Annotated in this window: 52 protein-coding genes, 1 tRNA gene and 1 pseudogene (2 of these 54 cut by a window edge); 20 read left to right on the forward strand and 34 right to left on the reverse strand. The window is 60.4% G+C overall.

Annotated elements, in window-relative coordinates; genetic code table 11:
• Positions 1-266, forward strand: the final stretch of a protein-coding gene (fdhE, locus tag LOY31_RS14535; protein WP_258711723.1) for a formate dehydrogenase accessory protein FdhE. Its footprint begins 661 nt before the window's first position; only the last 266 of its 927 coding nucleotides appear in the window; its start codon lies off the left edge, out of view; it ends in the stop codon at positions 264-266.
• A gap of 3 nt (positions 267-269) precedes the next feature.
• On the opposite strand, the gene LOY31_RS14540 is transcribed toward fdhE, so the two are convergent.
• Together LOY31_RS14540 and LOY31_RS14545 are read right to left on the reverse strand one after the other, a co-directional pair.
• A complete protein-coding gene (locus LOY31_RS14540; protein WP_258711724.1) occupies positions 270-1,601 on the reverse strand; it encodes an ATP-binding protein in 1,332 nt (443 codons plus the stop codon).
• Positions 1,598-2,323, reverse strand: a complete 726-nt coding sequence (locus tag LOY31_RS14545) for a response regulator (RefSeq protein WP_074690605.1) — start codon at positions 2,321-2,323, stop codon at positions 1,598-1,600. Before LOY31_RS14545 ends, LOY31_RS14540 begins: the two co-directional genes overlap by 4 nt.
• Before the next feature lie 149 nt (positions 2,324-2,472).
• On the opposite strand from LOY31_RS14545, the gene LOY31_RS14550 reads away from it, so the two are divergent.
• The 5 genes from LOY31_RS14550 (at position 2,473) to LOY31_RS14570 (ending at position 6,946) form a co-directional block, all read left to right on the forward strand.
• Entirely contained in the window at positions 2,473-2,805 is a 333-nt protein-coding gene (locus LOY31_RS14550; RefSeq protein WP_258711725.1) for a hypothetical protein, read from the forward strand.
• Entirely contained in the window at positions 2,802-3,482 is a 681-nt protein-coding gene (locus tag LOY31_RS14555) for a DUF3313 domain-containing protein (protein WP_258711726.1), read from the forward strand. The genes LOY31_RS14550 and LOY31_RS14555 overlap by 4 nt, the downstream gene beginning before the upstream one ends.
• 51 nt (positions 3,483-3,533) lie before the next feature.
• Positions 3,534-4,940 (forward strand): L-seryl-tRNA(Sec) selenium transferase, encoded by a 1,407-nt coding sequence (gene selA / locus LOY31_RS14560; protein ID WP_258711727.1) that lies wholly within the window; start codon positions 3,534-3,536, stop codon positions 4,938-4,940.
• Positions 4,937-6,844 carry a selenocysteine-specific translation elongation factor gene (gene selB, locus LOY31_RS14565; protein WP_258713605.1) on the forward strand — a complete coding sequence of 636 codons (1,908 nt, stop codon included), beginning with the start codon at positions 4,937-4,939 and terminating at the stop codon, positions 6,842-6,844. Before selA ends, selB begins: the two co-directional genes overlap by 4 nt.
• 6 nt (positions 6,845-6,850) lie before the next feature.
• Positions 6,851-6,946, forward strand: a tRNA-Sec gene (locus LOY31_RS14570).
• A gap of 7 nt (positions 6,947-6,953) precedes the next feature.
• On the opposite strand, the gene LOY31_RS14575 is transcribed toward LOY31_RS14570, so the two are convergent.
• Positions 6,954-8,237: an OprD family porin gene (locus tag LOY31_RS14575; protein WP_258711728.1), complete on the reverse strand. Its 1,284-nt coding sequence runs from the start codon at positions 8,235-8,237 to the stop codon at positions 6,954-6,956.
• Positions 8,238-8,336: 99 nt separating this feature from the next.
• The gene (locus LOY31_RS14580; protein WP_258711729.1) at positions 8,337-10,958 is read right to left on the reverse strand and encodes an EAL domain-containing protein; all 2,622 of its coding nucleotides are present in this window, start codon (positions 10,956-10,958) and stop codon (positions 8,337-8,339) included.
• A 177-nt stretch (positions 10,959-11,135) separates the two neighbouring features.
• On the opposite strand from LOY31_RS14580, the gene LOY31_RS14585 reads away from it, so the two are divergent.
• On the forward strand, positions 11,136-13,331 hold the full coding sequence (locus LOY31_RS14585) for an OsmC domain/YcaO domain-containing protein (RefSeq protein ID WP_115077956.1): 2,196 nt from the start codon (positions 11,136-11,138) through the stop codon (positions 13,329-13,331).
• A gap of 67 nt (positions 13,332-13,398) precedes the next feature.
• Here the strand turns inward: LOY31_RS14585 and LOY31_RS14590 are convergent, their stop codons facing one another.
• From LOY31_RS14590 to LOY31_RS14600, 3 genes are all read right to left on the reverse strand, one after another.
• Positions 13,399-14,697, reverse strand: a complete 1,299-nt coding sequence (locus LOY31_RS14590) for a carbohydrate porin (protein ID WP_258711730.1) — start codon at positions 14,695-14,697, stop codon at positions 13,399-13,401.
• 84 nt (positions 14,698-14,781) lie between these two features.
• The gene (locus tag LOY31_RS14595) at positions 14,782-17,187 is read right to left on the reverse strand and encodes a glucose/quinate/shikimate family membrane-bound PQQ-dependent dehydrogenase (protein WP_258711731.1); all 2,406 of its coding nucleotides are present in this window, start codon (positions 17,185-17,187) and stop codon (positions 14,782-14,784) included.
• Positions 17,188-17,457: 270 nt separating this feature from the next.
• A complete protein-coding gene (locus LOY31_RS14600; RefSeq protein ID WP_221533278.1) occupies positions 17,458-18,591 on the reverse strand; it encodes an aminotransferase class V-fold PLP-dependent enzyme in 1,134 nt (377 codons plus the stop codon).
• A 148-nt stretch (positions 18,592-18,739) separates the two neighbouring features.
• Between LOY31_RS14600 and LOY31_RS14605 the strand changes: the two genes are divergently transcribed.
• Complete coding sequence (locus LOY31_RS14605) at positions 18,740-19,351, forward strand: dTMP kinase (protein ID WP_085603664.1); 612 nt, start codon at positions 18,740-18,742, stop codon at positions 19,349-19,351.
• Between the two features lie 199 nt (positions 19,352-19,550).
• Here the strand turns inward: LOY31_RS14605 and LOY31_RS14610 are convergent, their stop codons facing one another.
• The 15 genes from LOY31_RS14610 to LOY31_RS14680 all read right to left on the reverse strand — a co-directional run bounded on the left by LOY31_RS14610 (position 19,551) and on the right by LOY31_RS14680 (position 36,045).
• Positions 19,551-20,066 carry a cupin domain-containing protein gene (locus LOY31_RS14610; RefSeq protein WP_258711732.1) on the reverse strand — a complete coding sequence of 172 codons (516 nt, stop codon included), beginning with the start codon at positions 20,064-20,066 and terminating at the stop codon, positions 19,551-19,553.
• A 214-nt stretch (positions 20,067-20,280) separates the two neighbouring features.
• Positions 20,281-20,748 (reverse strand): peptide-methionine (S)-S-oxide reductase MsrA, encoded by a 468-nt coding sequence (msrA, locus tag LOY31_RS14615; RefSeq protein WP_221533276.1) that lies wholly within the window; start codon positions 20,746-20,748, stop codon positions 20,281-20,283.
• Positions 20,741-21,667, reverse strand: a complete 927-nt coding sequence (locus LOY31_RS14620; RefSeq protein WP_221533275.1) for a homocysteine S-methyltransferase family protein — start codon at positions 21,665-21,667, stop codon at positions 20,741-20,743. Before LOY31_RS14620 ends, msrA begins: the two co-directional genes overlap by 8 nt.
• Positions 21,664-22,641 (reverse strand): glycine betaine ABC transporter substrate-binding protein, encoded by a 978-nt coding sequence (locus tag LOY31_RS14625; RefSeq protein WP_258713606.1) that lies wholly within the window; start codon positions 22,639-22,641, stop codon positions 21,664-21,666. The genes LOY31_RS14620 and LOY31_RS14625 overlap by 4 nt, the downstream gene beginning before the upstream one ends.
• Positions 22,642-22,728: 87 nt before the next feature.
• Positions 22,729-24,783, reverse strand: a complete 2,055-nt coding sequence (locus LOY31_RS14630) for an ATP-binding cassette domain-containing protein (protein WP_221533333.1) — start codon at positions 24,781-24,783, stop codon at positions 22,729-22,731.
• 486 nt (positions 24,784-25,269) lie between these two features.
• Positions 25,270-28,038, reverse strand: a complete 2,769-nt coding sequence (gene metC, locus LOY31_RS14635; RefSeq protein ID WP_258711733.1) for a cystathionine beta-lyase — start codon at positions 28,036-28,038, stop codon at positions 25,270-25,272.
• Positions 28,039-28,059: 21 nt separating this feature from the next.
• Positions 28,060-28,716, reverse strand: coding sequence for a glutathione S-transferase family protein (locus LOY31_RS14640; protein WP_221533273.1), 657 nt, complete (start codon positions 28,714-28,716; stop codon positions 28,060-28,062).
• The gene (locus tag LOY31_RS14645) at positions 28,713-29,309 is read right to left on the reverse strand and encodes a cysteine dioxygenase (RefSeq protein WP_127798165.1); all 597 of its coding nucleotides are present in this window, start codon (positions 29,307-29,309) and stop codon (positions 28,713-28,715) included. The genes LOY31_RS14640 and LOY31_RS14645 overlap by 4 nt, the downstream gene beginning before the upstream one ends.
• A gap of 15 nt (positions 29,310-29,324) precedes the next feature.
• Positions 29,325-30,161, reverse strand: coding sequence for an amino acid ABC transporter ATP-binding protein (locus LOY31_RS14650; protein ID WP_221533271.1), 837 nt, complete (start codon positions 30,159-30,161; stop codon positions 29,325-29,327).
• Entirely contained in the window at positions 30,148-30,936 is a 789-nt protein-coding gene (locus LOY31_RS14655; protein ID WP_221533270.1) for an amino acid ABC transporter permease, read from the reverse strand. The genes LOY31_RS14650 and LOY31_RS14655 overlap by 14 nt, the downstream gene beginning before the upstream one ends.
• A complete protein-coding gene (locus tag LOY31_RS14660) occupies positions 30,926-31,660 on the reverse strand; it encodes an amino acid ABC transporter permease (protein ID WP_064596656.1) in 735 nt (244 codons plus the stop codon). The genes LOY31_RS14655 and LOY31_RS14660 overlap by 11 nt, the downstream gene beginning before the upstream one ends.
• Entirely contained in the window at positions 31,657-32,868 is a 1,212-nt protein-coding gene (locus tag LOY31_RS14665) for an aminotransferase class I/II-fold pyridoxal phosphate-dependent enzyme (RefSeq protein ID WP_221533269.1), read from the reverse strand. The genes LOY31_RS14660 and LOY31_RS14665 overlap by 4 nt, the downstream gene beginning before the upstream one ends.
• The gene (locus LOY31_RS14670) at positions 32,865-34,289 is read right to left on the reverse strand and encodes an FAD-binding oxidoreductase (RefSeq protein ID WP_221533268.1); all 1,425 of its coding nucleotides are present in this window, start codon (positions 34,287-34,289) and stop codon (positions 32,865-32,867) included. Before LOY31_RS14670 ends, LOY31_RS14665 begins: the two co-directional genes overlap by 4 nt.
• The gene (locus LOY31_RS14675; protein WP_064596663.1) at positions 34,286-35,137 is read right to left on the reverse strand and encodes a transporter substrate-binding domain-containing protein; all 852 of its coding nucleotides are present in this window, start codon (positions 35,135-35,137) and stop codon (positions 34,286-34,288) included. The genes LOY31_RS14670 and LOY31_RS14675 overlap by 4 nt, the downstream gene beginning before the upstream one ends.
• Before the next feature lie 65 nt (positions 35,138-35,202).
• Positions 35,203-36,045: a transporter substrate-binding domain-containing protein gene (locus LOY31_RS14680; RefSeq protein ID WP_064596664.1), complete on the reverse strand. Its 843-nt coding sequence runs from the start codon at positions 36,043-36,045 to the stop codon at positions 35,203-35,205.
• Between the two features lie 241 nt (positions 36,046-36,286).
• Between LOY31_RS14680 and LOY31_RS14685 the strand changes: the two genes are divergently transcribed.
• Positions 36,287-37,138, forward strand: coding sequence for a LysR substrate-binding domain-containing protein (locus tag LOY31_RS14685; RefSeq protein ID WP_064596666.1), 852 nt, complete (start codon positions 36,287-36,289; stop codon positions 37,136-37,138).
• Between the two features lie 229 nt (positions 37,139-37,367).
• Complete coding sequence (locus LOY31_RS14690) at positions 37,368-38,270, forward strand: bestrophin family protein (RefSeq protein ID WP_039768508.1); 903 nt, start codon at positions 37,368-37,370, stop codon at positions 38,268-38,270.
• A gap of 107 nt (positions 38,271-38,377) precedes the next feature.
• On the opposite strand, the gene LOY31_RS14695 is transcribed toward LOY31_RS14690, so the two are convergent.
• The 4 genes and pseudogenes from LOY31_RS14695 to LOY31_RS14710 form a co-directional block, all read right to left on the reverse strand.
• Positions 38,378-39,178 (reverse strand): alpha/beta fold hydrolase, encoded by an 801-nt coding sequence (locus LOY31_RS14695; RefSeq protein WP_221533266.1) that lies wholly within the window; start codon positions 39,176-39,178, stop codon positions 38,378-38,380.
• A gap of 120 nt (positions 39,179-39,298) precedes the next feature.
• Complete coding sequence (locus tag LOY31_RS14700) at positions 39,299-40,228, reverse strand: ZIP family metal transporter (RefSeq protein WP_221533265.1); 930 nt, start codon at positions 40,226-40,228, stop codon at positions 39,299-39,301.
• Positions 40,229-40,286: 58 nt separating this feature from the next.
• Positions 40,287-40,460, reverse strand: a pseudogene (locus tag LOY31_RS14705) (manganese catalase family protein); the annotation flags it as partial.
• A gap of 46 nt (positions 40,461-40,506) precedes the next feature.
• On the reverse strand, positions 40,507-40,755 hold the full coding sequence (locus tag LOY31_RS14710) for a hypothetical protein (RefSeq protein WP_221533264.1): 249 nt from the start codon (positions 40,753-40,755) through the stop codon (positions 40,507-40,509).
• A 150-nt stretch (positions 40,756-40,905) separates the two neighbouring features.
• Between LOY31_RS14710 and LOY31_RS29395 the strand changes: the two genes are divergently transcribed.
• A complete protein-coding gene (locus LOY31_RS29395) occupies positions 40,906-41,403 on the forward strand; it encodes a short chain dehydrogenase (protein ID WP_221533263.1) in 498 nt (165 codons plus the stop codon).
• 52 nt (positions 41,404-41,455) lie between these two features.
• Positions 41,456-41,776, forward strand: a complete 321-nt coding sequence (locus LOY31_RS14720) for a hypothetical protein (RefSeq protein WP_129974205.1) — start codon at positions 41,456-41,458, stop codon at positions 41,774-41,776.
• Between the two features lie 390 nt (positions 41,777-42,166).
• On the opposite strand, the gene LOY31_RS14725 is transcribed toward LOY31_RS14720, so the two are convergent.
• From LOY31_RS14725 to LOY31_RS14735, 3 genes are all read right to left on the reverse strand, one after another.
• Entirely contained in the window at positions 42,167-42,826 is a 660-nt protein-coding gene (locus tag LOY31_RS14725) for a carbonic anhydrase (protein ID WP_127798173.1), read from the reverse strand.
• Between the two features lie 133 nt (positions 42,827-42,959).
• Positions 42,960-43,469, reverse strand: a complete 510-nt coding sequence (locus tag LOY31_RS14730) for a nucleoside deaminase (RefSeq protein WP_221533262.1) — start codon at positions 43,467-43,469, stop codon at positions 42,960-42,962.
• A gap of 30 nt (positions 43,470-43,499) precedes the next feature.
• Positions 43,500-44,840 (reverse strand): nucleobase:cation symporter-2 family protein, encoded by a 1,341-nt coding sequence (locus LOY31_RS14735; RefSeq protein WP_258711734.1) that lies wholly within the window; start codon positions 44,838-44,840, stop codon positions 43,500-43,502.
• Between the two features lie 214 nt (positions 44,841-45,054).
• Here LOY31_RS14735 and LOY31_RS14740 point away from each other — a divergent pair, with 214 nt between their 5' ends.
• Positions 45,055-45,969, forward strand: a complete 915-nt coding sequence (locus tag LOY31_RS14740; RefSeq protein WP_221533260.1) for a LysR family transcriptional regulator — start codon at positions 45,055-45,057, stop codon at positions 45,967-45,969.
• Positions 45,970-46,029: 60 nt separating this feature from the next.
• On the opposite strand, the gene LOY31_RS14745 is transcribed toward LOY31_RS14740, so the two are convergent.
• Positions 46,030-46,788, reverse strand: a complete 759-nt coding sequence (locus LOY31_RS14745; RefSeq protein WP_221533259.1) for an SDR family NAD(P)-dependent oxidoreductase — start codon at positions 46,786-46,788, stop codon at positions 46,030-46,032.
• Between the two features lie 229 nt (positions 46,789-47,017).
• On the opposite strand from LOY31_RS14745, the gene LOY31_RS14750 reads away from it, so the two are divergent.
• Positions 47,018-48,472 (forward strand): MFS transporter, encoded by a 1,455-nt coding sequence (locus LOY31_RS14750; protein WP_221533258.1) that lies wholly within the window; start codon positions 47,018-47,020, stop codon positions 48,470-48,472.
• A gap of 6 nt (positions 48,473-48,478) precedes the next feature.
• Here the strand turns inward: LOY31_RS14750 and LOY31_RS14755 are convergent, their stop codons facing one another.
• A complete protein-coding gene (locus LOY31_RS14755; RefSeq protein WP_221533257.1) occupies positions 48,479-49,330 on the reverse strand; it encodes a LysR family transcriptional regulator in 852 nt (283 codons plus the stop codon).
• Between the two features lie 93 nt (positions 49,331-49,423).
• A complete protein-coding gene (locus LOY31_RS14760; protein ID WP_127800904.1) occupies positions 49,424-49,654 on the reverse strand; it encodes a hypothetical protein in 231 nt (76 codons plus the stop codon).
• A 282-nt stretch (positions 49,655-49,936) separates the two neighbouring features.
• On the opposite strand from LOY31_RS14760, the gene LOY31_RS14765 reads away from it, so the two are divergent.
• Positions 49,937-50,737: a DUF1206 domain-containing protein gene (locus LOY31_RS14765; RefSeq protein ID WP_221533256.1), complete on the forward strand. Its 801-nt coding sequence runs from the start codon at positions 49,937-49,939 to the stop codon at positions 50,735-50,737.
• Here the strand turns inward: LOY31_RS14765 and LOY31_RS14770 are convergent.
• On the reverse strand, positions 50,731-51,645 hold the full coding sequence (locus LOY31_RS14770) for a LysR substrate-binding domain-containing protein (protein ID WP_011334135.1): 915 nt from the start codon (positions 51,643-51,645) through the stop codon (positions 50,731-50,733). The two genes, LOY31_RS14765 and LOY31_RS14770, sit on opposite strands and share 7 nt — an antisense overlap.
• 198 nt (positions 51,646-51,843) lie before the next feature.
• On the opposite strand from LOY31_RS14770, the gene LOY31_RS14775 reads away from it, so the two are divergent.
• The 4 genes from LOY31_RS14775 (at position 51,844) to LOY31_RS14790 (ending at position 55,874) form a co-directional block, all read left to right on the forward strand.
• A complete protein-coding gene (locus LOY31_RS14775; RefSeq protein WP_064381592.1) occupies positions 51,844-52,593 on the forward strand; it encodes an SDR family NAD(P)-dependent oxidoreductase in 750 nt (249 codons plus the stop codon).
• 97 nt (positions 52,594-52,690) lie between these two features.
• Positions 52,691-54,010: an MFS transporter gene (locus LOY31_RS14780; RefSeq protein ID WP_258711735.1), complete on the forward strand. Its 1,320-nt coding sequence runs from the start codon at positions 52,691-52,693 to the stop codon at positions 54,008-54,010.
• Positions 54,007-54,855, forward strand: coding sequence for a transketolase (locus LOY31_RS14785; RefSeq protein ID WP_221533254.1), 849 nt, complete (start codon positions 54,007-54,009; stop codon positions 54,853-54,855). Before LOY31_RS14780 ends, LOY31_RS14785 begins: the two co-directional genes overlap by 4 nt.
• Complete coding sequence (locus LOY31_RS14790) at positions 54,852-55,874, forward strand: transketolase family protein (RefSeq protein WP_221533253.1); 1,023 nt, start codon at positions 54,852-54,854, stop codon at positions 55,872-55,874. Before LOY31_RS14785 ends, LOY31_RS14790 begins: the two co-directional genes overlap by 4 nt.
• A gap of 27 nt (positions 55,875-55,901) precedes the next feature.
• Here the strand turns inward: LOY31_RS14790 and LOY31_RS14795 are convergent, their stop codons facing one another.
• The gene (locus LOY31_RS14795) at positions 55,902-56,873 is read right to left on the reverse strand and encodes a GlxA family transcriptional regulator (RefSeq protein ID WP_221533252.1); all 972 of its coding nucleotides are present in this window, start codon (positions 56,871-56,873) and stop codon (positions 55,902-55,904) included.
• A gap of 105 nt (positions 56,874-56,978) precedes the next feature.
• On the opposite strand from LOY31_RS14795, the gene LOY31_RS14800 reads away from it, so the two are divergent.
• A protein-coding gene (locus LOY31_RS14800; protein ID WP_221533251.1) for an SDR family oxidoreductase crosses the window boundary here: on the forward strand, positions 56,979-57,671 show its 5' portion. Its footprint extends 105 nt past the window's final position; only the first 693 of its 798 coding nucleotides appear in the window; it begins with the start codon at positions 56,979-56,981; its stop codon lies beyond the right edge, outside the window.

Genomic DNA, 57,671 nt, shown 5'->3' on the forward strand with positions numbered 1-57,671 from the left:
GGGTCAAGTGCGTGTATTGCGAGCAGAGCAAAGGGCTTGAATACCTGAGCCTCGAGGATGACCGCCACGCCGCCAATCAGGCGCCGTTGCGCGCCGAAGTCTGTCCGGGCTGCAACAGCTACCTGAAGTTGCTGTATCTGGAAAACGACGGGGAGGGCGAGGCGCTGTCGGCGGATCTGGGCAGTCTGCTGCTCGACATGCGCCTGGCTCAGGACGGTTATCAGCGCTTGGCGCCAAATCTGCTTTTGGCACCCGGCGACGAATAACCCTCAGCGATGGGGCAATTCAACCCGTGCGCGTAAGCCGCCGCTGCGGCGATTACGCAGACTCAGTTCGCCACCCTGTTCCCGAATGATTCCCCGTGCCGCCGAGAGACCGAGCCCGACCCCGCCGGTGTCACGGTTGCGCGAGGTCTCGAGACGGAAGAACGGATCGAACACCCGCTCCAGCGCGTCCTCGGGAATCCCCGGCCCCTCGTCAATGACCTCGATGCGAATCGATGCGTCATCGCAACTCAGCACCACACTCGGGCGCTGTCCGTATTTCACGGCGTTATCCAGCAGATTGACGATGACCCGTTTGATGCCCAGCGGCCGGCCGTCATACACCACATGTGCCGGACCTATGAAACCGATGTCGAGGTGCTGATCGCGGTAGTCATCGACGATGGTTTGCAGCAACTCCGACAGATCGAACGCGGTGGATTGCTCCAGGTGAGTGTCTTCCCGGAAGAACGCCAGGGCGGCGTTGATCATCGATTGCATTTCCTCGATGTCACGGATCAGTTTGCTCTGATGGTCGAGGTCTTCCATGAATTCGCTGCGCAGACGCATCCGGGTCAGCGGTGCGCGCAAATCGTGGGAGATGGCGGCGAGCATGTGCGTACGTTCGCCGATGAAGTGCTGGATCTGCGCCTGCATCGTGTTGAAGGCGACGATGGCCTGACGGATTTCATGGGAGCCTTCGAGGTGGATCGGCGGCGCTTTCAGGTCCCCGCCGAAACGCCGCGCGGCATGGGCAAAGCGCTGTAACGGCTGGGCCAATTGACGTGTGGCGAGCCAGGCGACCAGCAGCGTGGCGACCAGTCCCAGGGCAACGATCACGGCAATCCGCACGTTCAGGCTCAGGCCCCAACTGCGCTCCGGCGGCGTGAACGACAACCAGCTGTCGTCCGCCAACCGCACCAGCGCCATGTAATGCGCGCGAGGGCTGCCGGCGGGCCAGTCATCGGGGTTGAACACGTCGATCTGTCGGTCATCGCCGAGCAACTGCCGCAGCGCCGGCACTTTTCCAGCCTCGACCTGTTCGCCATCCCCCGGCAGACCGAAGTCGACCCGACGGGGTTTCCACAGCACTTCAAGCATCGGGCTGCTGGCGGCACTGGCCAGTTGTGGGCGCAAAGTGGCCGGCGCGGCCTCGATCACTCGCGTAGTGGCGGCGATCTGTTCCAGCAGCCCGGTGCGCTCGATTGGTGGGCGGGCCCAGATCCCCGCGACCTGAACGAACAGTGCATTGAGCAGCAGCGAAGCGAGCATCGCCGCGACGATCGTCAGGGCAATCCGCCGGCTGAGGGTGTCGCGCCGCAGCATCCGGCCGATCATGAGCGGCTGACCTTGGCAGTGAACATGTAGCCGCCGTTGCGCACGGTGCGGATCAGGTCCGGGCGTTTGCTGTCCGGTTCGATCTTGCGCCGCAGCCGACTGATCTGCACGTCGATGCTGCGGTCATAGGCGTCGTGGCCCTGGCCGTGGGTCAGGTCGATCAATTGTTCGCGGGTCAGGATGCGTTGCGGATGTTCGAGCAACACCAGCAACAGGTCGAATTCACCGGCGGACATCGGAATCATCACGCCTTCGGGCGAGCGCAGTTCACGGCAGGTGATGTCCAGATGCCAACCGGCGAAGGCCATGACCGGCCGTGAAGGCTCGGCGCCGGACGGCGTGCTCTCACCGACCCGACGTTGCAGGGCGCGTACCCGGGCCAGCAACTCCTGCGGGGCGAAGGGCTTGGTCAGGTAGTCGTCCGCCCCAAGTTCGAGGCCGACAATCCGGTCGCTCAGCTCGGCCATGGCGGTGAGCATGATGATCGGGATGCCCATCTGCGCCCGGACTTTCTGGCACAGGCTGAGGCCACCCTCGCCGGGCAGCATCAGGTCGAGGATGATCGTGTCCGGCCGTGCCTGCGCAATAGCCGCCCACATGGCCTCGCCATGGGCGGCGACATCGACCTGATAGCCGTGCTGAACGAAGAACTTCTTCAGCAAGGACAGAATTTCCCCGTCGTCATCGACGATCAGCAATCTGCTCACGTTTGCGCAATCCATGAACCCAAAAGAAGCGCATCTAAAACCATTTCGATGCGCCGGTCATATATTTCAATCCTGCAACATTCCTTCAGCGCGGACATCAGCCGGACATCGTCGGGCAAACATCCGCAGGCACTCTGCACGCCTTCCAACCAAGGGGGCTCAACATGAAGGACATGAACAGCGGCTACATCACCCGGGACCATGGCGCCGTGCGCCCGTTGATCCTGACCCAGCGCACCACCGCACCGGGCCCTGACACGCCGATCCTGTTCCAGGAGACGTGCCTGGGGCTGGCCAACGATCAGAGCCAGTTGATCCTGCGCCGCTATTTCGAACGATTCAGCCCGACCGAAGCCCATTGGGTCGAATACCTGCACACGATTCCTACCGCCGAATTCATCCAATGGATCATGACCCACGGCCAGTTGCGCATCGAGTGCTCCGACAACACCCCGCACAACCACGTCCACGCCTGGAAAAGGAAACACCCTCGATGAGTAACCATCGCTCACTGGCCGTGTTGTTTGCTGCCACCCTCAGCCTGTCGGCGTGCAGCAGCAAAAAGCTTCCGGCGGAGCCGCAGGCCGGGTTTCTACGGGATTACAGCGTGCTCAAGGAAGCGCAGACCGCTTCGGGGCAGAAGATTCTGAGCTGGGTCAGCCCGACATTGGCGAGGGGCCGTTACACCCAGGTTTACCTGGCGCCGAGCCAGTTCTATCCACGGCCCCAGCCTTCGGCGCGCATTCCCCAAAGCACCTTGTCGGGCGTGACGCATTATTACGACGCTGCCCTCAGGCTGGAACTGGGTAAAGTGCTGCCGCTGGTGTCGAAACCCGGCCCGAACACGCTGATCGTCAAACCGGCCATCACCCAGGTTGCCGCGAGTACTCAGGGCCTGCGTTTTTATGAATGGCTACCGGTGACGCTTGTGGCGGCGGGTGTGAGCACCGCTACCGGCATTCGTGACCGCGACAGCGAGATCGCCACGGAAGTGTCCTTCGAGGACGGTTCGACCGGGGAGGTCGTGGCCGAGGTGGTGCGCAAGGGCAAGGGCGTGCCGCTGGAGAACGACAAACAGGTCATGACGCCCGATAACGTCAAGGCCGTACTCGATGGCTGGGCCACGGACCTGAGTCAAACCTATGTGCCGGTTCAGAGGGCCGCGCTGCGCTAGAAGCAGGGTGGTCTAACATCATCAGGCGTATTTCGATTTCGGGAGTGCCTGATGTCCGTGAGTGTTGCCCTGCGGTTACCGTCGATTGACAGCCTGTTGCGCCACCCCGCGTGCCAGCCATTGGCCGAGCGTTATGGGCGTGAGGCGCTGTTGACGGGGTTTCGCCAGTTACTGGATGACTTGCGCGAAGCCGTGCTGGCGGGGCAATTGACCGCCGTTGAAATCAGCCCTGAAGCGCTGGCGGGAAGGGTTGCCGAACGTCTGGCGCTCAAGCAGCGCAGCCAGGTACGCCGGGTGTTCAACCTGACCGGCACCGTGCTGCACACCAACCTCGGCCGGGCCTTGTTGCCCGAAGAAGCGATTGAAGCGGTGCAACTGGCGGCGCGCTATCCCCTGAATCTGGAATTCGATCTCGCCAGCGGCAAACGCGGTGACCGCGACGACCTGATCGAAGGCCTGATCCTTGAACTGACCGGCGCCGAAGCCGTGACGGTGGTCAACAACAATGCCGCCGCCGTGCTGCTGACCCTCAACAGCCTCGGCGCGCGCAAGGAAGGCATCATTTCCCGGGGCGAGCTGATCGAGATCGGCGGCGCGTTCCGCATCCCCGACATCATGAGCCGCGCCGGCGTGCGCCTGCACGAGGTCGGCACCACCAACCGCACCCATGCCCGCGACTACGAAGCGGCAATCAGCCCACGCAGCGGCCTGATCATGCGCGTGCACGCGAGCAACTACAGCATCGAAGGCTTCACCGCCCGGGTGCCGACCGCCGAACTGGCGGCGTTGGCCCATCGACATGACCTGCCGCTGCTGGAAGATCTTGGCAGCGGCAGCCTGCTGGATCTGACCCGCTGGGGCCTGCCGGCGGAGCCGACGGTGCGTCAGGCGCTGCTCGATGGCGCCGACATCGTCACCTTCAGCGGCGACAAACTGCTCGGCGGGCCGCAGGCGGGTGTGATCGTCGGGCGCAAGGACTTGATCGCGAAGATCAAGAAGAACCCGCTGAAACGCGCGTTGCGGGTCGACAAACTGACGCTGGCCGCACTGGAAGCGGTACTCGGGCTCTATCGCGACCCGGATCGGCTGGCCGAGCGTTTGCCGAGCCTGCGTCTGCTGACCCGCCCACAAGCCGAGATTCTGGCCCAGGCCGAACGCCTGCAACCGGCCTTGTCCGAACTGTTGGGCGAGGGCTGGACCGTCACGGCGGAGCTCGCGTTGGGCATGATCGGCAGCGGCAGCCAACCGGTGGCGCGCCTGCCAAGCGCGGCGCTGTGTCTGCGCCCGCAAGTTTCGAAACGCCTGCGCGGACGTTGTCTGCTGAATCTGGAAGCCGCGCTGCGCGCGTTGCCGATCCCGGTGCTCGGGCGTATCGATGACGATGCGTTGTGGCTGGATCTGCGGCCACTCGACGATGAGCCGGCGTGGCAGGCGCAACTCGGGCAGTTGCAAACGTGATCGTCGGCACGGCGGGGCACATCGACCACGGCAAGACGTCACTGCTCGAAGCGCTGACCGGGCAAACCGGCGACCGCCGCCCGCAGGAACGCGAGCGCGGGATGACCATCGACCTCGGTTATCTGTACGCAGAACTGGCGCCCGGCGCCGGGCTGAGCGGTTTCATCGACGTGCCGGGCCATGAGAAATTCACCCACAACATGCTGGCCGGCGCGCAAGGCATCGATCTGGTGTTGCTGGTAGTGGCGGCGGATGACGGCGTGATGCCGCAGACTCGTGAGCATCTGGCGATTGTCGAGCTGCTGGGCATTCCACGGGCGCTGGTGGCGATCACCAAGTGCGACCGGGTCGAGGCGGGCAGGGTGGACGAGGTTCGCCGGCAAGTTGAAAGCCTGCTGTCATCCGGCCCCTATGCCAAAGCGCCGCTGCTGACGGTTTCCAGCGTGACGGGCGAGGGCGTCGATGCGCTGCGCCAGACATTGCTGGAGATAGACGCAGAGGAGCGCAGTCGCGAAGGCGGGTTTCGCCTGGCCATCGACCGCGCGTTCAGTGTCGCCGGCGCCGGTATCGTGGTGACGGGGACGGCGCTTTCGGGCTCGGTTGCGATCGGTGACAAACTCAGCCTCGGCCCGGCGGGCAAAACCGTGCGGGTCAGGGGCCTGCACGCGCAGAATCAAGCCGCCGAACAAGCCTTCGCCGGCCAGCGTGTGGCCCTGAACATCAGCGCGGATCGTCTGGAACTCGGGCAGATCCATCGCGGCCAATGGTTGCTCGCCGAATGGCACGCACCGACCCAGCGGCTGGATATCGAATTCCGGCTGCTGTCGGGCGAGCGGGTTTTCCAGCACTTCCAGCCAGTGCACCTGCACCTCGGCACGCAGGACGTGATCGCCCGGGTCGCCTTGCTGGAGGGTTCAAGCCTGGCACCTGGCGAGCGCATGTTTGCGCAACTGCTGACCAACGTCCCGGTGCACGGCGTCCACGGTGATCCGCTGATCCTGCGTGACGCCAGCGCCCAGCGAACGCTCGGCGGCGGGCGTGTGCTCGATCCTTTCGCCCCGGCCCGCCAACGGCGCAGCCCGGAACGGCTGGCGCAACTGCGTGTGCTGGCGATCAGCTCCGAGCTGGAACAGGCTTTGCCGACGCTGCTGGAATACAGCGAAAGCGGCCTCGATCCGCAGCGCCTGGAGCGCCAGTTCAATCGTCCGCGTGACAGTTGGTCACTGCCGGAAAACGTTCGCCTGATCGAAACCCGTCAGGGCCCGGTGCTGTTCAATGCGCAGCGCTGGGGCATGCTCAAGTTCACTTTGCTGGAACAGCTGGCGCGCTTTCATGAGCTGGAGCCCGATCAGATGGGCCCGGACCGCGACCGTCTGCGGCGTTTCAGCGGTTTGAGCCTCGAACGCGCGACCTTCATCAGCCTGCTGGAAGAACTGCTCGGCGCCGGTTCACTGGTCGCCAGCGGCCCGTGGCTGCATTTGCCAGATCATCAGGTGCGCCTGAGCGCCGACGACGAAACCCTGTGGCAGGCGCTGCAGCCATTGTTCGAGCAGGCTGGTTTCGATCCGCCGTGGGTTCGTGATGTGGCGAAAGTCGTCGGTCAGGAAGATGCGATCGTGCGTTTGCTGCTGCGCAAACTGGCGCGCCTTGGCGTGATGCATCAAGTGGTGCGCGACCTGTTTGTCACCGACATCACGCTGCGGCAAATGGCGGCAGTGCTGCTGCGCCTGGCCGAAGAAAATCCGCAGATCGAAGTCACGGCATTCCGCGATGCGCTAGGCTTGGGACGCAAGCGCAGTATTCAGATCCTTGAATACTTCGATCGGCTGGGCCTGACCCGGCGCGCCGGCGAAGGCCGGCAAATCCGCATCGACAGTGCGCTGGCCAACCCCGGCGCCGACTGAGTTCAAGGAAGGCAATCGCGCCCGGTGGCGCGGCCGGGCTTCAAACCCGGTTGGGGACGGCATCCGTTCCCGGGCAGGTTCGACTCCGGCTGCCTTCCGCCAATTTCCCTCAAAAGCCCAACGGGTACTGGATCACCACGTAGATCCGGTCGATGTCATCGCCCGCCTGGGCGCTGTTGGCCCGGTGCGAAACATGGGACAGCTGCAGCGACAGATCCTTGGCCGCGCCGGACTGGACGATGTAGCGCAGATCGATGTCGCGCTCCCAGTGTTTGCCGCCGTCCCCTTGCTGTGGCTGGTATTGGCCGCTGTCCGCGTCAAACGGGTTATAGGCGCCGCCCTTGGGCGCGTGGGTGCCGTCGATATGACTGCCGGCGACGTAGCGGGTCATGAAATTCAGCCCGGGAATGCCGAAGGCCCCGAGATCGAGGTCGTAGCGCGCTTGCCAGGAGCGCTCGTGGGCACCGTTGAAGTCGGCGTATTTGATCGAGTTGGCCAGGTAAATCGAATCGCCACCGACAAAATCGAACGGCGTGTCGCCATTGATGCGTTGCCAGCCGAGCATCACCGCGTGGGCACCGAAGGTGTATTTGCCCGAGAGGCTGAACGCGGTGTTGTCGATGTCGCCGGCCAGTGCCTGACCGGTGTCGCGGGTGTGGTAGACGTTGGCGTCGAGCAGCAGACCGGACTGTTTGAAATGCAGGTTGGCGTAGTACTGGCGCCAGGTGTCGCTCAGGTCGGACGCATACAGCGCACCGCCCACCGGGCTGTCGCTGAACAGGTCGGTGCCGATGAAGCTGATGCTTTCGCCTTGGGTGCTGGCGCCATAGCCCTGAAAGTCGCCTTTGCCGGAAGAACTGTCCTGATTCTTGAACGTCGTGAAACGCCCGGCCACAACGCGCGCGTTATCGATCTCGCGGCTGTCGAGCAGAAACCCCGTGGCATATTCCGGTTGCAGGCGCTTGTCCGAGGTGTCGAACACCGGCGTTTCCACGGTCATTTCACCGAAGGCGAGGGTGGTCGTCGAAGTCTTCAACTTCAGCGCACCACCGGCGCTGGAATAGTCGCTTTCACTACGGCCGTCACTGTCCACCGGCAACAGTCCCGTGCCGGAGTGCCCTTTGCCGCCATCGAGTTTCAGACCATAAAAGGCGTGGGCATCGAGGCCAAATCCAACGGTTCCTTCGGTGAAACCGGATGCGAAAGTGCCGATAAACCCCTGAGCCCATTCCTGTTTGTAGTTTTTCCCGGCGGGAGAGGGCGAGCGGTAGTCGTTGCTCAGGTAGAAGTTGCGGCTGAGCACTTCGGTCTTGGCGTCGTCGAGAAAACCGCTGGCGAATGCCGAGTCGGCCATTGCGCAATACAACAGTGCCAGGGCGAAACGCGGTTGCATGAAACCTTTCATGTGTCAGTGACCGGCCGTGATGGAAGTCGCCGGATACTGAAGCAAACAGTCGCGCCGCGATTGAGCGGATGTGCTGAGTCAGCGTCCTCAGGTCACCCGGCCTTTTCGCTGTCTGGAAGGATCGACCGCCGCGGCTCTTGATGTTTGCAGAAGACTGGCGAAGGCCGCCTTGTCGATAGGGCGACTCATGTAATAACCCTGGACTTCGTTGCATTGATCCTTGCCCAGGATGTCCAGTTGTTCCTCGGTTTCGACGCCTTCGGCGGTCACGGTCAGCCCCATCGCTTTACCCAGTCCGATGATGGCCTGCACCACCGCACGATCATTGGCGCCGGTGCTGATGGACGCGATGAAGCGTTTGTCGATCTTGATGCCATCGAACGGGTAGGCCCGCAGATAGCCAAGGGAGGAATAACCGGTGCCGAAGTCATCCATGTTCAGGCGCACGCCCAGTTCCTTGAGCGCGGTCATGGTGGTCAACGCGCCGTCCGTGTCGTTGAGCATTACGTTCTCGGTGATTTCCAGCTCCAACCGGCTGGCCGGGAAGCGAGTACCCACCAGCACTTCGCGTACATCTTCGACCACATCGCTGATCGCAAACTGCGCAGGTGACAGGTTGACCGACAGGAGAATGTCCGCCGGCCAGGTCAGTGCCGTTTCACAAGCCTCACGCAGGACCCAGCGACCCAAGGGAACAATCAGGTCTGTCTGTTCGGCCAGCGGAATGAATAAATCCGGCCCGAGCAACCCTTTGGCAGGATGCTGCCAACGCACCAGTGCCTCGACCGAGACGATTTCCTTGCCATCGACCTTGTATCGGGGTTGATAGTGCAGCACGAACTCATTGTTCGTCAGGGCCCTTCGAAGGTCGTCCTCCATCTGCCGGCGGGTCTGGATCTGATCGCTCATGTGCGCTTCGAAATAGCACCAGGTGTTCTTGCCTTCGGATTTGGCCTGGTACAGCGCAATGTCTGCGCAACGGATCAGCTCACTGGCCACGTACCCGTGACGCCGGCTCAGGGCGATTCCGACACTGGCGCCGATGTGCAACGGTTGCTGTTCGAAGTGGATGGGCTGATGCAGGCTGCCGATCAGGCGTGTGCAGAATCTGTCGATCTCCTGATGCGTGTCCATGCCGCAGAGCACAACGACGAACTCGTCACCGCCCAGACGGGCGACGATATCGTGGTCACGCGTGCATTCGCGCAGACGGCCGGCAACCTCTTGCAACACCGCATCGCCGGCAGGGTGGCCGAGGGAATCGTTGATCGGCTTGAAATTGTCCAGGTCAATCATCAACAGCGACACCGGCGGGGCGTGCTCCTTGAGCAGCAGAGCGTCGTCCAGATAGCGCGACAGTTTGTTGCGGTTGGGCAGTCCCGTCAGCGCGTCATGCAAGGACAGATGCTGGATCTGCGCATGGGCGGCGACTTCATCGGTGATGTCGCTGGCCGTGCCGCGATAGCCGACGACTGCCGCTCTTTCTACGATGGGCCTGGCCGAGAGGCGGCAGTGGCGCTGTTGTTCCTTGCGGTCACGGTAGGTGCAGCGCAGGTCGCTGGCGTTGCTCTCCTCATCGAGTTTCTTCAGCCACAGATCCAGCGGAGTGGTGTCGCAGACAAGCAAGTGCCCGATGTGCTTCCCGATCCATTGGGCCTGCGGATAGCCGGTGACTGCACTGAACCGGGTCGACAGATAGGTGATGGACAACGCTTCATCCACTTCCCAGATCCAGTCGGACGCCGCTTCGGCGACCGCCCGGAAGCGCTCCTCGCTGGCTTCCAGTGCGCGGTTGGACGCCAGCAGTGCCTGATTCGAGGCCTGCATCGCTTCAAAGCTGTTATCGACATAGCGCGAGGAACGCAACGCATGGCGAAAGAACCAGGCTGTCAGCGCCATCAACACAATCAAAGCAGAGCCGAGGGTGGGCAACAACGACCAAAGCAGATGCAGGCCCGGTCGCTCCAGATCCGCAACGAGGCTGTATCCGGTGCTGTCCAGCGGGACGCGGGGCTGGCCCGGGTCGATGCTGTCGTCCGGAGCCAGCGACAGATTGTTCAGCCCGTACCCGCTGCCGATCTTGCGCAACTTGGTGGGCGTCAGCTTGTCGACGAATACCAGCACCGAGGTCATTTGTGGTTCGCCCACCGGACGCTCATCGTTGGGAAGGATCGCCGCTGCGGTGACCAGCGCCGGCCAGTCTTCGAACAATGAATAAGTACTGACGGGCTTGGTCAGGTCGGGCTGACTCTGCACTTGCTCAACCAGACTGTTCGCCGAAAGCTGAAGGAACTGGGGCATTTGCGCATCGAGCATTTGCCCGCGAACGACGGCGTATTTGGTGCGTTCCCGATCCAGCACGAACAGACCGTCATAGCCGTCGCTGGTAAACAGGGTCTTGCCCATGTTCTGCTCGGTGTACGCCCAGTTCGTGTCGACCGTACCGCTCAAACGTTCATACGCTGTCGTCCAATAGGCGTAACTGGTGATGTAGTTCTTGGATGCGGTAATCCGGTTTTCCAGCGCCCGGGCCGAATAGAACCGCACGTCGTTGACGTCATCCTCATCCAGTTGAGTAGCAATGCCGAGCAACGCAGCGGTCGCCGCCATCACTCCGGCAATGAACAGCGCGCCCACTGCAATGGCCAGGCGCCGGGTAACAGAGCCCTGCAGGGTGGGTAACGACGTCGCACGGCTGGAGATGTCCATTTGCTCGTCCTTGATCCGGTACTTCTTCAATCTAGAACATCTTCAGCTTCGAGATGTTCAGAAGTTCGCCAAATGTGTCTGACCACTCAGGCCCCGTTGCGCAAAAGCACAAGACTTCACGCTCAAAAGCCGGATAATGGCGGCCAATTTGTTTAGCCCGCTATTCTGGTAACCCGCATGGAAATCAAGGTCAATTTTCTCGACAACCTCCGACTCGAAGCCAAGTTCGATGACTTCACGGTGGTGGCCGACCAACCGATCCGTTACAAGGGCGATGGCTCTGCACCGGGTCCGTTCGACTATTTCCTGGCGTCGTCGGCCTTGTGCGCGGCTTACTTCGTAAAGTTGTACTGCAGCACCCGCAATATCCCGACCGAAAACATTCGTCTGTCGCAGAACAACATTGTCGATCCGGAAAACCGCTACAACCAGATCTTCAAGATCCAGGTCGAGCTGCCGGCGGACATCTCCGAAAAGGATCGCCAGGGCATCCTGCGCTCGATCGACCGTTGCACGGTGAAGAAGGTGGTGCAGGCCGGGCCTGAGTTCGTGATCGAGGAAGTCGAGAACCTCGACGCGGATGCCCAGGCGCTACTGATGCCGGCTTCCACGTCCGGCGCGGGCACCTGCATTGCCGGCAAGGACCTGCCGCTGGAACAGACCATCGCCAACATGTCGGGGATTCTGGCCGACCTGGGCATGAAGATCGAAATCGCTTCGTGGCGCAACATCGTGCCCAACGTCTGGTCGCTGCACATCCGCGATGCGCAGTCGCCGATGTGCTTCACCAACGGCAAGGGCGCGACCAAAGAGGGCGCGCTGGCCTCGGCGCTGGGCGAGTTCATTGAGCGGCTCAACTGCAACTTCTTCTATAACGATCAGTTCTGGGGCGAAGAGATCGCCAATGCCGAATTCGTGCATTACCCGGACGAGCGCTGGTTCAAGCCCGGCGCCAAAGACGAGTTGCCTGCGGAAATTCTCGACGAATATTGCCTGGGCATTTACAACCGCGACGGCGAACTGCGCGGCTCGCACCTGTACGACACCAACTCCGGCAACACCCAGCGCGGCATCTGCTCGCTGCCGTTCGTGCGTCAGTCGGACAACGAGGTCGTGTACTTCCCGTCCAACCTGATCGAAAACCTGTTTCTCAGCAACGGCATGAGCGCCGGCAACACCCTGGCTGAAGCCCAGGTACAGTGCCTGTCGGAGATCTTCGAGCGGGCGGTCAAACGCGAAATCCTCGAAGGCGAAATGGCCCTGCCGGACGTGCCGCAAGAGGTACTGGCGAAGTACCCGGGCATCCTCGCGGGGATCAAGGCGCTGGAAGAGCAGGGCTTCCCGGTGCTGGTCAAGGACGCGTCCCTGGGCGGTGAATTCCCGGTGATGTGCGTGACGCTGATGAACCCGCGCACCGGCGGCGTGTTCGCCTCGTTCGGCGCGCACCCGAGCTTCGAAGTGGCGCTGGAACGCAGCCTTACCGAGTTGCTGCAGGGCCGCAGCTTTGAAGGCCTCAACGATCTGCCGCAGCCGACCTTCTCGGGCCAGGCCGTGACCGAACCGAACAACTTCGTCGAGCACTTCATCGATTCCAGCGGCGTGGTGTCGTGGCGCTTCTTCAGTGCCAAGGCCGACTTCGAATTCGTCGAGTGGGATTTCTCCGGCAACGGCGAAAACTCCAACGCCGAAGAAGCCGCGACGCTGTTCGGCATCCTTGAAGACATGGGCAAGGAAGTCTACATGGCGGTCTACGAGCACATCGGCGCCAAGGCGTGCCGCATTTTGGTGCCGGATTATTCGGAGATCTATCCGGTAGAAGACCTGATCTGGGACAACACCAACAAAGCGCTGCAATTCCGTGCCGACATCCTCAACCTGCACAACCTGAGCAAGGTCGGTCTGCGCAATCTCGCCAAAGGCCTGGAACACAGCGAGTTGGACGATTACACCGACATCACCACGCTGATCGGCATCGAGTTCGACGACAACACCCCATGGGGCAAGTTGACCATCCTCGAACTGCGCCTGCAGATCTACCTCGCCTTGCAGAAGTACGAGCAGGCCAAGGATCTGGTCGAAGCCTTCCTGCAATACAACGACAACACCGTCGAGCGCGGCTTGTTCTATCAAGCGGTCAACGTGGTGCTGGAAATGGAGCTGGACGAAGATCTGGAGCTGGAAGACTACGAAGCCAACTTCCGCCGCATGTTTGGCGACGAACGCATGGATGCGGCGATCGGTTCGGTCAACGGCAGCGTGCGCTTCTACGGTCTGACGCCGACCAGCATGAAGCTGGAAGGGCTGGATCGGCACCTGCGTCTGATCGAGAGCTACAAGAAACTGCATGCAGCGCGGGCCAGCTTCGCGGGTTGATTCCGCTGGCAGCACGCACAAAAAAAGCACCTTCGGGTGCTTTTTTTGTGGTCGGCAAATGTTGGCGTCAGAGCGCAGCTTTCACCTGCAAGCCAAACACCAATGCATTGTCGATGTCCTTCCCGGAAAACGCGCCTGGCTCGATGATGTATTGCACATTCGGGCGCAGCGTCAGCCATGGAGTGGCTTGGTAGCCGTAGCCGAGTTCGATCAACTGTTCGGCGCTGTCCAGATTGGGGAACGCGGCGCCATTGGCCATTGCGGCGTCCTGCTGCACATCGCGGCTGCGCGGGTTCGGCACTGCGCGGCCATAGCCCAGCGCCACGGTGTCGCGAGGGCGGCCTTCGAAAGGTTTGTACAACACCATGCCGGTGCCGTACCACTTGCTGAACGGCGAAGCTGCTTCGCTGGCCGCCGAATATTGGCCGAAGGCGTGCAGGCTGCGACCTTCGGAGGCGTCCGAAGCCCAGACAGCCTGGTCGATCAGGACGTAATGACCGCCGCGTCCGGACACTTCCTTGTCACTGCCGATGCGTTTCACATCGGAGCTGTCGTAGTAATAACCGACCTTGTACTCGCCGGGCAGTTTGCCTGCCTGCTTGTAGACCAGCTCGATCGGCACCACGGTGCCGGTGGTGTGTTTCGGGCCCAGGTGCCAGGCTCGGCTGGAGTTGCCGTTGCTTTCCGGGTCGACATTGAACGCGGCCACGCGCAGTTGCCAGGCAGGGGAGAGGTCATATTTCACCCGCACACCGAGGTGGGCGTTGGGGTAGTTGGTCCAGCCGCTGCCACCGGACATGTTCAGCGGATGGCCGCAGAAACCGGCGTTCATGAAGTTGCAGAGGATGCCGCTGTCGAGGCCGCCGAGGTCGTTGCCCATGGCCATGTAGCCGAGCTTGACGTTCAGCGCCGGGGTAAACAGGCTGCGCTCGTAGCTCAGCTCGGTCAGGCGGGTGTAGAGGCCGCCGTAGTTTTCCTGGATCGGCAGACGGTTGCCGACCAGATCTTCGGAGGCACTGTTGCCGCGTCGGTCGTTGATGCTCAACTGGATCTTGCCGGCGTTGTCGACGCCGTACAGTTTGCTCAGGTCGAACTGCGCGCCGAGCTTGATGTTCTGCGAGTAACGCGCCGAGCGATGCAGGCCGCCGTCGGCGTTGTAGGCGGTTTCGCCGGTGTAGTCGCCGGTGAACTTGATGCCGTCTTTATCGAGCTGGTGGCGCAGGCCGCCCCAGTCGCCGGTCAGGGTGTTGCGGGTGAACACGTTCGAATCGGTATCGGCGAGGGCGGGCAGGGCAGCGCCGCAGGTGAGACCGAACAGCATGCCGGTGAAGACCCCGGCGTGAGAAAAGCGAACAGCCAATGACATTGCTGAAATCCAGAGCGAAGGACATGAAACGACGCGGCACCCGAAGGTGCCGCGCACAAGTGAAGTGAAGGAGGGCGCTGCGGTTTACGGCAGAGCGTACGCCATCACGTAGTCGCCACGGTCGGTCGACTGACGAGCACCACCGGCGGTGATGACCACGTATTGCTTGCCGGTTTTCGGCGACACATACGTCATCGGGCCGCCTTGGCTGCCGACTGGCAGACGCGCTTTCCAGACTTCTTCACCGTTGCCGCTGTTGAACGCGCGCAGGTAGAAGTCCTGGGTGCCGGCGATGAAGATCAGGCCGCCCTGGGTCGACAGCGTGCCGCCGAGGGTTGGCAGACCGATCTTGATCGGCAGGTGCATGCGGATGCCCAGGGGACCTGTGTCTTCAACGGTGCCGACCGGAACTTGCCAGGCGACTTTCTGGGTTTTCATGTCAATGGCGGTCAGGGTACCGAACGGCGGGGCCTGGCACGGAATGCCGGCGACCGACAGGAAGCGGTTTTTGTTCACTGCGTAAGGCGTGCCTTTCAGCGGCACGGCGCCCATACCGGTGTTCAACGCTTCGCCACCAGAGGTTGCCTTGCCTGTGTTCTGCGACGGGATCATCTGAATCCACAGACCCAGGCGCATGTCGTTGACGAAGATGAAGCCGTGTACCGGGTCAGTCGAGATGCTGCCCCAGTTCATGCCGCCCAAAGAACCCGGGAAACTCAGGGATTTGTCAGTACCCGGCGCGGTGTACAGACCGTCGTAACGCATCGACTTGAAATCGATCCGGCACAGCAACTGGTCGTACGGCGTGGCGCCCCACATGTCCGATTCGGTCAGGTGTTGAGCACCGATCTGCGGCATGCCCACCGATTTCGGCTGGGTTGGCGAGTAGGGTTCGTTCGGAATGTTCGACGCCTTGACCGGTACTTCTTTAACCTCGGTCAACGGTTTGCCGGTGGCGCGGTCGAGCACGTAAATCTGCCCGGCCTTGGTGCCGATCACCACCGCCGGAACGGTTTTACCGTCCTTGGTGAAATCGATCAGGCTTGGCTGCATCGGCAGGTCGAAGTCCCAGAGATCGTTGTGCACGGTCTGGTAGACCCACTTTTCTTCGCCGCTGTTGGCGTCCAGCGCCAGGATCGAGGCGCCGTAGGTGTGATCCAGTTTGCTGCGCTCGACACCATAGATGTCGGTGGACGAGCTGCCCATCGGCAGGAAGATCGTGTTGGTCGCCGGGTCATAGGACATCGGCGCCCAGCTGTTCGGCGTGCTGCGCACATAAGTGCTGCCGTCTGCCGGTGCCTTTTTATCCTGCGGATTGCCCGGGTCGAATGCCCAGCGCATCGCGCCGGTCATCACGTCGAAACCACGGATCACGCCGCCCGGCATGTCGGTCTGCACGTTGTCGGCCACACGACCGCCAACCACCACGGTGGTGCCGGCCATCAGCGGCGCGGAGGACAATTGATAGTAGCTGTCCGGGACATCACCCAGACCGGCTTTCAGATCGACCTGGCCGTTGTTGCCGAAACCCTGGCAGAACTCGCCGGTGTCGGCATCGACCGCGATCAGGCGGGCGTCGATGGTGTTGGTCAGCAGACGGCGTGTGCAGTTGGCGGCGGGAGCGGCCGGGGTCTCGGTAACCGGCGAACTGGCCGGTTTGGCGACGGCGGCGCTGGCGTCGAAATACGCCATGCCACGGCAACGCTGCCAGACTTTGGATTGAGCGTTGATCGCGTTTTTCCAGAGTTCTTTGCCGGTATCGGCATCCAGCGCGATCAGGTTGTTGTGCGGGGTGCAGATGAAGACTTTGTTGCCGATCTGCAGCGGAGTCAGTTGGTCCTCGGCACCGTTGCCGTCGCTCTCGGCGATATCGCCGGTGTGGTAGGTCCACGCGACTTTCAACTTGTCGACGTTGCTGCGATTGATCTGGTCCAGCGCGGCGAAGCGGCTGCCACCCTCGGTATTACCGTAGTGCGCCCAGTCTTTCTGCGCCTTTTCCGGCTCGACCGGCGTCAGGCCCGGGCCAGTGCCGGTAGGGGCGACGGTCGGGTGCGCGACGAACATGTTGCCGGCAGCCACCGCCAGTCCAACCGCCAGAACAGCCGCAACGCCGTAAGCACCGCGACCTGCAACGTCACCATTGGCGCGTTTGAGCAGCGGATAGACCAGCGCGACCACCAGACCCACCGCGCTGAACATGAACAGGCGAGAGAACACCGGCCAGAACACCAGCCCTGCGTCGATGACTGCCCAGATCGCCGTCCCCAGCAGGAACGCCGCGAACAGCCAGGCACCGGAAGGCTTGCGGCGTGCGATCAGCAGACCGGAAATGGCCATCGCCAGACCACCCACCAGGAAGTACCAGGAGCCTCCCAGGCTGACCAATTTCACACCGCCAGCGGCCAGTGCCAGGCCGAGCAGGGCGATGATCACGCCCAGCCCGACCAGAATGAATGTTGATATGCCCGAGAGGCGTTGACTCTGCTTCACGTTGAATGTCCCGTTGAAATGAGGAGGGCATTATATAGTTAGGTAACTACCTAGTTAAATCACTAATTCAGAATGAAAGGGGTTTTGGCGCTAAATGGTGCGACGAATCGACGCTGGCCTTGTCATCGCGGATCCTCAGCGGCTATTGGAACGGTGGAAAAGTCTTTTATTTGCCAGCGGATATGGAATTTATGACAGGTTGATCAGGCTTGTTGGTTCCCGCCGCACAGAATCGGCGGGAACGGTATTGGCTGTGGGCGAGGTGAGGGCTTAGCTAACCATCACCTCATCCAGTGCCTGCTCAAGGGTGCTGACCGTACGCTCGATGTTGTACAGCTTTTCGAGTCCGAACAGACCGATGCGGAAGGTCTGGAAGTCAGCCGGTTCGTCGCATTGCAACGGCACCCCGGCGGCGATCTGCAAACCGTGGCTGGCAAATTTCTTACCGTTTTTGATATCGGCATCATCGGTGTAGCTCACCACGACGCCTGGGGCCTGAAAACCGGCTGCGGCCACGCTTTTGAAGCCTTTGCCGGTCAACATGGCGCGCACCCGATCGCCCAGAGCCTGTTGTTCGTCGCGGACCTTTTCGAAACCGTAGGCTTGCGTCTCTTTCATTACGTCGTTGAACCGCGCGAGGGAATCGCTGGGCATGGTCGCATGGTAGGCATGTCCGCCTTGTTCGTAGGCCTGCATGATCTGCAGCCACTTTTTCAGGTCGCAGGCGAAGCTGCTGCTTTGCGTCTGCTCGATGCGTTCGAGGGCCAGAGCACTGAACATCACCAGGGCGCAGCACGGGGAGGCGCTCCAGCCTTTTTGCGGTGCGCTGATCAGCAGGTCGACGGCGCACTTGTGCATATCAACCCAAAGCGTGCCGGAAGCGATGCAGTCCAGCACGAACAGCCCACCCACCGCATGCACGGCGTCGCCGACGGCCCGCAGGTACTCGTCGGGCAGGATAATTCCTGATGAGGTTTCAACGTGGGGGGCGAAGACAATCTGCGGCTTTTGCGCCGCAATGGCTGCCAGCACTTCGTCCAGTGGTGGCGGGGCGTAGGCAGCCTGGCGACCCGTTTCGACCGGTCGGGCTTTCAGTACCGTAGTGGCCGCCGGGATGTTGCCCGTCTCAAGGATCTGGCTCCAGCGATAGCTGAACCAGCCGTTGCGTATCACCAGACATTGCTGGCCGGTGGCGAACTGGCGCGCCACCGCTTCCATGCCGAATGTGCCGCTGCCCGGAACCACCGCAACCGCCTCGGCGCTGTAAACCTGTTTCAGGGTCTGGGAAATGTTCTTCATCACGGCCTGAAATGTCTGCGACATGTGGTTGAGCGAGCGGTCGGTGTAGACCACGGAGTACTCGATAAGCCCTTCAGGATCGATTCCGGGATATAGCTTTGACATGGGGTGGCTCCTTATGCGATTCCCTGGCAGTCAAAAGGTCTGGCGAACATCATTGGGAAGCAAGTCTAGGCAAAGGGCAGGGATGAGCTGATTGAATTACAGAAATGAAGATAGAGTGGTCACCAATGCCTCAATCGTTGTGTGAAAAATGAATCGTCCGCTGTTTATTTCTCTGGATGGGCCAAAAGGAACCGGCAAAACCACATTATTGGAAGCCGTCACGGCAGTACTGAGGGCCGACAACAAGAAAGTCATCCGGCTTTGCGAGAGAAAAAGCGATCCTTACCGGGGTGCCACCATGGCCCTCGTTAACGAACTCGCCAGAAATCCCTCCCGGGACCTGGAGTGGGCTGTGTGTCAGCGCTTTGCTGAGAGCCGCAGTTGGATCTCCCGGCACGTGCTGACTGAACAACCGCTGGACAGCATTATCCTGATCGATCGCTGGTATCCGTCTGACGCCGCGTTTCGCCATACCGTCTCGTTTGCAGAGATTCTCCAGTTGAATATCGAGCAAAACGTGCAGGTGCCAGACCTGCATGTCGGAGTCGTCACCACGCCGGATATTTCATGGGCCAGGGCAACGGCACGATCCAGAGGACTGGGCGGTACTGTGATTCAAAAGCACGCTGAGCATGTCGCGTGTACGGAGATGTTTGAGCAAGCGGCTGCGGATCACGGCTGGGTTTTGTGCCGTAATGAAGGAACGATCGAAGGCGCTACGATGCAGGTGGTTTCTGAGATCTATGAATTGTTTAGCTGATTGCCGAGGTGGGTCACCGAGGTTTCGGTAGGGATTGGTAAAGTTCCGCCCAGACACATCATTTAACATAATATACATTACACGTAACAAAGTATTACGGAGTCAGTACGGTTGCGCACACCATTTCAATCTCTGGCATCTCTCTCAAAGGACCTGATCCTTGATGCCTGCTGATCTCTCTATTTGAAATGTGCTGCTCTCAATCCTCGTCACGCGTCAGCTTTTCAATCAGCGCTCGATACTGCGGATACCGCGCTGTGAGTTTCCGCCGATTCCCCATTTCCATATCCGCGAAATCAAACCCTGGTGAAACCGCTTCGCTGATCAAACCAAATCCGTTCTCGCCATTCAGCAACCTGGAGGCTTTCCAGATTCCGCCCGGTACGTGCAATTGCAGTTGTTGTCCGGCCAGAACGTCGCTGCCCATCACCAGCGTCTGCAGCGAGCCGTCGGCATGAATCAGGCTGTACTCGATGGCATCGCCCATATGGAAATAATGCAGGATGTCTGACTGGTTGAAATGAAACTGGCCAACCGGTGATTCTTCGGTCAACAGGTAATAAATCGACGTCATCAAATAACGCGGCCCACCGGCGGTTTCGAGCATGTCCCGATGATCGGCCTGGTAGGTTCTGCGAAAGAAACCACCCTCGACGTGAGGCTCAAGGTCCAGTGACGCAATCAAGTTCGATGCAGTAATCGGGCGTGGATTCATGACCTGCTCCATCGTTTCAATACGATCTGTAATAACTCGACTAAACATCTATTTAGTGTAGTTAACTGTATTTCGACGATTTTAATCACTTTTATACACCCTTACCTGCCCGTATTCCTGTGGATTCACTCTTGCGTCAATTTCGGCTTGCCCCATTCGCCGACCCTTGCGATTGCAACGCCTCGGCCGTGACGGCAAAAGCGTTGCATATGCATCAAATCGAACAGGCGCTGCCACCGTGCTTTTCAAGGTAGCGCTGATGTTCTTCATCCGCCTTTTGAAATTCACCCAGTGGCAGGATCACCGTAGCCACTGGCTTGCCCAACTGGCCACTGGCGTCCAGCTGCTGCCTGGCGACAAGTGCCAGTCGGGACTGCTCGGTACTGTTGAAAAACAGCGCGGAACGGTATTTCGCCCCGACGTCCGCACCCTGCCGGTCGACTGACGTGGGATCATGCAGTGTCCAGAAGTGCTCGACGAGACGGCTGTAGGAAATGAGCCGGGGGTCGAAGTCGACTTGCACGACTTCGATCAGGGTGGCGTCACCCAAGTCTGACCGCGCGAACCCGACACGGGTGTCGAGCACACCCGGCAATGCCCGGAATGAAGCTTCCGCTCCCCAGAAACAGCCGGCACCCAATGTCGCCTGCTCTGACAGAACGTCGCCTGAAAAATCACTCATGCGCGGCCTCCTCACCCTTTTGATAGTGCAGGTGCAAATGCAATTGGGCGATATGCTCCGGGCCGATTCCACAGCATCCGCCGACAATGCTGGCCCCTGCGGCAACCCATGATTTCGACCAGTCCAGGTAGGACTCGGGGCCCAGATCGCGCCGAATTTCCAACAAATCGCTATTGGCCTCGGCTTTGGCACTGACAGGGGGGAAAGCATTGGCATAAACCCCCAGTTCGACAGGATGATCCAGGTTTTCAATCACAGCGCGTGCCTCAATCAAGGCCGCGGCCATCACTTCCGGCTGGCTGCAATTGAAGAGCACCGCTTTAGCCCCCAGTTCGGCCGCCACGCGAACCGCATCGGCAACGGCCTCGTTTGAGCGTAATCGCGGTTCCCGCCCCTCTTCGTCCAACAGCGTGAATGACACCCAGAGTGGCGCGGGATTCGTTCCGAGGGCTTCGACCACCGCCCGCACTTCAGCAATGGAGCTTTGCGTTTCGGCCAGCCACACATCGACGTGCGCCTGCAATCCAGCAATGAGTTCGCGGTGGATCGCTACTGAACGCTGATGATCGAACAGATCCGGCCGGTACGACCCCAACGCCGGCGGCAACGACCCGGCCACGGTGACCGCATCGGTACTTTCGCCGGCGGCCTGCCGCGCCAAGCGTCCGGCGCGCTCAGCCAGCGCTCTTCCCTGTTCGGCAAATCGCTCATCGCCAATGTGAAAAGGCACCACCGCATAGCTGTTGGTGGTGATGATCCGGGCGCCCGCTGTCACGAACGCCTGATGCGCCTGCAGCACATACTCGGGCGCTTCGATCAGCGCGAGGGCCGACCATTCCGGTTGACGGAACGGCGCGCCGATTCGCTTCAACTCCCGCCCCATGCCGCCATCGAGCACACGTACGTTCGCTCTGGTCATTGGGATGAACTCACTTGCTGCGCCTGCCCTGCAAACCACTGATCAACAGTAGAAGGGTTGGCTTGAACCCAGGCCTTGGCGGCGACGTCTGCTGGCTGTTTTTCCTTTTCGATCTTCTGGATCAGTCCGTTCAACTGTGCCGGGTCGATGGCGAAATTGTGCAGAAACTCGGCAATTTTCGGTGCGCGCTTTTGCAGTGCGGTGGAAGCCAGGACGTACACCTTGGCATCCGGGAAGGCGCAGGTGATGTGGCTCTTGTTCAGCCAGTCGGGATCGACGGTCGGGCTGACGAATTTCCAGCAGCCATCCGCCTTGTAAAGAGGATCTTCTTTTTTGTTGTCCTGGGCGTAGCCATCGAACGCGGGCTCTTCCAGACGACGCAGATCATAGGCCGAGAAAATCCAGTCAGGGGTATAGGCGTAGAACACCACGCCGCGTTGCGCCTTGTAAGCCGAGGCCAGTTTGGCGTAAGTCACCGAGGCTTCCGTCGAGACGGACTCGAATTTATCGGCGAAGCCGTAATCCTTGGCCTTGATCTGGCCGATATAGGTCGACTCCCAGCCCGCCGGCCCCACCAGCAGTTCGGCCTTGCCGCCGCCCAAAGGCTCGAAGAGCTTGGCCACTTCCGGTTTTTTCAGGTCGTAGATCGATTTGACGCCGTACTTGTCTTGCAGATAACCGGGAATGTAGAAGCCTTGTTCGCCGGTATAAGGGTGAGCATTGGGCACCAGTGAGCGGGTGCCGCCGGTGACGTACTTGGCCCACGCCGCCGACTGATTGGGCAGCCAGATGTCCGTCAGCACATCCACAGAACCGTCGCCCTTGGCCGCCGCACTGAACAGCACCGGCACGTCCCCGGCCAGATACGACACATCACCGTCCAGACGGGTTTTGATCACCTCACCCAAAATGTGTTGAATGGCGATAGCCCCCGTCCAGTTCTGCTCGCCAATGACAATTTTGTCCTTGGCCATCACGCTGGCCGGCACGATCAGGGACGCCAGCACTGCAGCCGCACTCAAGTTACGCAATAGATGTTTTGCCACGATAAGTCTCACTGTTCAGTTATGCAGATGGTCTTGCTTGCGCAAGCTCGATTGAATGATTCGATCGGGGATCAATGCACACAGCACGATCGCCACGCCGGCCAGCACGCCCTCGCCGCCCTTGATATTGCGCAACGCCGTCATGACGTCGTAACCCAGTCCTCCAGCGCCGATCAGGGCAGCAACCACCACCATCGACAGGCTCATGACAATGGTCTGATTAATCCCCAGCAACAGTGATCTTCGCGCCAGCGGCAGTTGCACCTTCACCAGGGTTTGCCAAGGGTTCGCTCCATGGGCGATTGCCGCTTCCACGGCATCCTTCGGGACTTCCTGAATGCCCAGGGACGTCAGACGAATCATCGGTGCCAGGGCAAAAATCACCGTCGCAATGACTGCCGGAGTCTTGCCCACCGAGAAGAACGCCACAGCGGGAATCAGGTAGACAAAGGTCGGCAGGGTCTGCATGACATCCAGCAAAGGCGTGAGCAGCCTGCGGGCAAACGGCCGCTTCGCCAGCAAAATGCCGGTGGGTACGCCGATCACCAGTGCGATCAGCACCGACGAACCAACCAGCGCCAGCGTGGCAATTGTCCGCTCCCAAAACCCGAACAGGCCGATATACAACAACGCTGCGCTGCTGGTGAGCGCCAGGGCCATGCCCGCCGAGCGCCAGGCCAGCAATACCAGCGCCAGCGCGCAAACCGGCCAAGGCAGCCAACCAAGCAGGGATTCGATTCCTTCAATGACCGTGCGAACCGCAACGATCACGCCGACAAAAGCGCTCTCGAATGTCACCTGTGACCAACCAATAAAATCATCCAGGCTCTGTGCAGTCAGTAACAGCGCCTGGCGGCTGGCCGGGAACTGCAAGAACGCCTGGGTGGTATCGGGCGTCAACACGCGCCAGATCACCAATGCCTGACTGACCAGCAGCACCGCCAGCGGCAACGCCCAACTCGAAACGGCGCGCCGCACCGGTTGACGGCTCAGCGAATACGCGGTGAAACGACTGGCCGCCAGCAAGGCCAATCCCACCACGACCGATATCCAGGATGCGCTCGCGATGCCCTGCACCGCAGTGGCCAGAGCCGCGAGTTCTGCGGCGAACCCGAGCCAGAACAACCCGCCTCGGCCCCGCGCCGCCAGCGCTGCCGGCCCGAGCAACAGGGCTTGCCAGCCGCGCAAGCCCGGCTGAACCGGTTGCTCCTTCGGTGCCGTTTCGGGAACCTGACGTACCGCGCCACCGGCATCGTGCAATACCGGTGCGGCTGGAAGGCAATCGCGGAAAAAATCCGCGACCTCAGCATCGGCCGGTGTCTCGAGCAGCTGTTTCGGGGTGCCCGACTGCACCAGACGTCCCTGGCGCAATACCGCTATCCGATCAGCGAGACGGACCGCTTCGGCAGGATCGTGGGTGACCAGCAACGTGGTAATCCCGCGCTCGCGTACCAAGGCCAGAAAGTGCCTTTGCAGGTCTCGCCGGATGGTCGGATCCAGCGCGCTGAAAGGCTCGTCCATCAGGAGAATATCCGGATCAGTCACCAATGCCCGCGCAAGACCGACCCTTTGCTGCATACCGCCGGACAACTCGTGGGGATAATGCTCGCCCCATCCCTCAAGGCCCATCGCCTGTAACTGTCGGGTGGCCGCTGCGTGCCGGACGGCCTCGGATTCGCCGCGCAACTCCAGAGGCAGCGCAACGTTGTCCAGCACCGTGCGATGGGGCAAAAGACCAAAATGCTGGAACACCATGCCGATTCGCCGCGAGCGCAAATCCCGCAACGCTTTGTGGCTCAGACCGCTGATAGCCTGACCTTCAATCAAGACCTCACCGCTGGTGGGTTCGATCAAACGATTGATATGGCGAAGCAAGGTCGATTTGCCGCTGCCGGAGGTGCCCATCAGGCACAGCACTTCGCCGCGCCGGACCTTCAAGCTGACATGGTTGACAGCCGGCAACGGCGATCCGCCCTTGCGCAGATAAGCTTTAGTGACGCCTCGCAGTTCCAGGACAACATCGCCCTCCTCGGCGCTATCGTCGGTGAGTGGGGCCAATCGTTCAGGCAAGCCGACCTGTACCGCTGCCAAAGAGGTTTTAATAAGTGTCACGAGGGCTCCCGGCAACGAACCGCTGACGGCCAGATATATGGCCGTTCAGGGTAGAAAAAATGGACAGGAGCCTCAGGCAATAACCGCGGACAGGGTTGGCCTGAGGCAAAAAAACGCCGCAAGCGAGGCGCTGCACGTTTTCTTTGCTAAAAGCTAAACGATCTTAAAAAGATTAAATAAATATCTTTTTGGAATGAGCTTAGGCTTTCCCGCCCGGTTTTCCGGAGGTGCTTTTCAAAGCGATCTGGTTTTGCTGCGTGCCGACCGCCGGACGTGCTGCGCACCGACAACGATCCTGTATCGCAGGCCCAGAGCCGTGCCGGTCAACGCTTGATCGACTCATCGACGGGCTGACATCCAGCAGCAGACTCAGCCCGGTTTTGATGGAGTGTTCCGCGCCTGTGCAGACGCTACCTCAGAGCCCCCTCACTGAGTGAGCGAACATCAAACGGCACGACCTTGATCCCTTTCCAAAGCCGCAAACCCGCGCTGCAGATCTTCAATCAAGTCGGCGACATCCTCCAGGCCGACGTGCAAGCGCAACACCGGATTCAATAAGCGATCCGCCGCACTGTCGCGATCGCCGGTATCGGCCACGGTGATCAGACTTTCAAAACCGCCCCAGGAAGCCCCCAATCCGAACAGTTGCAGCGCATCGATGAAACTTTCCACGTACGCGGCGTCCGTTTCACGCAATTCAAAGGACAGCAGGCCATTGCTGCCAGTGAAGTCCCGGCGCCACAAGGCATGGCCGGGATGATCGTGCAAGGCCGGATGGAACACCTGCTTCACCTGCGGGTGTGCCTGTAACCAGTGGGCGACTTCCAGAGCCTGACGCTCGTGCACTTGCAGTCGTGACGCGAGCGTTCGAGCGCCACGCAGCACCAGATACGCATCGTCAGGGCTGACGGTCGCTCCAAAGCTGTCGCTCATGGCCGCCAGTGCGGGCCATGCGTCTTCGGTCATGCAGACGCTGCCCATGACCACGTCACTGTGGCCGCTCAGGTATTTGGTCAGTGCCATGATCGAGATATCTGCACCGAGCGCCAAGGGACGGTACAGGTAACCGGAGCCCCAGGTATTGTCGACAGCCAGCAGGATACTTCGCGGCTTGCACAGGGCAGCCATGGCCGGCAAGTCGCACAGTTCATACAACAACGAGCCAGGCACTTCGGTGTAGACCATTCGGGTATTGGCTTGCAGCCGGGCCTCCAGGTCACGGCCGTCGGCCGCGAAATAGCTGACTTCAATGCCGAAGGGCTGAAGAAACTCCCGTGCCAGGCGTCGCACCGGCGCGTATACCGCGTCGGTGATCAGCACATGATCACCGGGTCGCAGATAAGCGAGAAACGTCTGTGCGATCGCTGCCAGCCCGGTACCGTACAAGCGCGTGCGATACCCACCCTCCAGCTCGGTGACCAGGTCTTCGAGGGCGAACGCCGTCGGATTGCCGCGCGCGCCATAACTCAGTACCCGCTCGCTATCACGACGAGCACTGGCGTCACGCATTTGCGCCAGGTTGTCGAACAACACCGTACTCAAGCGAGTCACCGGCACATTGACTGCGCGGCCACCGGCCCCCTGGGCCAGTGCCGAATGCACCAGCCGCGTATGCACGTGCGACCCCGGACGTGCCTGCACCTGCAACGGTTCGAGACTGGCGATTTCGTCGGCGTTCATCTGCGCCAGCAAACCGATTTCCCACGTCAGGTATTGACGCGCTGCGTCCTTGTTGCCGGAGTGGCGGTCATGGGTAAAGAACAGAAAATCAATACATTGCTCATCAGTGAGCGCGTCCGGACTTTCCTGCACGGCAAAACCGGCCGCACGCCAGGCATCAAGGCCGCCGTCCAGCAGCCGTACCTGCGCGCGCTGAGCTTGTGGCAGTTCCTGTGAGGCGAGCGCAGCCAGTTGGGCAACCTCGGCCAACAGCACCAGCGGCCGCTGCTCGCCCGCCACGTGTTGTGCGAGCAAGGAGCGAATCGACCAGCGCGCCCCGGCAATGTGGCCCTTGCGATAAGTCATGCTCGGCCGCAGATCGATCAGCGCGACGGCGTCATCCTTCAGTGCATCGGAAAGTGCCTGCGCCGTGATCAGGGGCAATGCCTCGTGGGCGACCCCATCGCTTTCCGGCAGCGACAGCGTGCTGCTCACACCCCCTGCCAGCACATAGGCTTCATGCCCCGCCTGACGCAGCCAGCTCGCGACAATCCGGGCGCGGACACCATCGCTGTCGATCAGCACCAGTCGCGCCTGGCGCACGCCGATATACAGATCGGTCGATTGAACCAACTGACCGCCTGGCGTGTGTTGCGCGCCCGGCAGACTGCCGGCGGCAAACTCTTCGGCGGTGCGCACATCACACAAAAACAGACTGCGATCAGCATCGCCGGCCCATTGCTCGACCTGTGCAGCCGTCACTGTCTCTGCGCCGGCTCTTTCGGCCAGTCGGGCAGCCGCCAGGCGCTGTGTGGTCAATGGCGCTGCGGTCACCGACTCGGCATAACGCCGGGTGCTGCCGTGCTCAAGCTCGAAGTCCTCCAGATACCAGCCTTGTGTGCCGTTTTCCAAGGCGTACACCGGGTTCTTCAATCCGAGGTTGATCAGGGTCTGCGCACCGATAATGCTGCGGGTACGACCGGCGCAATTGATCACGATCGGCGTGTCTTCGTCAGGCACCAGGTCATGGATGCGATACCCCAGTTCGCCATTGGGGCAGCACACGGAACCAGGAATGGTCATTTTGTAGTATTCATCGAACGGCCTGCCGTCGAGCAGCACCAGAGGCTCGCCTCGGGTTTGCCATTCGGCCAGTTGTTGCGCGGTGACATGGGGGGTGTGATTGACCTCTTCGACCAATTCGCCAAATGCCTTGGATGGCACATGCACGCCGGCAAACAACTGATGACCGGCGGCCTGCCACCCATCGGCACCGCCCTCAAGAATATGCACGCGGTCATACCCCAACGCCTGAAGGCGCCGCGCGGCACGCGTGGCAACATCGCCGCCGTTCTGGTCATGAATCACCAGTCGCACTTGAGGGTTGGGCGCCAGTCGCCGAACCTCCAGTTCCAGCCGGCTATAGGGCAGATTGACGGCAAAGAACGGATGGGCTTCGCCATACTGGCCATGTTCACGCACATCGAACAGGGCAATTTCCTGCCCGTCGAACAGCCACTGCTGCAATTGCGCTGGGGTTACGATCTGACTCATGGGGTTGCGCTCGAAAGAAAATTATTGAAGCGCCAGAGCGCGTTCACTGGCCGCCACGTCGCGGCCCTTGGCATACGCACGTTGAATGGCCGGGCGCGCCTTGAGGCGTTCGCGCCAGGCCCGAATGTGCGGAAAATCCTGCAGTTCCTGCCCCTGTCGCTGCGGCTGAATCCACGGGAATATCGCCATGTCGGCGATGGAATAATCACCGGCCACGCAGGGCACTTCGGACAACCGTCGCTCCAGCACGCCATACAAGCGCGCCGCCTCGCCCGCCAGCAGTTCCAGGGCAAACGCCTGCGGTTGCGGCGCCTTCTCCTTGAACAGCTGCAACTGACTCAGGTATGGCGTGACGTGCCCCACTTGCCAGAACAGCCATTCCTGCACCTTCTGACGTTCGGCAGTGCCCGCCGCTGGCAGGAATCGTCCGGCCTTGTCGGCCAGATAATTGAGGATGGCACCGGATTCGAACAGGCTCAGCGGTTCAATCAAGCCGTGAGGCGCATGATCGACAATCGCCGGAATCCGCCCGTTGGCGCTGATGCGCTGGAATGCCGCCTGCTTCTGTTCACCCTCACGGATGTTGACTGGCAGCACGCGGTACTCCAGCCCCAGTTCTTCCAGGAGAATGCCGACTTTCAAACCGTTGCCGGTCGGCCAGTAATACAGATCGATCATGCGTAGGCCTTGATCGACGGCGCCATTTGCGAGGCGTTGTAGTTGAGAATGCGCCCGTCGGCCTCAACGCCGTAACGCCCGTTGAGGGATTCCAGCGGCAAGCCGTACAAATGGAAATGCAGGGTCGGCTGTTGGCCATCGACACGAATCCCGTGCAAGTCTTCACCCAAAAACGAGATTGAGGTGCCGGGCTGCACGATGACTTCCTTTTGCAGGTGCAACGTGGTGAAACCAGGCTCGCGGCCCTCATCGCTGCGGGTATAGACGTAGTTGATTTCCTGGCCTTCGATGGCACTGATGATTGCCCAGGTCTCGTGGTTGTGGGGGATGGTGCTTTTGCCCGGCAGCAGCGAGTTCAGGTACAGCGTCGGGGTGTCGCCGTCATCGTTGAGACGGTAGCGGAACGCGGTGCTGCCCTGCCCCGGCACCGGCGCCGGGAATTCATCGAAGTTGAACAGGTCGCGGCGTTCGGCGAGCGTTTCCAGCAGGCTGACGATTTCGTCCAGCGCAGCGCGGTCGACGCCCCGTTGATGGATGACGCGGACTTTCTTCAGGAAGTCCTCGATGACATCGGCACGGTTCACGGTACTCATTAATATCTCCTCGGGTCAGACGGACAGGCTGTAGCGGCTGAGGTTGGTCAACAGATAAGGATCATTGGCAAGCGCCGCGCGCCGACCCGGATCGCCCAGGGCGTGGCGCAAGAAGGTCTGGGTTCGTTCGCTAACGGGGTGCTGGAAAATCTGCGCGGCGCTGCCGTGCTCGACGATGACCCCGTTTTCGGTGAAATAGACGACATCGCTGATTTCCTCGGCAAACCGCATCTCGTGGGTCACCAGCACACAGGTCATGCCTTCCTCGGTCAGTTCGCGAATCACCGTCAGCACTTCGCCGACCGTTTCCGGATCGAGGGCCGAGGTCACTTCATCGAACAGGATCAATTCCGGGCGCATCGCCAGGGCACGGGCAATCGCCACGCGCTGTTGCTGACCGCCGGACAGTTGGCCGGGATAGGCATCGGCCTTGTGGTCCAGACGCACTTTGGCCAACAAGGCGCGCGCGTCTTTCTCGGCGTCGACCCGATTGCGCCCCAATACCTTGCGTGGCGCCACCACCAGGTTTTCCAGCACCGAGAGGTGCGGGAACAGGTTGTACTGCTGGAACACGAACCCCACGCGTTTGCGCAATTGGATGCGCTGCGCTTCCTGCGTCAGGGTGTGGACGTCGGTAGCGCCGACCCGGATGCTGCCGCGCTGGGGCTGCAACAACCCGGTGATGCAGCGCAGAATCGTCGACTTGCCGGAACCCGACGGGCCGATAATCGACACCGCCTGGCCGCGATGCACCTCCAGATCGATGCCCTTGAGTACCGGGTTGCCACTGAACGACAGGTGCAAATCCCGCAGGCGGATCAGCGGTTCGCCGCCGGTTTCAATAGAAGGCATAACGTCGCTCCAGGCGTCGGGTGAGTCGGGATATCGGGTAGCAATAGGCGAAGAACAGCGCGAGCAGGCTGAAGTAGATCACTACGGTAAAACCGGTCATGTTCACGGTATTGCTGGCGATCTGTGCGGTATCGATCACGTCATGCACGCCCACCAGCGAAGCCAGCGCCGTGCCCATGGTGATCACCGCGTACAGGTTCATCCACGGCGGCAGCATGCGTTTGAAACACTGCGGCAGGATGATCGAGCGGAAGATCTGCCCCCGCGTGAAAGCCAGCGAACGAGCAGCTTCCCATTGCGTGGCCGGGATCGACGCCACGGCACCACGAAAGATCTCCGCGACGTTGGCGCTGGCCGGCAGCGCGAGGCCGAGGGTGACCTTGACCCAGTCCGGAAACGCCACGTAAGTGCCGGCAAAACGGATCTCGAACGGAAACACGTAGGTGGTGAAATAGATCAGTACCAGCCAAGGAGCATTGCGAAACACCTGCACCCAGATTTGCGCCGGCAGACGCATCAGGCGCAACGGCGACAAGGCCAGAGCCCCTACCAGCAACCCCAGCAGCGAACCCAGCCCGATGGCCACCAGGCTGATCAGAATGTTCTGCGCGAAGCCCGCCGCCAGTGCCGGCGACCATTGCAGCAAGGCCTTGAGCACCGGGCTCTGCGCGCTGAAATACAGCAGCGCCAATGCGATGCCCGCCACTATCAACAGCTTGCCGAGGTGTCGGCGCGGCAGGGCCGTCATTGCAGTGACGGTCGATTCAGTGGCCATAACCGGGCATCCTCAGGCGCGCTTCGAGGTAGCGCCCCACGCAATTGACGATAAAGCTCAGCAGACCGAAAAAACTCAGGATCAGGATCATCAGTTCCAGCACGTTGTCACTCTGGGTCCAGATCATGATCGCCGCGTACGTGATGTCGCCCACGGCAATGGCCGACGCCACAGCGGTCATCTTCACCAGGTCGATCAGGTTGTTGATCAGCGAGGGCAGCGCAAAACGCAGGGCCAGCGGGAGCTGCACATTCCACAACAACTGCCGGCTGCTGAAAGCCAGCGAACTGGCCGCTTCCAGTGTCACCGCAGGCACCGCCTCGATGCCGGCGCGCAAGGCTTCGGCATGGAACGCGCCCTTGTGCAAAGAGATCACGATCACCACCCAGGCAAACGGTGTCAGCGGATTGGCCGCACCCACCGCCTGGGTCAGCAGCATGTTCAACACCAGGAAGGCGCAGTACAGCTGCACCAGCGTCGGCGTGTTGCGCGTGACTTCGACAAAGATTCGGGCCGGTGTCGCCAGCCACGACTTGCCCGATGTCAGCATCGCCGCCAGTGCGACACCGGCCAACAAACTGCCGACGATGGTGAACGCACACAGCAATGCGGTGGTAAGTGCGCCTTGCCCGAGTGTGCCGCGCTGGTACGCGTCCAGCAGAAAGCTGTAGTTCAGACCCAGCCCCGCCGTCCAGTGAACGAAAAGCTCCAGCCAGTGAGTCATGGCTCGCTCCGTAGCTGCGCGCAGGCTCGTGCGATTCGGCGTCCCGCTTCAACGACATTGTCAGTGGCCGTGGCGATGGACAGGCGGAACCACGGCGACAGACCATAAGCACTGCCCGCCACACCGGCAACGCCCTCCTCCAGCAGATAGTCGACGACATCGACGTCGCTGCTCATCCGCTGCCCGTCAGGGCGATATCGGCCGATCAAGCCGGCGCAGCGGACAAACACAAAGAAGCCGCCCTGTGGCTCAAGCACCTGCAGACCCTCCACCGGGCGCAGCGCGTCGAGCAGCAAATCCCGTCGCAGCTGATAGGCCTCGACCTGCGGCGGCAGAAACCCCAGGCCACCCTCCAGCGCCGCCAGCGCAGCAGCCTGGCCAACGGACGATGCGCCGGATGTGGATTGCGATTGCACCACGGTCATGGCCGTTGTCAGCGCCTGCGGCCCGGCGCCGAAGCCGACGCGCCAGCCGGTCATGGCATAGGTTTTCGAAACACCGCCGACCAGCAGGCAACGCTCTTGCAGATCTGGCGCAACGTTCAGCAGATTCAGCGCCGGACGGTCGTCGAAACGAATGTGTTCGTAGAGTTCATCCAGCAGGATCAGCAATTGCGGATGCCGCCTCAGTACGGTGGCAATCGCTCGCAATTCTGCCTCGGTATAAACCGCGCCGCTGGGATTGCCCGGCCCGTTGAGAATCAGCCAGCGGGTACGCTCGCCAATGCGCTGCTCCAGCTGCGCAGCCGTGAGTTTGCAGCCTTGCTCCAGCGGGCATTCGATGAACACCGGTTCGCCACCGTTGAACCGCACGCTGTCCGGAAACGACGGCCAGTACGGAACCGGAACCAGCACTTGATCGCCGTCGTCGAGGGTGGCAGCAAAGGCATTGAAGATGATCTGCTTGGCACCGTTGGCAATCACAATCGAGGGCAGCGGATAGCTCAGGTGGTTTTCCCGCTCGAGCTTGCGTTGCACCGCCAGGCGCAAGCCTTTGACGCCGGGCGTCGGGGTGTATTTGGTGGCGCCGGCGGCAATCGCTGCGCAAGCGGCCTGCTTGATGTGTTCGGGCGTGTCGAAATCCGGCTCGCCGGTGGTCAGGTCGAGAATGTCGCGACCGCCGTCACGCAGTTCGGTGGCGCGGGATTTGGCTGCCGCGTTGGCGGACAGCGAGACGCGTTGCACGCGTCTGGAGAGACGGAGCGTCATGAGCGGGACACCTCAATGACCTTACCGGGATTGAGCAGGTTGTTCGGATCCAACGCCTGTTTGATACGGCGCATCAGATCCAGCTCCACCGGACTTTTGTAACGCGTCAGCATGTCGCGCTTGCGCTGGCCGATCCCGTGTTCCGCGCTGATGGAGCCGCCATGGGCGTGGGCACTGTCGTGCACCAGCAGACTCAGCGCGGCGTAATGGGCCATGTGTTCATCGACGGTCGAATGCAGCGGATGGGCGACGTTGTAATGCAGGTTGCCATCGCCCAGGTGGCCGAAGGTGAAGTGCCGCACGCCCGGAAAGTGCACCTGCAACAGGGCATCGGTGTGGGCGACGAAATCCACGACCCTGGAAATGGGTACCGAGATGTCGTGCTTCATATTGCGCCCGGCGCGCTTCTGCGCCTCGCTCATGTTCTCCCGCAGCAACCACAGGGCCTGACTCTGGGCCAGGCTTTCGGCAATCAGTGCATTGGCCAGCAAGCCTTGCTCGAAGGCTTCGCCCAGCACGCTTTCAAAGGCCTCGCGGGCTTGTGCTTCACCGCGATTGTCGGAGAGTTCGAGCAGCGCAAACCACGGCTGTACAGCGCCGAGAAAAGGTTGCGGGGCTTCAGGAAACTGCTCGCGCAGCAACGCCAGGCAATCGGCGTTGAGCAACTCGAATGCGGTAAGCCCGGCGCCGAAACCGGAGCGGGCATGGGAGAGAAATGCTACCGCTTGCACCAGCGAATCGAACGCGAGGAAGGCCGTGGATTGCGCCTTGGGCAGCGGGAACAGTTTCAGGGTTGCGGCAGTGATGATGCCCAGGGTGCCTTCGCTGCCGATGTACAAGTCGCGCAAGTCGTAGCCGGTATTGTCCTTGCGCAACCCACGCAGGCCATGCCAGATCTCGCCCTCGGCCGTTACCACTTCCAGCCCGAGGGTCAGCTCACGGGTGTTGCCATAACGCAGGACAGCCGTGCCGCCGGCGTTGGTGCCCAGATTGCCGCCGATCGTGCAACTGCCCTCGGCCCCCAGACTCAGGGGAAACAGCCGCCCTGCTTCCTCGGCGACCTGTTGCACGTGTTGCAGAATGCAGCCGGCCTCGACGGTCAGCGTGTCGTTGTCGGTGTCCACTGCGCGCACTCGATTCAAGCGATCGAGCAACAGCAACACCGAACGCCCGCTGGCATCCGGCGTCGCCGCGCCCATCAGGCCTGTGTTGCCGCCCTGAACCACGATTGGAGCGCGGGCAGCGACGCAAACCCGCACCACTGCCGCGACTTCTTCGGTATTGCCGGGGTGCACGGCTGCGATCACCGCGCCCACGTAGCGCCCCTGCTTGTCAGTCAGAAAAGCGCTCGCCTCTTCGCTGCGCTGCACATGACGCTCGCCCAGCAGTTGTTGCAACTGCGCAAACAAAACCTCACTCATGGCTGCGACGCCAGCGGTTGAGCGTTGCGATACTGCTCGTGCAGATCACGCAGGGCCTGGGACGGCGCCATGCCGGTGCGCTCGCCCAATGCAATCAGCCAGCCGCTGCGGTGCCAATCGCGCACGATGGCGTCGAGTTTCGCCTGAGTGTCGTGCTCGCCCTTGCGCAGCCAGATCACCGAGTTGGAGGGAATCAGATCATTGGGCAGCGGAATTTCATAACCGGCCCATTCGGCATCGCCGAGCAAGGCGTGCATGGTCGGGCTGACGTGCACCGCCGCCACACAGCCGTTGCCGCGCAGCGACAGCAACGATTCGGACTGGCTGCGGAACGCCTTGATCTGCGCACCGTAGGTTTCCTGCAACGGTTTGATGAAGTTGCTGCCCTGGGACACGCACACCGGCTTGTCCTTCAGGTCTGCCCACCGAGTGATGCCCGCGCCCTTGCGGATCAGCGCCGCCCCGCCCACTTCCTCGTAGGGCGTCGGCACATAGTCGAGAATCTGCGCACGCTCATCGGTGAACTGCATGTTGGCGATCAGGATGTCGACCTTGCCTTGCTGCAGAAACTGCACCCGGTTAGGCGCCAGCACCGACACCGTTTTCGCTTCCACACCCAGAGCCTTGGCTACACCCTTGGCGAGTTCGACGTTGTAACCCAGATGCTCGCCGGTCTTGGGATCTATGGTGCCGAACGGCGGGCCGCTGAGGATCACCCCGACGCTGATTTCGTGGCGTTGGCGGATCTTGTCCAGCGTGGCATCGGCCCGGACGGCACTGGTGCCGATGGCAACCAGGGCGCCGAGGCAAAACGTGGTCAGGGCTTTAGCGGAAAAATGACGTTTCATGCAGGGCTACCTTGGACGACCGTCGAGTGACACGACGGTCGGATGAGAACTCTGAGGGAGGAATTTCAGGCCCCGTTGGCTTGAAACTGTTTTTGCAGTTCGACCAGCGCCGGTGACGCGGGGGTGATGTGGTTGCGAGTCTGGGCTTCGATCAACCAGCCGCTGCGGTGCAGTTCCTTCACAATCGGGTCGAGCCTGGCCTGAGTGTCGTTTTCACCACGGCGTGTCCAGATCACCGAAGGCGCCGGATTGAGCTCCGGGGTGATGGCGCGGTAGCCTCGCCACTCGGCGCTGTCGGCGATTAACGGATTGATCAGGGTGGCGTCATGAACTGCCGCAACGCAGTTGTTGCCACGCAGAGCCAACAAGGACTCCGATGAACTTTTGAAAGCTTTCAACTCGACGCCCAGTTCAGTGAGCGGCTTGATGTAGCTGCTGCCCTGGGAAGTGCAGACCGGTTGCCCTTTCAAATCCTCCCAACGAGCGATCTTGCTGTCCTTCAGCACGGCGGCAGTACCGCCAACTCGATAAAACGGTGTGGGTACGAAACCGAGGATCTCACCGCGCTCCGCCGTCCATTCCATGTTGGCGATCAGCAAATCCACTTTGCCCTGTTGCAGGAATTGCACGCGGTTGGCTGGCAATACCGGCACCAGTTGCACCTCGGCGCTTAGCCGCCGACCCAGTTCCTCGGCCAGTTCGACGTTCAAACCACGCGGTTTCTGTGTGGCAGGATCAATCCCGCCAAAGGGGCCGCCTGACAACAACACGCCGACCACCAGCACATGACGTTGCTCGATCTTGTCCAGCGTCGCATCAGCCAGGGCAGCGGTGCTGGCGGCCAGCGATATGAAGGCGCCCAGCATCAGGGGCAAAAAACGTTTTGAAGGCGCGCGATCGGACAACATGGATTTCCCCTCGTGATTGATCGGCAAACCCCGATCCAGTGAGTGGGCATCCTGCTGACAGCACCGGCATAACGGAAATACAAATATCTAATATCGTTATAACTCAGGCGCCGTCACTTTTTTACCAAACGCATATAATCCTGAACTTATTGACTCAAGAGAACATCAAGAGAAAAAACTTCCTTCCAATGCATAAAGATATGTAATGTTTAAGTTCGTCCCTTTGATATAAAACCTGCCTATGACGATCCTCGATCTCGAATTGCTGCGCACGTTCATTGCCGTGGTCGATCACCACAGCTTTGCCGAGGCCGGCGTGCAACTGGCCCGCACCCAGTCGTCGGTCACTCAGCACATGCAGCGCCTGGAGCAACAGGTCGGGGTCAACCTGTTCGAAAAGCGCGGGCGGCAAAAGCAGCTGACGGAAGCCGGACAGCAGTTGCTGCGCCATGCCCGGCAGATGCTTTCACTCAACGATGATGCGCTGAACTCCCTGCGCGAAAGCAGCTTGAGCGGCGTGTTGCGTATCGGCTCGCCCCATGACATCGCCGACACCATCCTGCCCCCGATCCTCAGTCACATCGCGCGTTCGGCTCCGCGCTTGCGCCTGGAGATCGATGTCGGCCGCAGCCCGTTTCTCATGGACGATCTGCAACGGGGCAAGATCGACATGGTGATCTCCACCCGCGAAGCACCCAATCTGGAAGGTTTTGCGTTGCGCACTTCGCCGGTATGGTGGATTTGCTCTGCGCAGTTCATTCATAACCCCGGCGAGACGTTGCCGCTGATTCTGGTCGACGAACCGAGTATCTATCGACGGTATGCCCTGGAGGCCCTGGAGCGCGCCAACATTCCCTGGCGTCAGGCTTATCTCGCATCGAACCTGATTGGCATCAAAGCGGCGACGCGCGCAGGTCTTGGCGTCACCGCCAGAAGCATGGAAATGTTGGGCCCGGATATGCGGGTACTGGGGGAAAGCGATGGCTTGCCCCGCTTGCCGGACGTCACCTACTACCTGTGGATCCGTTCGAATACGATCAATCCGCTGGTGCGCCGGGCCTATGAGTTGATTCGCAGCAGCCGCGGGCATTGAATACCGACGATGCACAGGGTGCTCGCGGCGATTCTTCCCGTCCCCGTCAAACAACGTTGCCGAAACGGAACGAGGCGCCATACGAGGATTTTTCTCGCAAGCATTGGCCAATCAGATGGCCGGGCTTCGCAGATTGACTGACGGTTGGCTGCTTCACCAGGGAACTGCCGGTGCCAGGCATCGTCCGAGCTTAAGCGTTTAAGCAAACTGCTCGCCACGAGGTTTCCGTTTGAAAGCTGCCATCGTCAAAAAATACCGCCTGATCATCAAGACCCTGGGCTACGTGGGCTGGTCTCTGTTCTGGTTGCTGCTGTGGGACATCGCCGTCACCGTCGACTTCATGCTGTTCCTAAACGCCAAGCTGAACCTGCCGCTGATGCCGCTGACCTTGCTGGGTTCGGCGTTGATCGTATTGATCAGTTTTCGCAACAGCAGCGCCTACAACCGCTGGTGGGAAGCGCGGACGTTGTGGGGGGCGATGATCAACAACTCCCGCAGCTTCGCCCGGCAGGTGCTGACGCTGCTGGACGACGCCGGCGGCGAGGTGAATCCGGTCAAATCCACTCTACTGCGCCGCCACGTCGCGTATGTGAACTGCCTCGCCGCGCATCTGCAAGGCCAGCCTTGTCCTGACGAGGTGCGGGCGTTTATTCCCGCCGAAGAGTTCGCCCGCAGTGGCACGACCAATAACTTTGCCAACGATATTCTCACCGGCTCCGCGACTTTGCTCGCCAAGGAATACAAGGCCGGGCATCTGGACAGTATTCGCCTGGCGCGGCTTGAGTCGACGCTGGTCGACCTGTCCAACAGTCAGGGCGGCATGGAGCGGATCGCCAATACTCCGCTGCCCTACCCTTACGTCTATTTTCCGCGGCTGTTTATTTCGCTGTTCTGCTTGATCGTGCCGGTGGGACTGGTCGAATCCCTGGGCTGGTTCACGCCGCTGGCGTCGACCGTGGTGGGATTCATGCTGCTGGCCATCGAACGCATCGGCACCGATCTGCAAAGCCCGTTTCGCCACAGCGAACACCAGATTCAAATGGAGGCACTGTGCGAAACCATTGAAAAGAACTTGCAGTCGATGCAACGTGATTCGTTGGGTGATGTGCGCAGGCTTGAAGAGCACGCGTAAGGCGCTGCTTTAGCAGCAGCGCGATAGCGGGTCTACCCTTTTCTTTATCAGGTGCAGAGCGACTATTGATGAGACGAGCGTGTGCGCTCCAGGCCAGCCTTGGTGTTTCAGTTCGCGATCCTCGGCGCCTTCTCTTCATCGTCGTAATGGCGGCAAAGAAATTCGCGAACCAGGACGGCAGTTCGTCTAGCGCTGGTCACCACAAAGAAATGTCCCTCACCCTTCAGAAGGCGAAGTTCTGAACGTCCAATTGTGCGGCGCAGGATATGGCCGTTGTACGCCTGTATTAACGGATCGCGGTCGCCGGCAAGAATCAGCGTGCGTTGAAGCAGCCGGGACAACCGAAGCAGGCTTGTCCATCCAATCAAGGCTGCGAGCTGGAAATAGTAGGTTCGCGGATTAACAGAGAGCATGCCTTTCATCACACCGAACCGCAGCAGCGTCTGAACTGAATGGCCGGATCTTTCTTGCTTGTGTGTTTTGGTGTTTTTACTCTTGCGGAAAAAATCCATAACGTCTGCAGGCTTCATCAACAGCAATGGGCCGGGAGAGGTCGCCGCGAGGATCAACCTGCGTACCCTGCTCGGGTAACGAAGAGCGAACTCCTGAGCCAATGCACCTCCCCAACTCACACCGAACACATCGACCTGCTCGATCCCCAATTGCTCAAGCATCCCGGCAATCACGTCGGCATGGCTTGGCAGGCGAAAGGGCCAACGGAGCATTTGCGACTTGCCGACTCCTGGCACGTCCAGCGTGATGGTCATGAAGTCGTCAAGTTCATTGCGCAGCGGATCGAAAGTACGAATCAAACCACCCAAACCATTGAGCAAAAGCAGCGGAGAGCCTTGACCGCAGATCGACACGTTCAACTGCAAGCCCTTCGTTGTCAGCCTGTGCGTTGTCATGATTTCTCCTTGTTGCACGTAATTGAAAGGCAGTGCAGGTGGGATCGCGACGTCTACCGTCGGATTTTTGCTTCTAGTTTCTTCAACCAAACCGTCCAATGATGGATGGGAGGTAAAGGGTCAACCCAAAGCCGTGTCGAGAAACATCATGACCCCGAAACCGAGCATCAACCCCAAGGTTGCAGGTGTCTCATGACCGTTGCGATGGGTCTCGGGAATGACCTCATGGGACACCACAAAAATCATCGCGCCCGCCGCCAGACCGAGCGCTATGGGATATCCCAATGCGAAGCTGCTCGAAATCCCCAAGCCGACGATCGCGCCTATGGGCTCCATCAACCCTGAGCCCACCGCAATAAGCGCAGCGCGAAGCGCTGAAATCCCGGTCACGCGTAACGCAAGGGCCACAGCCAGGCCTTCGGGAATGTCTTGAATGGCGATGGCAGTGGTTAGCGGCAATCCCACCTTCATGTCGCTATTGGCAAAGCTCACTCCAATGGCCATCCCCTCCGGCAGGTTATGCAGCGTGATTGCCAGAACAAACAGCCATACGCGATTGATGCGCTGCACCTCGGGCCCACGGCGACCGCTTTTCTCATGTTCGTGAGGCACGAAGCGATCCAGACCGATCATCAGCGCTACCCCCAATCCCAATCCTGCAACGACGACACAGGCTGCGAGCAGCTGGTTACCGCAGAGCTCCTGGGCGGCTTCGATACCCGGAAGAATGAGCGAAAACGAACTGGCGGCCAGCATCATCCCGGCAGCGAAGCCCAGCATGATGTCCTGCGTTCTGGCGGCGATATCACGTAACGCGATCGCTGCCACCGCACCTATGGCCGTCGCAGCGAAGCCTGACATGCCGCCTAGAAATGCAAAGTGCAGATTTTGTTTGTTGGCGCCGACAAAGGCACCATACCCGCTGATCAGCAAGTAAAGCGTCACGCCAATCAGAATTGACCAGAAGGCTAGCCCGCCCCATCCGGATTTTGAGAACCGAACAAACCGTGAGCGAAGTGTTGCGCCATATGAGGTCAACGGCTCGGACATCGCACCCTCCAGTTGTCTTGAGATGAACAAACCGCACGCCTTTTGTGCGGTCACGTCGTTAAGGTTGTGGTTCGCCTTGCACACCCGCCCCCAAGTCCGCACCCGTCATGTCCATGAGCAGCGCTTCATCCTCGGCGCTCAATTGCACAGTCGCGGTGCCCTCGCCTCCATCCACCGCCGGCGCTGGATTCTCTACGAACTCCCAGTCCTCCCCTTCGTTCCACGGCCCGCGGGGGTAGTGAACAGTGTCGTCGGCAACAGACATGAGCTGAATGACCTCAGTGATAATCCTCACCGGCGACCGCACGCAGATAGGCCACATCTGCCTCCCTTCTCAGGTCACGCCATTCGGAATCGGTCAACATACCCAACCGATGCATCTCATCAGACTGGCGCAATAGTTCCTCGTGATAGGCATCGGGACACTCCATCCGTAACGCTCGGTTCTCCAACGCACGATGCCAGGCATCCAGGGCTTTCAATCTGGATTCCTGCTCAAGCGTCAGTTGATTCTTGAAAGCATTCATTTCACTCCCCCCGAACATTTCCCGGTTGAGCAACAGTTTTCGAATTAGGTTCAAAAGGTCTGACGAAGCACAGCCTTTCGGTAATGTCGATGGAACGTTGCGCCAGGCCCCGTCCTCTATCGCAACACCAGCGAATCTGAGGATTTCATCATGATCGATCCAGCAACCGGTATGAAGGCAGGCGAGCGCTACACCATAGACAGTCTCGAACGCACGCGACATTTCCCGGGTTTCTTCCTCGACGGAAAATATTATCTTGGCCCGGAATTGATGACGGCCATAGGTTGGCTGGAAGGAAAGCAGTTTTATTACGATGAACTTGGTCCCACGGGTGAGCCGGTGTTTCCCGATCGGCTCGCCGGCACTGTCGAGGACCTCATCCTGACTCTCGCGGACGGTGCGCGTTTGCCCTTGAACGAAATGCCGTACAGGGCAGATGTCGAATCGCCTGCCAGTCCAAGCAGTCTTACTCCATCGCTATCACGGCATCGACCTGCTCCGGCAAGCGATCAACTCGGAGTCGAGGGCGTCCGGATGTCAGGTAAACATCCATATCCAATACTTCTGGCGGCAGGCGCCGCGCTAGTACTGGGAATAATGCTTGGAGTCAAACAAGCCAATCGCCTTCCTGCTCGAAAACCGAGATAGCCGTCCTTGCTGATTTTTTGGATAAGTGCTCTTTGAACGGTCGGAGACAGGAATGCATCCAGTGACACCAGACGGTCGCTACTTTGTTGTCAAAGGCCAGCTATGGCGATGTTCCAACCCGTCTTTGGATGAAGATGTGCGCCAGCGTCTTGTCGATGCGCTTATGGCCGCTCGACGAGAGGTCAAGAACGCTAAGAGTGCGCAAGACGGGTCGCAACTGAAGCGCGCTCGGGAAAAGGTACAGATGGCCAAAGTGGCCCTCGGGGAACGGGGGCCTGTCTGGTGGGCTGATGGAAGCCCTGACTTCAACCGGCGGCTGGTCGTCAACTCCCCTTATGCCGAATGGTTCAGCTCGCTCCAAGAGCCTGATTAACTCTCGGCGTAAGGTGCGATTCGGATGATGTTCCAGTGTTGCTCATGATCGACGAACCGAGGCATTGGATGCACCCAATACAACCGCTGGACCTCTGGCATTTGTACGACGTAGCCAAGTTAACGCTGCGGTAGACAGGGAAAGCGCTTATAAGCCTGGCCAGGCTCCACTGGCGCCGGCAGTGCCACTCTTGCACAGGCGAACGGTTGGATCTCACTCCAGGAGTAAGTTGAGACAAAGAGGCAAAGGACTGCCGCGACGGCCTCGGCAGTCCTCTGCTTCGGGCAAAACGCATAGCGCGAGCGCAGGCTTGGCATAAGGTGCCCAGCCCTTGACTCAACGCATGCTTAGAGAATTCTCGTCATCAGCGACGTGCAGTCCTTCCGCGAGTTACAACTGACCAGCATTGCGCGCAGCAACGGCAACGGTGGTCGGTGAATCGGAAAGCTTGACGAAGCGCCGAGTTGCACCATCCAGCGCATCGATGCAGCCCGCCTCGATGTCATAGACCCAGCCATGCAAATTCAAGCGTCCTTGCTCAAGCGCAAGCGCCACCGATGGATGGGTGCGCAGGTTCGCCAGTTGTGCGATCACGTTTTCACGAACGAGGCCATCGAGTTTGTCGCGTGGCGTATCGAACTCATGCGCCGCGTTGATCGCTTTCGCGGCGTCCGAGTGCCGAAGCCAGTTGGCAACTGCCGGAAGATGATCCAGACACGTGCAGCGTGAAATCGCGCCCATCGCTCCGCAATCCGAGTGGCCGCAGATCACAATGTCCCGTACCCCGAGCACTGCAACCGCATATTCGACGGTAGCCGAAACACCACCCGGTTCAGGACCATATGACGGCACAATGTTGCCGGCGTTGCGGATCACGAACAGCTCACCCGGCTCACGCTGTGTGAGCAGTTCAGGCACTACACGACTGTCCGAGCATGTGACAAACAACGCCTTTGGGTTTTGCTCTGTCGCAAGCTGCCTGAAAAGCTCGACGCGTTGTGGATACACCTCGCGCTGAAACCGCAGAAAGCCATCAATAATGTCACGCATAAAGCCCTCCAAAGCCTGATTCCGGATGCCGAGACGAGCACTCGATGCCTTCGCGCCTCAGTGGGGCGTCATTATCGCAGACGTCGCGTGCGAGTGCGCGACCTCACACCGCTTAAGCTTCGTTTCAAACCTGTCAGGACCAAAACCCTCTGTGCGGTTCAGCGGCCTCCCCCTCCAACATCGGCCCCAGCACGCTGACCTTGCGTTGCCCCTTGGCGAACACTTCGCGGCACGGCAGCGAGAACGTCGGGTTCTCCGGGTGGTCCCCCGTCAAACCCAGCAAGGCATGCTCCGACAAGGCATAGACCACCCGCCCGATCCCCGTCCAATACACGGCGCCGGCGCACATGCAGCAAGGTTCGGCACTGGTGTACAGCGTGCACAGTTCCAACTCCTGCGGCGACAGCCGTTTTGCCGCTGCCGCCGCTGCCACTAACTCGGCGTGCTGCGTCGGATCACCTTCCGGGGGCATCGAGTTGTTCCCCGCTTCGACAATCACCTTGCCGTTGCGGTCGGCCACCAATGCCGCGAACGGATGGCGACCGCGTTGCTTCGATGCCTCGGACAAGGCGATGGTCTGGCGCAGTAATTTCAGATCAAGCGCGCTGATGCCAGCCGGGATGAGTTCAGTCAATTGATTCATGGGTAACTCCAGGGCAGTGGAAAACAATAGTCAGTCGGCCAGTTCAGCCGATGTGGCGCCGATGATTTCGGTCGATTTTTTTTCATCGTTGAGCAGGACGTTGAGGACGATGGCGGTGATCGCTCCGAGGAAAATTCCACTGTCGAGCACCAGTTTCAGGGTCGGGCCGACGTGTTCGAACAGCGCCGGAAAGGACATCGGCAGCACCCCGACACTCACTGACACGGCGACGATAATGCCGTTGCGCGTACCCTCGAATTGCACCCGTGACAGTTCCTGAATCCCCGCCACCGTGGTCATGCCGAACATCACAATCGCGCAGCCACCGAGCACCGGCGTCGGCACCGCGGCGATCAACGCGCCGAGTTTCGGGAACAGGCCCATCAGCACCATGATTGCCCCGGCAGCGGCCACGACGAAGCGGCTTTTCACGTTGGAAAGCGCAATCAAACCGGTGTTCTGGGTGAAGGCGTTGTAAGGAAAGCTGTTGAACAAGCCACCGAGCATGGTCGACAAGCCGTCGGCGCGAAATGCGTTGCCGAGGGTGTGTTGCGTGGTCGGTTTTCCGGTCAATTTGCCGATCGCCAGGCAGTTGCCGGTGGTCTCGGCCATGATGACCAGCATCGCCAGGGTCATGATCAGAATCGGCACCGGCGCGAACTCCGGCGCGCCGAACGCCATCGGCGCACTCAGCTCAAACCACGCCGCTTCGCTGACCCGATTGAAGTGAGTCATGCCGCAAGCCGCTGCGATCAGGCTGCCGACAAACAGGCCAATCAGTACGCTGAGGTTGCCGATGAAACCTTTGAATTTGGCGTAGATCACCAGCGTCACGCTGACCGTGGCCAAACCGAGTAACAGGTTGGCGGGATTGGCAAAATCTGCCGCATCGGGATTGCCGCCGCCCAGCCAGATCGCCGCCGCCGGCATCAGCGAAATGCCGATAATGGTGATCAGGCTGCCAATCACCACCGGCGGAAAGAACCGCAGCAAGCGGCTGAACACCGGTGCCAGCGCTATGGTGAGAAAACCCGCCGCGATCATCGCGCCGAAAATCTGATTGAGGCCGAACTCCTTGCCGATCATGATCATCGGCGCCAGGGCAATGAACGAGCAGCCCTGAATCAGCGGCAGGCGGGCGCCGAACTTCCAGAAACCGAGGGTTTGAATCAGCGTCGCCACACCAGAGGTCAACAGGTTCGCGTTGATCAGCAACACCACCTGTGCCGAGGTCAGCCCCATCGCACTGCCAAGAATCAGCGGCACCGCCACCGCTCCCGCGTACATCACCAGAACATGCTGCAAGCCAAACGTGAACAACTGTCGCAGTGGCAAAACCTCGTCCACCGGATGAATGCGTTGTGTGGTCATTTCACACGCTCCTGAAAGTGCGGCATCTGTTGAGATAGCGGGCATGCTCGGGGCGTTTGAAAGGAGGATCCGCCCCGGAGATCGTTTTGACGCGGGGCCATATTTGAACGTTTATTGCGATGAAACAAATTAGCAACCATCGCTTTTTCCGATGGCACGAATCTGGCATCTGCTAGCCACTCCAAACCTTCATTTCGAACCGGGAGTTCAACGCTTGCGCTTCTCACTCGATCAACTGCAGATGTTCGTCCAAGTGGTCAAAAGCGGATCGTTTTCCGCCGCCGGGCGCAAACTGGGCAAGACCCAATCGACCATCAGCGCAGCGATTGCCAACCTCGAAACCGACCTTGGCGTCGACCTGTTCGACCGCAGTAACCGCAGCCCTGCCCTCACCGCCAGCGGCCATAAATTGCTGGTGCAGGCCGAAGCCGTGCTCGAACGCTGCATGACCTTCGAAGCCCACGCCGACTGCCTCTCGGACAACGTAGAACCCAGCCTGACACTGGCCATTGAAACGCCGTACGGCCCGATCATGCCGGTGCTCAAAGCCTTCGAAGCAGCCTTCCCCTTTGTCGACCTGATCATTCGTCATCCGGTCCATGGCGACGTCAGCGAACTGGTCAGCAGCGGCGAAGCGGTGCTCGGTGTGGCGTTCTCACAGCCCGGCTACCCCAAGGAACTGGCGTTCCAGCAACTGGGCAAACTGATCATGCTGCACGTCTGCCATCCCCAGCACCCATTGGCGCAACTCGAAAACGTCACGTTCGAGGATCTGCACGTCCATCGCCGCCTGGCATTCAGCGCCCACGCGAGCAAACTGCCGAGCAGCGAATACCTGCGTTCGACCCAGTTGTGGCAGGCGGAAAGCTATCTGGCGTTAGTGGAAATGGTCCGCGCCGGACTCGGCTGGGCCACCCTGCCCCGCCAGCTCATTCAGCGTGAACTGGCCAAGGGTGAGCTGGTGGAACTGCAGCTCTCGGCGTATCCGCATACGGACTGGCAGATTGGTGTGGATTTGCTCTGGGCGCGGCAGCGGCCGCTGGGTAAGGCGGAGCGGTGGTTGAAGGAGAAATTGCAGGGCAACAAAGTGTATGAACTGGATCGCAACGGGCAGACCACCACGCTTTGAGATCAATGCAGATGGAACAAGTCGCCTTACGCCTGCCCGAAGCTTTACCAATCCCCTGCTTCAGATTTGCGATAAACCACCATCGACCATCAGCTCCACGCCGTTCACGTATCTGGCGTCGTCCGAGGCGAGAAACAGTGCTGCGCTGGCAATTTCTTCGGGTTGCGCCATGTAGCCCAATGGCGTGATTTGCTCGACGTGCTGGCGCAGCGCGGCGATGTCGCTCTCGCTCATTTTCAGCCCGTTGTCCATCAGCGGTGTGCGGGTGAAGCCAGGGCTCAACACGTTTGCGCGGATTTTGCGGTCCTTGAGCTCATTGGCCCACGTGCGTGCAAACGATCGCACCGCCGCCTTCGACGCGTTGTACAGACTCAATCCTTCCATGCCGTTGCTGGAGCAGATTGAGGCAGTCAAGACGATGGACGAAGCGTCTTTCATCAACGGAAGAAGCGTTTGAACGCTGAAGAAAACGCCTTTCACGTTCACGTCGAACATGGCGTAGTAAGCAGCCTCGCTGGTCTCTCCGAGCAGATTTTTCTCACAGATCCCGGCATTTGCGAACACGGCGTCCAGCCGATCGTCGCGCGTTTGGATTGTCGCTTTGAGCGTGTCGAGATCGGCCTGAAGCGAGACATCGGAAACCACCGCTACAGCTTTGTCGCCGAGTCTGGCAACTGCCGCCTCCAGCCTGTCCGCTGCCCGTCCAGTGATGTAAACGCGTTCGGCGCCCTCGGCGATCAAGGCTTGCGCGATGGAAAACCCGATCCCTGTGGAACCGCCTGTCACGACGGCAACCTGATCACTGAATTTACCTGACATGTCTGACTCCTCGGTCGTTGATGAAGGGAATGTCTGAAACGACCTGCGCATGGTGAGCGTCATCGAAGCGGCGCGGCACTGACACGAATGAACGTTGGCCGTGCAGTTTTGTAAGGCGAAAACGCAGGAGCGATTCCCTAAATTGGGACGCGGCGACCTGACCCGGGCAGGCGCGAAGCCTTGCCCTTCAGTCATCGTCAAACCTGAGTTTCCCTACAGGATGCCTGTCATGTCTCGAATCGAAATCGAAGTGCCCGAACCCCGGCGCTGGTTGATGTTTGCCATCTTGCTCGTCGGTGCGTTTCTGCCGCCCCTGGATTTTTTTATCGTCAACGTCGCCCTGCCCTCGATACAGGAGGATCTGGCGACAGGCTCCTCTGCCGAGCAGCTGGTGATTTCTTCCTATGCAACGCTCTATGCAGTGACGCTGATTACCGGCGGACGACTCGGCGATCTATACGGCCGCGGGCGGATGTTTTTCCTTGGCCTGTTGGGCTTCGCCGCCGCGTCGCTGATGTGCGGCCTGGCGGTTTCGCCGTGGATGCTCATCCTCGGACGCGCCTTGCAGGGCGTGACCGCCGCCGTAATGGCCCCTCAGGCACTTGCATCGGTGCAGGCGATTTTCCCGGCGACGGAAAGACCATTGGCATTGAGCATTTACGGGGCCGTATTTGGACTGGCGTCTGTGATCGGTCAGGCACTGGGCGGCTTTTTGATTGAGGTCGACGTGTTGGGCATGGGATGGCGCGCGATCTTCTTGGTCAACCTGCCGATCGCGTTGCTGGTGATTGCGTTTGGCTTCCCTGTGCTCAAAGAAACCCGTGCGCAGCACGCGAGCAAGCTGGATCTGGTGGGCACCGCGTTGTCGATGCTGACCCTGACCACCCTGGTCGTGCCATTGATTGAAGGCCGCGAGGCGGGATGGCCGTGGTGGGCATGGCTGTCGCTGGCCGCCAGCCCCTTGCTAGCGGTAGTGTTCTGGCGCTACGAGAGCTGTTTGCACCGGGCCGGAGGAACTCCCATCCTCGCCCCGGCCGTACTGAATGCACCGGGCCTGGGGCGAGCGCTTATGGTCGCGCTTTGCTTCTATTCAATCGGTGTGTTTTTTCTGATGTTCTCGATGTACATGCAAAGCGCATTGCATATGAGCGCACTGCACGCCGGCCTGATCTTTCTGCCGTTTGGCGCGGGATTTCTGCTCGGTCCCCTGTCGGTTCCGCTCCTCAGGCGCGTTCTCGGGGGCTACGTGAATCCGGTAGGCATGGGGCTGGAAGTAGTCGGATTACTATGGCTGGGCTGGCTCGTGTCAGTGACACCGGCTACCCTCGCCCCGCCCTTCACTTCTCTGACGGTCATCCTGTTCCTGATCGGTCTGGGACAAGGGCTCGGCCTGCCGACGTTGATGCGCATGGTCACGGGCCGGGTAGCGCCGGCGTATGCCGGGATGATCGCAGGCATTACCAGCGCCACGTTGCAGATCAGCACATCGCTGAGCGTCGCACTGATTGGCGGTGTGTTTTATACCTTGCTGGGAGAACCGGCGACGGCGGTCAGCATCACTCATGCGTTCACGATCGCTGTTCTGTGCATCGCCGTTTGCCTGGCCGTAGGGGCAGCGATAAGCCTGACGTTAGCGCGCGAGCCAGCGACGGTAGCGCAAGCCTCGGCTGTTCGCCCGACCTGAGTCGTGTTACCCCGCACCGATCATGCTGGAGGCAAGGTCAGCCAGGGCGCGCAGCCGGTCCATCTGACGCATGTCCTGGTGATACCCCATCCAGATATCCCGCCCTGGCGGTGGCTCGTGTTCATCCAGCAGTCGCAGTCCCGACACGGAGTCACCGAGGACGCGGGGCAAAACGGCAACGCCCAGCCCGTTCGCGCACATCTGTGCCTGAACTGTACGGCTGCTGCTGGTGAACACGGTGCGGGCCAGCGGATAGCGTTGCTGCAGCCATTGCACGTCCGGGTAATGAGACTGGGCGATGTTCATCAGGATCAGGCCAAGCCCTTCGCCGTCCGGCTGCGGCGCCGGGGCATGCAAAGCCGCGTATAGGCCGTACGACAGAGTTGTCAGCTTGCGGTGCACTATGTCGGGTTCGGTGAAAGGCACGATCCGGAAAGCGATGTCGGCATCCCGGCGGGCAAGGTCGAACAGTCGATGCCCGGCGATGACTTCGGGAACGATCAACGGGTAGCGGTGCACCAGTTCGCTGAGAACCGGCGACAAAACATGACAGGCGAACCAGTCGGCTGAGGATATCCGCAACAGGCCTTCAGGCTGATCGCCATGCCCCGCCAGACGCCGCTCGATGGCCAACGCGCTGTGCTCCATGTCCTGCGCCAGATCGAGAATCCTCTCGCCACTGTCCGTGAGCACCAGCCCTTGAGCGGTCCGCAGGAAAAAGGCTTGCCCACTGGTTTGTTCAAGCACCTGCAAGCGCCGTCCAACCGTCGGGTGACTGACCCCCAACTCCCTGGCGGCTCCGCCCAGCGAGCCGTTGCGGGCAATCGCCAGGAAGATCCGCATGTCACTCCAGTCCATGCCCTCGCCCCGTACAAAAATGAACATTGAGTGATCAGCTTATAGTTCAAGTAGATGGCTGTTCATGAATATCGATTCAATCAGCCGATCTGATCAGCCTCGCGACAATGACTTCAAACGCTCCACCAGCGCGGCTTCGAAAATGATGTACAGCCTCTCGGCATCGCCGGCACGCAAGGCCCCGCCGGTTTCCAGTCCCAGCACGAAACCATCCGCCCGCGCCCCTGCCTTGACAGCAATGATCATCGAGTCTGCCCGGACAATCTGCGCCAGCATCCGGTCCGCTTCTCGCTGAATCTTGTCGCCCAACACCACGCCTTCCACATCGCCACCCAATACGTTCAATTAGACATCCAGTACATGACCGCGATAACCGCTGAAACCCAGATGATGGTCAATACAATCGAGTAACCAGCCAGTTGCTTGTCCATTTTCACCACGGCATCAATAGAATCTGAATGATGGGTCAGGATCGTCCCGCTCGCAACGTCAGCTCGTCCCCTTCATCCATCGCGCTACAGGTAAAACGTACGATCTCCGATTCGTAACAGAACCCCTTTCAGCAACAAGGGTCAGCTCTCTTAATACACCTCGGAAATCTCTCCAATGTCCGCGCAACGCAGTCTCGTCATACTCGCTCGGGGCGGATACGCCGCTCGCGGAGTGCTTTATTTGATCATCGGCATATTTGCGTTATTGGCTGCCCATGATTCGACAAAACCCAAGGACAGTCACAAGAGTCTGGAAGCCTTGCTGAGCCAGCCGTTCGGCTATTTTCTGGTGGGCCTTGTGGTGGCGGGTCTGCTTGCGTTCGCAGCCTGGCGTGTCCTGCAAGCGATACGCGATGTCGATCATCACGGCACGCAGCTCAAAGGTCTGGTGATTCGTGCAGGCCTGTTTGCAGGAGGTCTGGTCAACGGTGCTCTGGCGTTTTTTGCATTGGGACTGCTTGTGAGTGGTAGCCGAAGTTCGAGCCATTCCGCAGAGCAGACCAAAGACTGGCTGGCGCATCTTTTGTCGTGGGAACACTCGAATTTATTGTTGTACCTGATTGCGCTCATTCCGCTGGGGGTTGGCGTTGCTCACATCATCAAAGGATGGAAGGCCTCGTTCGAGAAGTATTTTGAGGCCGACGAAGAGGTCATGCGCTATGTCCGTCCGGTGTCTCGCTTCGGTCTGATCGCTCGCGGCGTCGTGTTTATGGAGATTGCTTTGCTGCTGGCCGTCAGCGGTTCAGCCTATCAAGCCATGGACCCGCCTGGCATGAAGGAAGCGCTGGACGCGCTGCAGAATCTGCCCGCTGGATGGCTTCTTTTGATCGTAATGGCCCTGGGGCTGATTGCGTTCTCGGTTTACAGTTTCTCAGAAGCGTGTTGGCGCAAGATCAATATGGATGTGCTTCAGTAACTGAAGTCATGCCCCAACTCACGCTGCATCCATTCCAGAAAACGCCTCACCCGTGGAAACCCCGCATGCGCCTTCGGGAAAACCAGGTGGTGTGCGGTGATCGGGGCGCTCAACCCGGGAATGACTTCAACCAACTCGCCGCGCGCCAGGTAGTCCTGCGCCAGCAGCGTGCTTTCCAGTGCAAAACCAAGACCGTGGCTGGCGGCCTCGAGGGTCATGTAGGAGCGGTCAAAGCTCAAGGTATAGGGGCTTTCAGGGCGCGACAGCCCGTGTTGAGCAAACAGTTGCGGCCACTTGATCAGCGTCGCCTCCGACAGGATCAGGTTGCAGTCCAGCAAGTCGGCGACGGCGCGGATCGGGCGTTTTTCCAGAAGTTTGGGCGATGCGAGGACCGCGATTTTTTCGTTGCGCAACGTGCGCACTTCGAAACTTGGCCAGTTCGGCATGCCGTGGCGGATGTCCACGTCGATCTTGTCCCGACTGAAGTGCAGCGATTCATAGGAGCATGAGAGATTGAGCTGAATGTCGGGATGGCTCTCGCGAAACTGTTCCAGGCGCGGCATCAGCCACAGCAGGCCGAAGCTGGGTGATGAATGCAATCGCAGGCAGTCGAGGCTGACATCACTGGTCGCACGCTCCGTTGCCACCGCCAGGCTGTGCAGGATGCCGGATATCTCGGACAGGTATTGCTCGCCCACGGGCGTCAACGTCACTCCCCTCGCCGTTCTGAGGAACAGCTGTCGCCCGATCATCGCCTCGAGTTTGGCCAGTTGGTGACTGACTGCCGAGGGCGTCAGGTCCAGCACTTCGGCCGCACGTGCGACGTTGCCAAAGCGCGCAGTTTGCTCAAAGGCCTGAATGGCTTTCAGCGGTGGCAGGATCGGCGGTGCTTCGCCAGATGAACTCATGATGATGGTTATTCCGCTGCAAGTGGCTGAGGCCGGGCGTTCGGCTATTCAAACACCGCAATCGCATGTTGGCGAGTGCTGAATTTTTTTCAGCATCCAGTGAAGTTTGCGTTATTGCTCAGGGTCGTTACGGGAGACAAGCTGAGTCATCGGTTCTGCACGGACCGACTCAATAACAACAATCAGAGGTTTTCTCCCATGCTTCTTCAAGGCAAAGTCGCGATCATCACAGGTGCTGCCTCCGCACGTGGTATCGGCCGCGCGACAGCTACGACCTTCGCTCAACATGGCGCCCGGGTGGTGATTCTGGATCTGGACGCATCCGCTGCCCGCGATGCCGCTGCCTCTTTGGGCGAGGGTCATCTCGGCCTGGCTGCCAACGTCGCCGACGAGTCCCAGGTGCAGCAGGCTGTCGCCACCGTCATCGAACACTTTGGCCGGATCGACATACTGGTCAACAATGCCGGCATCACCCAACCCCTCAAGACCCTCGATATCCGCCCCGGTGATTACGACAAGGTGCTGGACGTCAGCCTGCGCGGTACGTTGCTGATGTCCCAGGCGGTGATTCCGCTCATGCGCCAGCAAGCCAGCGGCAGCATCGTGTGCATGTCTTCGGTTTCCGCGCAGCGCGGCGGCGGCATTTTTGGCGGGCCTCATTACAGCGCCGCCAAGGCCGGTGTGCTGGGTCTGGCCAAGGCCATGGCGCGTGAACTGGGGCCGGACAACGTACGCGTCAACTCCATTGCTCCCGGCCTGATTCACACCGACATTACTGGCGGCCTGATGCAGGACGAACGCCGCCACGCGATCATCGACGGCATTCCGCTGGGTCGTCTGGGCGAGGCGCAGGATGTGGCCAATGCGGCGCTGTTCCTGGCCAGCGACCTGTCCTCCTATCTGACCGGCATCACCCTGGATGTGAACGGCGGCATGCTAATTCACTGACACACGTGGCGGGCCTCGCGGCCCGTGCGGTTCTGGATCGATGATACGGCCGGGCATTCTTGCCCGGCGGTCAATAAAAACAAGAGATCAGACCATCATGACTACCCTGTCGCTCGAAGCCGTTTCGGCGGTGCGTTCCAACGCCTACCGTAAAACCGCATGGCGCCTGATGCCGTTCCTGATGCTGTGCTACCTGTGCGCCTACCTCGATCGCGTCAACGTCGGCTTTGCCAAACTGCAAATGATGAACGATCTGGCGCTCAGCGAAACAGTCTACGGGCTGGGTGCCGGCATGTTCTTCATCGGCTACTTTCTCTGCGAAGTGCCCAGCAACATCATCCTGCACAAGGTCGGCGCGCGAGTCTGGATCGCGCGCATCATGATCACCTGGGGCATTGTTTCCGCCCTCTTCGCCTTCGTCGAAACCGCCTGGCAGTTCTACGCCCTGCGCTTTCTGCTGGGCATTGCCGAAGCCGGCCTGGCGCCGGGTCTGCTGCTGTACCTCACCTACTGGTTTCCGTCCTACCGGCGCGCGCGCATGACGGTGTTGTGGTTCATCGCCATCCCGTTGTCGGGCATGGTCGGCGGTCCGCTCTCCGGGTGGATCATGAACCACTTCGCCGGTATGCACGGCTGGGCCGGCTGGCAATGGATGTTTGTGCTGGAGGCTGTGCCTACGGTGGTTGTCGGACTGCTGGTGCTCAGCTACCTCAAGGATGGCGTGCATCAGGCCAGTTGGCTCAACGACGACGAAAAAGCCCTGATCACGCGTGAGCTGGCGGAGGACGATCAGAAGAAGGTGACGCATGCGTCCGTGGGCGAATTCATTCGTGACCGTCGCCTCTGGCTGCTCGCGGGGATCTATTTCTGTGTGGTGATGGGGCAGTACGCAATCACCTTCTGGCTGCCGACCCTTGTGCGTAATGCCGGGGTCTCCGATCCGATGAAGATCGGCCTGCTGACCAGCCTGCCGTACCTCTGTGCCATCGCCGCCATGTTGCTGGTCGGACGCAGTGGCGACAAACATCGCGAACGCCGCTGGCACCTGATCGTGCCGATGATCGCCGGGGCCATCGGCCTGACCCTCGCGGCGCTGATGGGAGGCAATGTGATGCTGTCCATTCTCAGTCTGTGCCTGGCGGCTTCCGGCATCCTGTCAGCGACCTCGCTGTTCTGGATGCTCCCGACCACGCTGCTCGGCGGTGTCTCCGCTGCGGCAGGCATCGCCGCCGTCAACAGTTTCGCCAACCTTGCCGGCTTCTGCTCGCCCTACCTGATTGGCTGGATAACCACACTCACCGGCTCCAGCGCTATCGGCATGTATCTGATCACCGGCGTATTGCTGATCGGCGCCTCGCTGGTCCTGCGCATTCCCCCGCTCTGGTCAATCGTTGATTTACAGGAGAATTCACCATGACTGCCAACCTTTCATTCACAACACCCCAGACGCTGGCCGAGCGCGCCCACAACATTCGCCGCCATGCCTTGCGCATGGGCCAGGTGCAAGGCCAGGGCTACGTCGGTCAGGCCCTCGGTGCCGCCGACCTGCTCGCGGTCGCCTACTTCCATGCGCTGAGCTATCGCCCCGAAGACCCGGCGTGGGAGCCGCGTGATCGGTTCTATCTGTCGATCGGTCACTACGCGATTGCGCTGTACGCGGCGCTGATCGAAGCCGAGATCATTCCGCTCGATGAGCTTGAAACCTACGGTTCGGATGACAGCCGATTGCCGATGTCGGGCATGGCCGCCTACACGCCGGGCATGGAAATCACCGGTGGTTCGCTGGGTCAGGGGCTGGGCATCGCCGTCGGGGCCTGCCTGGGTCTCAAGCGCAAGGGCTCGACATCGTTCGTCTACAACCTGCTGTCGGACGGCGAGCTGAACGAAGGTTCGACCTGGGAAGCCGTGATGTCGGCCTCGCACTGGAAGCTCGACAACCTGATCGCCATCGTCGACGTCAACAATCAGCAAGCGGACGGCCACTCCAGCGAGATCCTGTCGTTCGAACCCATCATGGATCGCTGGAAAGCGTTCGGATGGTTCACCCAGCGCGTCGACGGCAATGATCTGGACGCACTGGTCGAAGCCTTCGATGCCGCCCGCCACCACCCCGGCGCTCAGCCACGGGTGATCATCTGCGACACCACCATGGGCAAAGGTGTGCCCTTCCTCGAAAACCGCGAAAAGACCCATTTCATCCGTGTGGACGAACACGAATGGGATCTGGCACTGACCACGCTTGAAGAAGGAAAAAACCAATGAGCAACGCAGCCAACACACCGACCTCGACTGGCGAACCGATCAAGAAGCGCCTGACCACCTCGGCGATGATTGCCTCGATTGCCTCCGAAGGCCAAGCCACCCGCTCAGCACCTTTTGGCCATGCATTGACCGCACTGGCGGATCAGCGTCCGGACATCGTCGGCCTCTCTGCTGACCTTTCCAAGTACACCGACCTGCACATTTTCGCCAAGGCCCATCCCGAGCGCTTCTATCAGATGGGCATGGCCGAACAGTTGCTCATGAGTGCGGCCGCAGGCATGGCCCGCGAAGGCTTCGTACCGTTCGCCACCACGTATGCGGTGTTCGCCTCGCGTCGCGCCTATGACTTCATCTGCATGGCGATTGCCGAGGAAAACCTCAACGTCAAAATCGTTTGCGGATTGCCCGGCCTCACCACCGGTTACGGCCCCAGCCACCAGGCCACCGATGACCTGGCGATCTTCCGGGCGATGCCCAACCTGATGATCGTCGACCCTTGTGACGCACTGGAAATCGAACAGGCCGTGCCCGCCATCGCCGCGCATCAGGGGCCGGTCTACATGCGGCTGCTGCGCGGCAACGTGCCGCTGGTGCTGGATGAGTACGGGTATCAATTCGAGATCGGCAAGGCCAAGACCCTGCGCACCGGCAACGATGTCCTGATCATCTCGACCGGGTTGATGACCATGCGCGCATTGGAGGCCGCCAAGGCGCTGCAGACTGATGGCGTCGATGTCGCCGTGCTACACGTGCCGACGATCAAACCGCTGGATGAACAGACCATTCTCGCCGAGGCCCGCAAGTCTGGCCGGCTGGTGGTTACCGCAGAAAACAGCTCGATTATTGGCGGGCTGGGTGAAGCGGTTGCCGGGGTACTGCTGCGCAACGGCGTGACGCCGACGTTCAGGCAGATCGCGTTGCCCGACGCGTTCCTCGACGCCGGCGCACTGCCGACACTGCATGATCGCTACGGCATTTCCACCGAGGCCGTCTGCGCGCAAATCAAGTCCTGGCTTTGACCGCTGGCTGATAGGGGTGCTTACGGATTAGCGCCCCGATGAGGTGTATTCCCCCTGGCCGATCCGCCTGGCATCCCTTCGAACCGCCTGCGGCGGAACGCCAAACCCTCGCATGAATACTTCGCGCATGTGGCGACGGTCTCGAAACCCCGTTTCCTTCGCCACGCGGTCCAGACTGTGACGACTTTGCTCGATCATCACGCGAGCGGCCTCCAGACGCAGGCTTTCAACAGCCTTGGCCGGTGACTGGCCTGTCTCGGCGGTAAACACCCGGGTGAATTGTCTGGGACTCAAGTGCACGACGTCGGCAAGTTCCTCCACGCTGAGCGGGCGGTCCAGGTGCGTGCGCGCATACTCCAGCGCGCTTTGGATACGGTCCGACTTTGGAGCAAGCGTAAGCAGTTCCGAATGCTGGGACTGCCCACCCGAACGCCGTTGATGCATGACCAGTTTGTGCGCCACCGACCTGGCCACATCGGTGCCCAGATCCTTTTCCACCATGCCCAACGCCATGTCCAGCGCGGCTGTCATGCCTGCCGACGTCCAGACGGGACCGTCGACGATAAAGATCCGGTCTTCCTCGACCTCGATTCTTGGATGCAGCTCACGGAGCTTGTTCGCATAGGACCAGTGGGTGGTCGCCCTTCGATCGTCCAGAACCCCAGCCTGCGCCAGAACGAACGAGCCGGTGCACAAACCTGCTGTGCGTCGAGCTCCATCGACGAAGGCGCGCACGCAGGCCAGCACCTCTTCACCTGGCGGGTTCAAGGGGGTCAGCGTACCGGTAATCATCCAGGTGTCGGCCAATCCCGGGGCGCCCAGAGGCAGCGTGTCGATGTACATGCCCAACGAAGAACGCACTGTCCCACCGTCGATCGAGAAGTTCTGGATCTTGTAGATATCTTCCCCCGCAACGATGTTGGTGAACTCGAATACAGCCTGGGTTGCCAGGGACATCACCTGAAAACCCTCGGTAATCAGATAGCCGACGCGATGCATGACTGAACTCCTTTTTTAATGTCCTTAAACACTACCATATACGTCGTTTAAGACATCAGTCCCCTCCTTCATCATGGCTCCACAAACAACCCACGGAGCTTGATCATGACGCAACAATACAAAGGCACTGCGCTCATCACCGGCGCGTCCACCGGAATCGGCTCGATTTACGCCGAACACCTTGCCCGCCGGGGTTACGATCTCGTGCTGGTGGCGCGCAACCGCGAACGTCTGAACGCACTGGCCAGTCGTCTGACCAGCGAAACCCGGCAGAACATCGAAGTGTTGCAGGCCGATCTTGGCCGCCCCGAGGACCTCGCCAAGGTAGAACGCAAGTTGCGCGAGGACGCCAGCATCACCTTGCTGGTCAACAATGCCGGTATCGGCACCCATACCGGCCTGCTGGAGAGTGATGTCGAGCGGATGGCCGAGATGATCACGCTGAACGTCACCGCCCTTACCCGCCTGACCTACGCCGCGATTCCAGGTTTTGTCGCCCGTGAACAAGGCGCCGTGATCAATATTTCGTCGATCGTCAGCCTGGCGCCGGAGTTGCTCAACGGCGTGTACGGCGGCAGTAAAGCCTACGTCACCGCGTTTACCCAGTCCCTGCACAAGGAACTCTCGGATAAAGGCATCCGGATTCAGGCTGTCCTGCCAGGCGCAACCGCGACGGACTTCTGGCAAATCGGTGGATTGCCTGTCGAGCATCTGGATCCGGGCATCGTGATGTCGGCCCAGGACCTGGTCGCCGGCGCCCTGCAGGACTTCGACAACGGCGTGCTGATCTCAATCCCC

This window comes from Pseudomonas sp. B21-021, assembly GCF_024749205.1.
GTDB lineage: Bacteria > Pseudomonadota > Gammaproteobacteria > Pseudomonadales > Pseudomonadaceae > Aquipseudomonas > Aquipseudomonas paraglycinae.

Coding starts and splice junctions, on each gene's coding strand:
- LOY31_RS14720 (WP_129974205.1), top strand. CDS start 41,456: ATGCATCCAGTGACACCAGACGGTCGCTACTTTGTTGTCAAAGGCCAG.
- LOY31_RS14725 (WP_127798173.1), bottom strand. CDS start 42,826: ATGCGTGACATTATTGATGGCTTTCTGCGGTTTCAGCGCGAGGTGTAT.
- LOY31_RS14695 (WP_221533266.1), bottom strand. CDS start 39,178: ATGACAACGCACAGGCTGACAACGAAGGGCTTGCAGTTGAACGTGTCG.
- LOY31_RS14745 (WP_221533259.1), bottom strand. CDS start 46,788: ATGTCAGGTAAATTCAGTGATCAGGTTGCCGTCGTGACAGGCGGTTCC.
- LOY31_RS14645 (WP_127798165.1), bottom strand. CDS start 29,309: ATGAGTACCGTGAACCGTGCCGATGTCATCGAGGACTTCCTGAAGAAA.
- LOY31_RS14605 (WP_085603664.1), top strand. CDS start 18,740: ATGAATCGTCCGCTGTTTATTTCTCTGGATGGGCCAAAAGGAACCGGC.
- LOY31_RS14785 (WP_221533254.1), top strand. CDS start 54,007: ATGACTGCCAACCTTTCATTCACAACACCCCAGACGCTGGCCGAGCGC.
- LOY31_RS14610 (WP_258711732.1), bottom strand. CDS start 20,066: ATGAATCCACGCCCGATTACTGCATCGAACTTGATTGCGTCACTGGAC.
- LOY31_RS14650 (WP_221533271.1), bottom strand. CDS start 30,161: ATGCCTTCTATTGAAACCGGCGGCGAACCGCTGATCCGCCTGCGGGAT.
- LOY31_RS14655 (WP_221533270.1), bottom strand. CDS start 30,936: ATGGCCACTGAATCGACCGTCACTGCAATGACGGCCCTGCCGCGCCGA.
- LOY31_RS14755 (WP_221533257.1), bottom strand. CDS start 49,330: ATGGACTGGAGTGACATGCGGATCTTCCTGGCGATTGCCCGCAACGGC.
- LOY31_RS14585 (WP_115077956.1), top strand. CDS start 11,136: ATGGAAATCAAGGTCAATTTTCTCGACAACCTCCGACTCGAAGCCAAG.
- LOY31_RS14625 (WP_258713606.1), bottom strand. CDS start 22,641: ATGGCCAAGGACAAAATTGTCATTGGCGAGCAGAACTGGACGGGGGCT.
- LOY31_RS14770 (WP_011334135.1), bottom strand. CDS start 51,645: ATGAGTTCATCTGGCGAAGCACCGCCGATCCTGCCACCGCTGAAAGCC.
- LOY31_RS14750 (WP_221533258.1), top strand. CDS start 47,018: ATGTCTCGAATCGAAATCGAAGTGCCCGAACCCCGGCGCTGGTTGATG.
- LOY31_RS14575 (WP_258711728.1), bottom strand. CDS start 8,237: ATGCAACCGCGTTTCGCCCTGGCACTGTTGTATTGCGCAATGGCCGAC.
- LOY31_RS14685 (WP_064596666.1), top strand. CDS start 36,287: ATGACGATCCTCGATCTCGAATTGCTGCGCACGTTCATTGCCGTGGTC.
- LOY31_RS14735 (WP_258711734.1), bottom strand. CDS start 44,840: ATGACCACACAACGCATTCATCCGGTGGACGAGGTTTTGCCACTGCGA.
- LOY31_RS14790 (WP_221533253.1), top strand. CDS start 54,852: ATGAGCAACGCAGCCAACACACCGACCTCGACTGGCGAACCGATCAAG.
- LOY31_RS14700 (WP_221533265.1), bottom strand. CDS start 40,228: ATGTCCGAGCCGTTGACCTCATATGGCGCAACACTTCGCTCACGGTTT.
- LOY31_RS14765 (WP_221533256.1), top strand. CDS start 49,937: ATGTCCGCGCAACGCAGTCTCGTCATACTCGCTCGGGGCGGATACGCC.
- LOY31_RS14590 (WP_258711730.1), bottom strand. CDS start 14,697: ATGTCATTGGCTGTTCGCTTTTCTCACGCCGGGGTCTTCACCGGCATG.
- LOY31_RS14675 (WP_064596663.1), bottom strand. CDS start 35,137: ATGAAACGTCATTTTTCCGCTAAAGCCCTGACCACGTTTTGCCTCGGC.
- LOY31_RS14670 (WP_221533268.1), bottom strand. CDS start 34,289: ATGAGTGAGGTTTTGTTTGCGCAGTTGCAACAACTGCTGGGCGAGCGT.
- LOY31_RS14795 (WP_221533252.1), bottom strand. CDS start 56,873: ATGCATCGCGTCGGCTATCTGATTACCGAGGGTTTTCAGGTGATGTCC.
- LOY31_RS14545 (WP_074690605.1), bottom strand. CDS start 2,323: ATGGATTGCGCAAACGTGAGCAGATTGCTGATCGTCGATGACGACGGG.
- LOY31_RS14775 (WP_064381592.1), top strand. CDS start 51,844: ATGCTTCTTCAAGGCAAAGTCGCGATCATCACAGGTGCTGCCTCCGCA.
- LOY31_RS14550 (WP_258711725.1), top strand. CDS start 2,473: ATGAAGGACATGAACAGCGGCTACATCACCCGGGACCATGGCGCCGTG.
- LOY31_RS14555 (WP_258711726.1), top strand. CDS start 2,802: ATGAGTAACCATCGCTCACTGGCCGTGTTGTTTGCTGCCACCCTCAGC.
- LOY31_RS14665 (WP_221533269.1), bottom strand. CDS start 32,868: ATGACGCTCCGTCTCTCCAGACGCGTGCAACGCGTCTCGCTGTCCGCC.
- LOY31_RS29395 (WP_221533263.1), top strand. CDS start 40,906: ATGATCGATCCAGCAACCGGTATGAAGGCAGGCGAGCGCTACACCATA.
- LOY31_RS14710 (WP_221533264.1), bottom strand. CDS start 40,755: ATGAATGCTTTCAAGAATCAACTGACGCTTGAGCAGGAATCCAGATTG.
- LOY31_RS14640 (WP_221533273.1), bottom strand. CDS start 28,716: ATGATCGATCTGTATTACTGGCCGACCGGCAACGGTTTGAAAGTCGGC.
- LOY31_RS14600 (WP_221533278.1), bottom strand. CDS start 18,591: ATGTCAAAGCTATATCCCGGAATCGATCCTGAAGGGCTTATCGAGTAC.
- LOY31_RS14540 (WP_258711724.1), bottom strand. CDS start 1,601: ATGATCGGCCGGATGCTGCGGCGCGACACCCTCAGCCGGCGGATTGCC.
- LOY31_RS14660 (WP_064596656.1), bottom strand. CDS start 31,660: ATGACTCACTGGCTGGAGCTTTTCGTTCACTGGACGGCGGGGCTGGGT.
- msrA (WP_221533276.1), bottom strand. CDS start 20,748: ATGAGTGATTTTTCAGGCGACGTTCTGTCAGAGCAGGCGACATTGGGT.
- LOY31_RS14730 (WP_221533262.1), bottom strand. CDS start 43,469: ATGAATCAATTGACTGAACTCATCCCGGCTGGCATCAGCGCGCTTGAT.
- LOY31_RS14580 (WP_258711729.1), bottom strand. CDS start 10,958: ATGGACATCTCCAGCCGTGCGACGTCGTTACCCACCCTGCAGGGCTCT.
- selA (WP_258711727.1), top strand. CDS start 3,534: ATGTCCGTGAGTGTTGCCCTGCGGTTACCGTCGATTGACAGCCTGTTG.
- LOY31_RS14620 (WP_221533275.1), bottom strand. CDS start 21,667: ATGACCAGAGCGAACGTACGTGTGCTCGATGGCGGCATGGGGCGGGAG.
- LOY31_RS14680 (WP_064596664.1), bottom strand. CDS start 36,045: ATGTTGTCCGATCGCGCGCCTTCAAAACGTTTTTTGCCCCTGATGCTG.
- metC (WP_258711733.1), bottom strand. CDS start 28,038: ATGAGTCAGATCGTAACCCCAGCGCAATTGCAGCAGTGGCTGTTCGAC.
- LOY31_RS14780 (WP_258711735.1), top strand. CDS start 52,691: ATGACTACCCTGTCGCTCGAAGCCGTTTCGGCGGTGCGTTCCAACGCC.